We start from the raw sequence: 54,387 nt of genomic DNA, 5'->3' as shown, positions 1-54,387 counted from the left end.
CGGCCACCCCGACCAGACATCCCAGCGTGGCCAGCACCCACGCCAACGAACCGTTCACGACCGCCTCCCCCAACGTGCTCGGCGGGAACGGTAACAACCGCACGCACGCCTGCTGAAGTCCTGTTCGCTGAGTGTGTGCTCAGCTACTGTCGGCGGCGGCGAGCCGGTCGGCGGCGTATTCGCCCAGCGTGGCGCGGCCCATGAGGCAGCCGGAGAACGTGGTGAACTCGCCGTCGTCGCCGCGCAGCCGGGCCCAGGCGTCCCGCCCGGCGGCCGGGTCGACCGCCTCCAGCAGCGTCGCCGCGTACGCCCGGCCGGCCGGCGAACCCTTGCGGAGCAACCTGTCGACCCGCTTGCGGGCCGCCTCCGGGTGCTCCCGCAGCCCCTGTTCCAGCGTCCGGTACGCCTCGGTCGCGGGCAGGATCTGCCCCGCCAGTCCCACCCCGCCGAAGGCGAGGGTGTCCGCGCGGTCGAGTTCCCGCGCGGCCGCGTCCAGTTCCCGTTCCCAGCTCCCGCTCATGCCCCACTATGTGCCCACCCCACCAACCCCTCACGCTCACTCCGTTCGCGTGAAAGGAAGGGCCCCCTTTTAACGCCTCCGGTAGAGGAAGGGCCCCTTGTTAACACCACGGCGCACAGCACCCACGGCACGCAGCACCCACGGCACGCGGGCCGGCACGGCCGGGGACGGCGAAGGCCCGGCCGGGAGGGCCGGGCCTTCGCGGGGTGGCGCGGGTCAGGCGGCGGTCACCGCCAGGGACTCCTTGGAGTCGGACAGGTCGACGCGGACCGTGTCGCCGTCGCGGATGTCACCGGCCAGCAGCGCCTTCGCGAGCTGGTCGCCGATCGCCGACTGCACCAGCCGGCGCAGCGGGCGGGCACCGTAGATCGGGTCGTACCCGTGCTCGGCCAGCCACGTGCGGGCCGCGTCGGTGATCTCCAGGCCCAGCCGGCGGTCGGCCAGCCGGCGGCGCATCCGGTCGAGCTGGATGTCCACGATCGACCGCAGGTCCTCGCCCTGGAGCGCGGCGAACACCACGATGTCGTCGAGCCGGTTGAGGAACTCCGGCTTGAAGTGCGACCGGACCACCGCGAGCACGCCCTCCCGGCGCTCGTTCTCGGTGAGCGTCAGGTCGCTGATCACCGACGAACCGAGGTTCGAGGTGAGGATCAGGATCGCGTTGCGGAAGTCCACGGTACGGCCCTGACCGTCGGTGAGCCGGCCGTCGTCGAGCACCTGGAGCAGCACGTCGAAGACGTCCGGGTGGGCCTTCTCCACCTCGTCCAGCAGGATCACCGAGTACGGCCGGCGGCGTACCGCCTCGGTGAGCTGGCCGCCCTCCTCGTAGCCGACGTACCCGGGCGGGGCGCCGACCAGGCGGGCCACCGAGTGCTTCTCGCCGTACTCGCTCATGTCGATGCGGACCATGGCCCGCTCGTCGTCGAAGAGGAACTCGGCGAGCGCCTTTGCGAGCTCGGTCTTGCCGACGCCGGTCGGGCCGAGGAACAGGAAGCTGCCGGTCGGCCGGTCCGGGTCGGCGACGCCGGCCCGGGCGCGGCGTACCGCGTCGGAGACCGCGCCCACCGCCTCGGCCTGGCCGACCACGCGGCCGCGCAGCGTTTCCTCCATCCGGAGCAGCTTGGCGGTCTCGCCTTCGAGCAGCCGCCCGGCGGGGATGCCGGTCCAGGAGGCGACCACTGCGGCGATGTCGTCCGCGCCGACCTCCTCCTTGAGCATCGCGCCGTCGGCCTGGAGCCGGGCCAGCTCCTCCTCGGCCTGCTTCAGCTCGGTCCGCAGCGCGGGGATCCGGCCGTACCGCAGTTCGGCGGCGCGTTCCAGCTCGCCGTCGCGCTCGGCCCGCTCGGCCTCGCCACCGAGGCGCTCCAGCTCCTCCTTGGCGGTGGAGAGCTTGGTGATGTGGCTCTTCTCGGTCTGCCAGCGCTCGGAGAGCGCGGTGAGCTGCTCGCGCTTGTCGGCCAGCTCCTTGCGCAGCCGCTCCAGACGCTCGGCGGACGCGGCGTCCGGCTCCTTTGCGAGCGCCATCTCCTCGATCTCCAGGCGGCGTACCGCCCGCTCGATCTCGTCCACCTCGACCGGGCGCGAGTCGATCTCCATGCGCAGCCGGGACGCTGACTCGTCCACCAGGTCGATCGCCTTGTCCGGCAGGAACCGGTCGGTGATGTACCGGTCGGAGAGCGAGGCGGCGGCCACGAGTGCGGCGTCGGTGATCCGTACGCCGTGGTGCACCTCGTAGCGCTCCTTGAGCCCGCGCAGGATGCCGATGGTGGCCTCGATGGTCGGCTCGCCGACCAGCACCGGCTGGAAGCGGCGCTCCAGGGCCGGGTCCTTCTCGATGTGCTCGCGGTACTCGTCGAGCGTGGTCGCGCCGACCATCCGCAGCTCGCCGCGCGCCAGCATCGGCTTGAGCATGTTGCCGGCGTCCATCGAGCCCTCGCCCTTGCCGGCGCCGACCACGGTGTGCAGCTCGTCCAGGAACGTGATGACCTGGCCGTCGGAGTTCTTGATCTCCTCCAGCACGGACTTCAGCCGCTCCTCGAACTGACCGCGGTACGACGCACCGGCGACCATCGCGCCGAGGTCGAGCGAGACGAGCTTCTTGTCCCGCAGCGACTCCGGCACGTCGCCGGCCACGATCCGCTGGGCCAGGCCCTCCACGATCGCGGTCTTGCCGACGCCCGGCTCGCCGATCAGCACCGGGTTGTTCTTCGTACGCCGGGACAGCACCTGGATCACCCGGCGGATCTCCGAGTCCCGGCCGATCACCGGGTCGATCTTGCCGTCGCGGGCGCTGGCGGTGAGGTCCACGCCGTACTTGGCCAGGGCCTGGTAGGTCTGCTCCGGGTCGGCGGTGGTCACCCGGCGGTCGCCGCCCCGGACGGTCGGGAACGCGGCGACCAGGTTCTCCTCGGTGGCGCCGGAGTTCTTCAGCGCTACCGAGACCGCGCCGCCGACCCGGGCCAGCCCGGCCAGCAGGTGCTCGGTGGAGGTGTACTCGTCGCCCAGCGGCCGCGCGATCTGCTCGGCGGCGCCGATGGCGTTGACGAACTCGCGGGCGAGGGTCGGCTCGGCGATGCTCGACCCGCGTGCGGCCGGCAGCGCGTCGACCGAGCGCTGGGCGACGCGGCGCAGCTCGGCGGGGTCGGCTCCGACGGCGCGCAGCAGGCCCGCGGCGGTCGAGCCCTCGGTGTCCAGCAGTGACAGCAGCAGGTGCCAGGGCTCCACGGTGGCGTGACCGCGCTGGTTCGCCAGCGCGACGGCACCGGTGATGGCTTCGCGGCTCTTGGTGGTGAGACGTTCCGTGTTCATGGGCTCCCCCGGATCGGCGTGTCCACTGGACATGACACAACCAGAGTTGAGTCTATTCCGCTCAACTCCACCGCTGTGACCTGAGTCACCGTCCTCCGGTCCGGCCGGGGAGACGCGCGAGGCAGGGAGTCTCGTGGTCGGCGCGCAGCACGCAACGCCGGCCGCCGTCCAGCTTGCGGTCGCAGAACACCCAATGGCGTACGGACTGGTCGTCCTCCGTCGACACGGTGATCCCGCCCAGCTCCACCACCGCGAGGAACGCCAACGACCGGCCGGCCGTGCGACCGAGCATCTTCGCCCGGGCCAGGTCCGCCGCGCGCACCGGCAGATGGATCACGTACCGCCCGGTCACGGCCGCCCGGCCAGGTCGCGCATCGAGGGAGCCTGACGGGACTGCCACTCGCGCAACGCGCCCTTGATCCGCGCCGTCTCGTCCCGGCTACGTGCGACTTCGGCGTACGCGGCGGCGAGGTCCCCGGCGACGCGGTCGAGGAACGCGGCGACCTCGGCGGGGTCCAGCCCTCGCCGGCACGTCCTGAAACTGTGGCCCCGCACCTGCCAGGGCCGGAGCGGAAGGTACGACGCGGAGCGGTAGGCGCCGCCCGGCGCGGAGTCGGGCGGACGCGCGTTCCGCCGCTTCGGACGTATTCGCAGGATGTTGCGCACGACATTGTCCCTTCTCGCCGAGGACGGGGGTCGGGACGAGCCACGGGGGATGCCCGCCCCGACCCTGGAAGCTCCAGGTGCCATCCGGGAGCGTTCGTCAGCAACCTACAATCGGTACCAGTCGTAGGTCAACGATCGACCCACAATTGCTTGAGGTTGGAGGTGGGCGCATGGTCGAATGGGCATGCCATCCGGGGAGTGTGTATGCCCAAGCAGCAGTACCAAGTGCTCGCAGACGAACTGAAGAGCAAGATCGATTCGGGAGAGTGGCCACCCGGCACCAAACTGCCGAGCCGCGCCCAACTGTGCAAGGAATACGGCGTCTCCGACACGGTCGTCGGCAAGGCGATGATGATCCTGCGCGCGACCGGCCTCACCGAGACGCTCGAAGGTGTCGGCGTGTTCGTGGCCGAACGGACCTAGACGAGCCGCCCGAGCCGCATTGTGCAGTCTGTAGTTCGGCCCCGGACGCGGTGCGTGCGTGGCAGCGGTAGCCTCACCGACGTGCGAGTACGTGTCGAACAGACCGCCCTGCCCGGGATCGGCGTACGTCATGATCTGATGACGGAGTCCGGCCGCCGGCTCGGCGTGGTCTCCCACCGCAATGGCCGCCGCGACCTGGTCCTATACGACCCGGACGATCCCGACTCCTGCCAACATGACATACCCCTGACCGACGACGAGGCGGAGGCGCTCGCCGACATCCTCGGCGCGTCGCTGATGCTGGGTCAGCTCTCCGGGCTGCGCGAGCAGGCCGCCGGGCTGCTGACCGAGCAGATCGCCATGCCGGCGGGGTCGAAGTACGTCGGCAGGCGGCTCGCGGACACCAAAGCACGCACCCGGACCAGCGCGTCGATCGTGGCCGTGCTGCGTCAGGGCGCCGTGAACGTCTCGCCCGATCCCACCTTCCGGTTCGAAGCCGGCGATGTGGTCGTCGTGGTCGGTACCCGTCAGGGGCTCGACGGCGTGACCGCGATCCTCGCCGAGACCGATCCGGACGGCTGACGCGTATGCACGAAACCACAATCCTGCTCATCGAGGTCGGTGCGCTGCTGCTCCTGCTCGGCCTGCTCGGCCGGCTGAGCCGTCGCTTCGGCGTCTCGCCCATCCCCCTGTACCTGCTCGCCGGCCTGGCGTTCGGGCACGGTGGTCTGCTGCCGCTCAACGCCAGCGAGGAGTTCTTCGCGGTCGGCGCCGAGATCGGCGTGATCCTGCTGCTGGTCATGCTCGGCCTGGAGTACAGCGCGAACGAGCTGGTGGGCAACCTCCGGTCCGCCGCGCCGGCCGGCCTGATCGACGCGGTGTTCAACGCGCTGCCCGGGTTCGCCTTCGCGCTCCTGCTCGGCTGGGGCTGGGTGGCGGCGGTGGTGCTCGCGGGCGTGACCTGGGTGTCGTCGTCCGGCGTGATCGCGAAGGTGCTCGGCGACCTGGGCCGGGTCGGTAACCGGGAGACCCCGGTGATCCTCTCCGTCCTGGTGATCGAGGACCTGGCGATGGCCCTCTACCTGCCGCTGGTCACCGCGCTGCTCGCCGGGGTCGGCCTGATGAAGGGCGGCATCGCGCTCGCCGTCGCGGTGTTCACCGTGGTCGTGGTGCTGGCCGTGGCGATCCGGTACGGCCACCTGATCTCCGCCGCGCTCTCCGCCAAGGATCCGGAGGCGCTGCTGCTCGGGGTGCTCGGCCTGACCCTGCTGGTTGCCGGTGTCGCGGCCAAGCTCCAGGTGTCGGCGGCGGTCGGCGCGTTCCTGGTGGGCATCGCGCTGTCCGGGCCGGTGGCGCACCACGCCACCGAGCTGCTCTCCCCGCTGCGTGATCTGTTCGCCGCGGTCTTCTTCGTGTTCTTCGGGCTGGTCACCAACCCGTTGGACATGCCGCCGGTCCTGCTGCCCGCGCTGCTGCTCGCAGTGGTGACCATGGCGACGAAGGTGGCCACCGGCTACCTGGCCGCCCGCCGGGCCGGAATCGCCGAGCCCGGACGCTGGCGGGCCGGCCTGGCGCTGACTCCGCGCGGCGAGTTCTCCATCGTCATCGCCGGGCTGGCCGTCGCGGCCGTCTACCCGGTGGAGCCGAAGCTCGCCGCGCTCGCCACCGCGTACGTGTTGATCACGGTGGTGACCGGGCCGCTGCTCGCCCGCCTGCCGGACAGCCCGTGGTTCAAGCAGTGGCTGCGCACCCGCGCCGCCGCCGCACGGCCGCCCGCGCCGCTGCCCCTGGGCACCGGCGACTGACCGGGCCGGGCCGGATCAGCCGCAGGGCAGATCCGGCCCGGCGTTGTCAAATTGATCCCGGGAAGGTCTACCCCTGCTCCGTCCAACCGCGTTAACGTTTCGGCCCAGCAGCCAGGGTCCGCGGGTGGCCTGCGCCCCCGCCAGCGCAAGCGGAAGGTCGGCCGGTGAGCGTGCAGGAAGAGACGTTCCGCGGCTTCGCCAACCCGGTCGATCCCTCGCCCGCCGAGCTTCGGGCGTGGGCCTATCAGCCGGATTCGGTGCCGCTGACCTCGATGCCGCCCGACTGGGATCTGCTGGTAGCCGGTGACCATCTGGTGCAGACGCTGTTCGATCTGGCCATGGATCAGGGCTGCCCGGCGCGGCGGTTCACGCTGCACTGCCTCTACATCTACGCCGCCGACGGCATCCGGACGAACTTCCGCGCCCACCCCAAGCGCCGGTTCCGCAAGCTGGTCGAGCAGGCCGAGAAGTCCGGCGACGACCTGATGCGCAACTGGGCGCACAACAGCCGGGTGCTGCTCGCCCGGCCGGATCTCTTCGTCTACCGGGACTGGTGCGAGGGCGGCCTGGTCCGCGAGAACCGCCGCCTCTGACCACCTCGACCCGCCCACGTCGACCTCACTGGCCGTCGACCCGACCGGCCTGGTCGATCATGAACTTGGCGGTATTTGGTGTCCGGTTTGTCGCCGCCAACTTCATGATCGACCGCGAGGGCGGGTGCGTGGTGCCCGCCGGGAGCAACCTGACGTCCCGGCCGGCCCTGCAGAACACGAACGGGCCGGGATCCCCCGTGGATCCCGGCCCGCACGTCGGCGGATCGTCTAGGTCGACCCGCCCTGCTTCTTGCGCCGCTCGTCGTCCCGCGCCCGGTCCACGCCGTGGTCCGTCTGGTCGGCGAAGCGCCCTTCCTTGACCTTGTCGCTGAAGCGTCCCTCGGTGACCCGGTCGAACCGCTCGCGCACGTTCTCGGCCACCTTCTCCAGCCGTTCCTCCGCGCGCTCGGCCACCTTCTTCGCCGGTTCCGTCATGACTCCCCCCGCCAGCCCGGAATCCGCTTTGGGGCTTTTGCCCCTACGGAAAAGCCTAGTTGACCCCGCTCTGCCGTACCCCGCTTTCCCCTGACCCGGCCCGCGAACCGACCGGGGAACGACGAAGGCCGGCGCAGCCCCGGGGGAGCGGGGCGCGCCGGCCTTCAGGTACGGAATCAGCGGTCGGGAGCGCGGCGCGGACGCCAGACGACGAGCGCGGTGGACGTGCGGTTGGTGGGCACGAGGTCGCCGCGGGGGAAGCCGCCGAGCGACTCCAGCTCGGCGATCCGCCGGTACGCGGCGTCCAGTTCCGCCTCCAGCCGGGCCACCCGCTGCTGCGCCTCTTCGAGCAGCCGCTCCAACCCGATGATCCGCTTGACCCCGGCCAGGTTGATCCCGTCGTCCTGGCTGAGCCGCTGCACCTCGCGGAGCAGCACCACGTCCCGGACGCTGTACCGGCGACCGCCGCCGGACGCCCGGCCGGCCTGCACCAGGCCCAGCCGGTCGTACTGGCGCAGCGTCTGGGGGTGCATCCCCGCCATCCGCGCGGCCACCGAGATCATCAAGACCTTGGCCTCGTATGCCTGGTCACCCGAGCCGACGTACTCCTCCGACATGCCCGCTCACCTCCGGTGCCGCCGTCAACTGAATCGACGTACCCGCGCGTCGAGATGTTCCCGCGCGGCGGGCGGAGTCTGCGCCGCGAAGGTCTCCAGCGCCGCCCGCGCCTCGTCCGAGACCTTCGCCGGAACCACCACGTCGAGCGTGACCAGCAGGTCACCGGCGCGGCCGTCCTTGCGTACGACGCCCTTGCCGCGGGCGCGCAGCACCCGCCCGCTGGGCGTACCCGGTGGCACCCGCAGGGTCACCGTCCCGTCCAGGGTCGGCACGCGCAGGTCCGTGCCGAGAACCGCCTCGGCGTACGTGATCGGGACGTTCAGGGTCAGGTCGTCCCCGGTGCGCCCGAACAGCTCGTCCGGGCGGACCTTGACCTGCACGAACAGGTCGCCCGCCGGACCGCCCCGCTCGCCGGGCTCACCTCGGCCGGCCAGGCGGATCCGCTGCCCGTCCGACACCCCGGCGGGGAAGCGGACGTGCAGCGTGCGGGTCTTGGTGACCCCGCCGGTGCCGTGGCACTCCGGGCACTTCTCCTCGACGATCGTGCCGACACCCTGGCAGTTGCGGCACGGCTCGGAGAAACTGAACGACCCCTGGTTGCGGGTGGTCACGCCGGCACCGTGGCAGACCGGGCAGGCCACCGGCTGGGTGCCGGGCTTCGCGCCGTTGCCGTGGCAGGTGTCGCAGACGCCGGGCGCGCGCAGCGTCAGCGGCAGCGTGACGCCGCGTACCGCGTCTTCGAAGTCGAGCGCCACCTCGGTCTCGACGTCCCGGCCGCGGGCCGGGCCGCGCGGACGTGCCGGACCGCCGCCACCTGCACCGCCGGAGAAGATCGAGCTGAACAGGTCGGTGAAGCCGCCGCCGCTGAACCGGCTGTCCCCACCCCCGGCGCCGCCGCCGAACAGGTCGGAGACGTCGAACGGCATGCCGCCCGGCTGGCCCGCGCCGCGGGCGTTGCGCCGGAAGGCGCCGGAGCCGAACAGCGAGCGCATCTCGTCGTACTCACGGCGCTTCTTCTCGTCACCGAGCACCGCGTACGCCTCGGAGACGGTCTTGAACCGCTCCTCGGCGCCGGTGTCGCCGGGGTTGTGGTCCGGGTGCGACTCCCGGGCCAACTTGCGGTACGCCTTCTTGATCTCGTCCGAGGAGGCGGACTTGTCCACGCCCAACGCGGCGTAGTAGTCCTTCTCGATCCAGTCCTTGGAACTCACCGGTCCACCCCCTTCCACGGGTCGAACCCCGGTCGTCCCGCCCGCCCGGTGCGGGCGGGCGGGACGTCACGGGTCGGCACTACTCCGGGTCCGCGACCGCGACCATGGCGGGCCGCAGCAGCCGCTCGCCGAGCTGGTAACCACGGCGCATGACCTGGACGCAGGTCGGCTCCGTCACGTCGGCGGAGGTCTGGTGCGCCACCGCCTCGTGCCGGGTCGGGTCGAACGGGTCACCCGTCTCACCGAACGCGGTCAGGCCGAACTTCGCGAGCGCGCCGGTGAGCTGCTCGGCCACGCTGCCGAACGGTCCCACCAGGTCGCCGTGCTCACGGGCCCGGTCCAGGTCGTCGAGGATCGGCAGCAGCGCGGTGAGCACCGCCCCGGTGGCCTGCTCCTGAACCAGGTTGCGGTCCCGGTCGACCCGCTTGCGGTAGTTGGCGTACTCCGCGGTCACCCGCTGGAGGTCGCGGGTGCGCTCCTCCAGGTCGGTGCGGAGCGACTCCAGCTCGGCGCCGAGCGGCGCGCCCGTGCCGGTCCCGCCGTTCGGCTCGGCGGGCGAGTCGACCACGGTCGGACCGCTGACCTCGGCCTCGCCGCCGATCTCGTCGACCACGACCTCGGCCTCCTCGACCAGCCCTTCGGCGGGTGCGTCGGCGGCCGCGTCGGCCGCCGAGGCGTCGTTCGCCGGCTGCTCGGTCACCTTGCCGAGCTTGCGCTTGTCGCGGATGACGACCCGGGGTTCGTCGCCGGTGTCCTTCCCGGCGCCCGGCGCCGACCCGGTGGCACCCGGGTCGGCCGCTCGTGGCTTGTCCGTCATGCGGTTACCTCATCCCTCTGCCGTGCGAATCGTGTCCGGGACCGGATGTCACTTCTTGTCCTCGTCCACGATCTCCGCGTCGACCACGTCGTCGTCGCCACCGGCCTTCGGGCCACCGGCCGCACCCGCGCCGGCACCCGGCCCGGCCGCGCCCGGTGCGGTCTGCTCGCCCTCCTGCTGCTGGGCGTAGAGCAGCGAGCCCGCCTGCTGGGAGACCTGCGCCAGCTTCTCGTGCGCGGACTTGATCTTCTCGATGTCCTGCCCGCCGAGGGCGCTGCGCAGCTCGCCGAGCGCCTCGTTGAGCTGGTCACGGTTCTCGCCGGGCAGCTTGTCGCCGCTCTCGGCGAGGAACTTCTCGGTCTGCCACTGGAGCGCCTCGGCCACGTTGCGGGTCTCGGCCTCCTCGCGGCGGCGCTTGTCCTCGTCGGCGTGCTCCTCGGCATCCCGGCGCATCCGCTCGATGTCGTCCTTCGGCAGCGAGGAGCCGCCGGTGATCGTCATCTTCTGCTCCTTGCCGGTGCCCAGGTCCTTGGCGTGCACGTTCACGATGCCGTTGGCGTCGATGTCGAACGTGACCTCGATCTGCGGCACGCCGCGCGGGGCCGGCGGGAGACCGGTCAGCTCGAAGGTGCCGAGCTTCTTGTTGTATGCGGCGATGTCCCGCTCGCCCTGGAACACCTGGATCAGCACCGACGGCTGGTTGTCGTCGGCCGTGGTGAACACCTCGGAGCGCTTGGTCGGGATGGTGGTGTTGCGCTCGATGAGCTTGGTGAAAATGCCGCCCTTGGTCTCGATGCCCAGGCTCAGCGGGGTCACGTCGAGCAGCAGGACGTCCTTGACCTCGCCCTTGAGCACACCGGCCTGGAGAGCGGCGCCGACGGCGACGACCTCGTCCGGGTTGACGCCCTTGTTCGGGTCGCGGCCGGTGAGCTGCTTGACCAGGTCGGTCACGGCCGGCATGCGGGTCGAGCCGCCGACCAGGATGACGTGGTCGACGTCGGAGATCTTGATGCCGGCGTCCTTGACGGCCTGCTCGAACGGGCCCTTGCAGCGGTCCAGCAGGTCCTGCGTCATGCGCTGGAACTCGGCGCGGCTGAGCGTCACGTCCAGGTGCAGCGGGCCGGCCGAACCGGCGGTGATGTACGGCAGGTTGATGTTGCTGGTGGTCGCGGCGGACAGCTCGATCTTGGCCTTCTCGGCGGCCTCCTTGAGCCGCTGCATGGCCATCTTGTCCTGCGAGAGGTCGATGCCGTGCTCGCCGCGGAACGTCTTCACCAGGTGGTCGATGATGCGCTGGTCCCAGTCGTCACCACCGAGCTGGTTGTCACCGCTGGTGGACTTGACCTCCACCACGCCCTCGGCCAGCTCCAGCAGGGACACGTCGAAGGTGCCGCCACCGAGGTCGAAGACCAGGACGGTCTGCTCCTTGGAGCCCTTGTCCAGGCCGTACGCCAGGGCCGCCGCGGTCGGCTCGTTCACGATCCGCAGCACGTTGAAGCCGGCGATCTCACCGGCCTCCTTGGTGGCCTGGCGCTGCCCGTCGTTGAAGTAGGCCGGGACGGTGATCACCGCGTCGGTGATCTGCTCGCCCAGGTACGCCTCGGCGTCCCGCTTGAGCTTCATCAGCGTGCGCGCCGAGATCTCCTGCGGGGTGTACTTCTTGCCGTCGATGTCGACGGTCCAGTTGGTGCCGATCTCACGCTTGACCGACCGGATGGTCCGATCGGGGTTGGTCACCGCCTGGCGCTTGGCGACCTCACCGACGAGCACCTCGCCGTTGCGGGCGAACGCGACGATCGAGGGAGTCGTACGCGAGCCCTCGGCGTTGGCGATGACGGTGGGCTCACCGCCCTCGAGAACGCTGACGCAGGAGTTCGTCGTGCCGAGGTCGATGCCGACCGCACGTGCCATGTTCGCTTCCTCGCTTCATAACGGGTGAGCAGGTCAGACGGCCTGCCCGGCGGGTCGCCCGGAAGCGACCGCACCACAAGTTGAGTGAACTTGACTCAATAGTGCCACGCGATCGCCAATCCGCAAGTCGGGGTTGAGCCGACCCGGCGCAACCCGACCGTTACTACTGTCCGGTTGTCTTACCTTGCGTCGGTCGGGCACGCTTTAGCGGTGACGACGCATGGCGATTCCGCCACCCGTGCCGGCGCGCCCGCCGTCGCAGCCCGCACCGGAGCCACCACGGGCGACGACCAGCCTGCTCACGCCGCCGACGGCCTGCCCGCCGCGCTCACCGGCCTGCGCGCGGCGATCGGTGCGGCCCGCTTCCCGCTCGCCCTGCCCTCGGCCGAGCCGGCCCGGCACGCCGCAACGAGCCTCACCGACCAGCTCGACGACTACCTGCTGCCCCGGCTGGCCCGGCTCGACGCCCCGCTCCTGGTGGTCGTCGGCGGTTCCACCGGCGCCGGCAAGTCGACGCTCGTCAACAGCCTGGTCCAGGCGCGGGTCAGCGCGGCGGGCGTGCTCCGCCCCACCACCCGCTCCCCGGTGCTGGTGTGCAGCCCGACCGACGCGGCCTGGTTCCGGCAGGGTGAGCTGCTGCCCGGTCTGACCCGGACCACCGAGCCCAGCGAGCAGCCGGGCACCCTGCACCTGGTCACCGCGCCGGCGCTGCCGCCCGGCCTGGCCTTCCTCGACGCGCCCGACATCGACTCGGTGGTCGACGCCAACCGGGCGCTCGCCGGTCAGCTGCTCGCCGCCGCCGACCTCTGGCTGTTCGTCACCACCGCCGCCCGGTACGCCGACGCCGTCCCCTGGGAACTGCTCCGCAGCGCCCGCGCCCGGGGCACCGCCGTGGCGATGGTGCTCGACCGGGTGCCCCCGGAGGCAGCCGACGAGGTCGCCGCCCACCTGTCCGAGATGCTCGCCGAGCAGGAGCTCGGCGCCTCGCCGCTGTTCGTGCTGCCGGAGACCTGGGTGGACGGGCAAGGGCTGCTGCCGGACCGGATCACCGCGCCGCTGAGCGACTGGTTCGCCCGGCTCGCCGCCGACGCCGAGGCCCGCGCCGCGGTGGTCCGGCAGACACTCGACGGCGCGCTGGCCGCGGTGCACCCGGTCGTCGAAGGGCTGGCCGAGGCCGCCGACGAGCAGGTCACCGCCGCCGACGCGCTGGACGAGCGGGTCCAGGCCGCGTACCGGAGCGCGGAGCGGAGCGTCGACCAGGGGCTCAGGGACGGCCGGCTGCTACGCGGCGAGGTGCTGGCCCGCTGGCAGGAGTTCATCGGCACCGGCGACTTCTTCCGCGGGCTGGAGGCCCGCATCGGGCGCCTGCGCGACCGGGTGGTCGCGGCGGTCACCGGGCGGCCCGCTCCCGCCGCGGAACTGCGTACCGCGATCGAGTCCCAGCTCGTCACGCTGCTGCGCGGGGTGGCCGCCGAGGCGGCGGAGAACGCGTACACCGGCTGGAAGGCGCACCCGGCGGGCGCGGCGCTGCTGGAGCCGGACCTGGCCCACCCCTCGGCCGACCTGCCCGAGCGGGCCGAGCAGCTGGTCCGCGACTGGCAGCGCGGCGTGCTGGAGCTGGTCCGGGTCGAGGGCGGCGACCGGCGGTTCGTGGCCCGCACGGCCGCGTACGCGGTGAACGCCACCGGCCTCGCCGTCATGATCGGCGTGTTCGCCTCCACCGCGTTCATCCCGACCGGGCTGGAGGTCGCCGCGGGCACCGGCACGGCGGTCGCCGGGCAGACCGTGCTCCAGGCGATCTTCGGTGACCAGGCGGTGCGCAACCTGGCCCGCAAGGCCCGCGTCGACCTGCTCGACCGGGTCGGCAAGCTGCTGGCCGAGGAGGCCGAGCGCTACCTGAGCCGTACCGAGGCCGAGCGCCCCGCAGCCAACGCCGGCGCTGCGCTGCGCTGGGCCGCCGTCGAGGTCGAGCGGGCCCGGCACCGCAGCGGCCTGTTCCCGGCCCCCGAGCAGGACGGTCGCCCGTGAGCGCGAGGAGTGAGCCGGTCCTGCGAGCCCCGCAGTCGCGAGCAAGGACCGGCACCGTGAGCGCGAGGAGTGAGCCGGTCCTGCGAGCCCCGCAGTCGCGAGCAAGGAACGCACCGTGAGCGCGAGCAAGGACGGCACCGTGGGCAACATCGTGGGACGGATGCGCGAGGCGATGCGGGGCGAGCAGCGGGTCGACCCGGACACCCTGATCGAACGGCTGACAGCGATCCAGCGGTTCCTCGGCGCGGTGGACGGCCACGTGCCCGACGCCCAGCTCGTCGCCGCGCACACGGTGGTCGAGCGCGCCGGTGACCGGCTGGCGCTCTCCGGCCGGCACACGGTGGTCGCGCTCGCCGGCGCGACCGGCAGCGGCAAGTCGAGCCTGTTCAACTCGCTGGCGCGGCTCGACCTGTCGCCGGTGGGCGTACGCCGGCCGACCACCGGTGTGGCGCACGCCTGCGTGTGGGGCCCGCTCGACGGCGCGGTCCGGCTGCTCGACTGGGTCGGGGTGCTGCCCCGGCACCGGTTCGTCCGGGAGAGCCCGCTGGACGCCGACGACGAGTCGAACCTGCACGGTCTCGTCCTGCTCGACCTGCCCGACTTCGACTCGGTGCAGCACGGCCACCGGCTGGAGGTCGACCGCCTGCTCGGCCTCGTCGACCTCGTGGTGTGGGTGGTCGACCCGCAGAAGTACGCCGACCGCGTGATCCACACCAGCTACCTGCGCGAGTTCCACAGGCACAAGGACGTCACGGTCGTGGTGCTCAACCAGGCCGACCGGCTGCACCCGACCGAGCTGCCGAAGGTCCTCGACGACCTGCGCCGGCTGCTCGACGCCGACGGGCTCGGCGGGGTGCCGCTGCTGCCCACCGTCGCGGTGGACCCGAACGGGCTGGAAGGGCTGCGGACCGAGCTGGAGCGTACGGTCGCCGAACGGCAGGCCGCCTTGCGCCGGCTCTCCGGCGACGTGGACGCCGTGGTGGCCGATCTCGAACCGCTCGTGGGGCCGGAGCCGCCGCGCACCCGGCCCGGTGACGCCTCGGCGCAGGAGCTGACCCGGGCACTGGCCGGGGCGGCCGGGGTGCCGACTGTGGCGGCGGCGGTCGAGGGCGCGTACCGGCATCGGGCGGTGAGCAACACCGGCTGGCCGCTGCTGCGGAGCTGGCGCAAGCTGCGGCCGGATCCGCTGCGCCGGCTGCACCTGCCCGGGCGGGATCCGGACGCGCCCGCGGAGAGCCTGGTCGCGGCCACCTCCGTACCCGATCCGACAGCCGCGCAGCGCTCGGCGCTGACGCTGGCGATCCGCGCGGTGGCCGAGCGGTCCGGTAGCGGTCTGCCGGCGCCGTGGCCGACCGCGGTGACCGCCGCGGCCCGGGCCCGGCAGGCCGACCTGCCGGGCGCGCTCGACCACGCGGTCGCCGCGACCGACCTGGGCATGGACCGGCGGCCCGGCTGGTGGCGGGTGGTGGGCGTGCTCCAGTGGGTGGTCACCCTCGCCGCGCTGGCCGGCCTGGTCTGGCTGCTCCTCGGGTACGCGGTGCGTCTGCTCGGCCTGCCGCCGCTCGAACACCCGACGCTCGGTGTGGTGCCCTGGCCCACCGTTCTGCTGCTCGGCGGCCTGCTGGCCGGGCTGCTCGTCGCGGCGGTCACCCGGCCGGTGGTGGGGTGGGCCGCCCGGCGGGCCCGGCGGCGGGCGGAGGAGCGCCTGCTCACCTCGGTGGGCAGCGTCGGGGAGAAGTACGTGCTGGACCCGGTCTGGGCGGTGCTGGCGCGCTACGGCACGGCCCGGGACGCGCTGCGCGAGGCGGGACGGCGCTGAACCCGGCGTGCTGACCGGTGTGGGGGCGGCCGGTGCGGCGTAGGGTCGATGCATGGCCACGCCACAGACCCCCTACGACGCGGTGCTGCACGCCGCGCGCGACGTGACGAGGCTCGACTCGGCCCTGGACGCGGAGATGCTCGGCGCGGCGTTGCTGGGCAGCGTCTACGCCGTCGCGGAGCACGACCGGGAGCGGGCCGTCCGCGAGTTCGTCAGCGGCTTCCTCGCCGCCACGTCCCGGCGCCGCAGCGCCGCCGCGACCACCCTGCGGGCCGTCTTCGCCGCCCTGGTGCCCGACGCCGAGGGCGCCGCCCGGGTCCGGCCCGGCGCGTACGCCCCGTCGTGGGCGGGCCAGCTCGGCCGGGTGCGCGTCACCGGCGCCTGGGCCTACGGCGACGTGTACGGCGACCAGACCTCCTACCTCGCCACGTTCGCGTACGACGACGAGGAGGAAGGCGGCCCGGAGCACGCCCTGGTTGCCCTCGTCGACCACAACATCGGCATCACCAAGGACGTCTTCGTCGGCGGCCCGGCCGGACGGATCGTCGAGCAGGCCCGGGAGATCTGCACCGAGGACGAGTTCACCTGGTTCCGCACCGAGGACCCGGCCCGGATGCACGCCGAGGTGAGCCGCCACCTGGCGGTCACCGACGACCTCACCGAGCTGCCCGCGCAGGGCTCGCTCGCCACCGACCGGGCGCTCGTGGGCGCCCGGCTGGCCGTACTCCCGGGGCCGACCCCGCCGGCCGGTCCGGCGGTCGTGCCGCCGCCCACCGACGAGGAGCGCACCCGCCTGGTGCGCGCCTTCCTCGACTCACCCGAGGCGGCCCGGTTCGGGCTGCCCGAGGTGGCCGACGGCGAGCTGGCCTCGCTGCACTTCTGCCTCGGCCTGCTGCTCGACCACGCGGCCAGCTTCCCGGATGCCGACCCGATGCGGTGGAGCCCGATGGTCGCGGAGCTGTTCCTGCTCGACTGGGTGCACCGCCGGGCCGTGCTGGACATGGACGACGCCGCGATGCTGCCCCGGGTGCTGCGCGCCTGGGCGGCGTACGCGGCCCGGCAGCGTGGGCTGTCACAGTCGGCCGCCGCCAGGACGGACGAGGCGATCACCGAGATGGTCCCGGAGTTCGCGCGGCTCTACAGCACCGGCGAGCGGCGCAGCCCGGCCACCGCGGCGGTGGCCCAGCTCATGGCGGACGGGGTGGACCCGGACGACCCGGAGGCGCTGAACGCCTGGATCGAGGCGAACCGCCACCGCCTCACCGACGACCCGGCCTAGGCACTCGCGCCCCGCATTGATTCGGCACCACCTCGTCGAGGTGGCGGCATCCGACCGGCCAGAACCACACCACCACGCCGAGCTGGTGCCGATCATGCAAGAACCGACCCCGATCACCTCGCCCCCCTCGGTGATCCACGCCACCTCGGCGAGGTGGCTGCATCGCGCCGACCGGAACCACACCACCACGCCGTAATGGTGTCGATCATGCAGCCTGCCGTCCCCCGACCGCACCGCTCGACACGAGGGGCATGAACCCGGACACCGTTGATCCACACCACCTCGGCGAAGTGGCGGCATTGGGCTGGCCGGAACCACACCACCACGCCGTAGTGGTATCGATCATGCGCCTGCCATGTCCTGACCACCCCGGCCCGACACGAGTGGGGCATGGCCCGGACCTCCTTGATCCACACCATCTCGGCGAGGTGGCTGCATCGGGCCGGTCGGGACTGCACCACCACGCCGTAATGGTGTCGATCATGTGGCCTGCCGTCCCCCGACCGCACCGCTCGACACGAGGGGCATGAACCCGGACACCGTTGATCCACACCAGCTCGGCGAGGTGGCTGCATCGGGCCGGTCGGGACTGCACCACCACGCCGGAGTGGTGTGGATCATGAGGTGTGGGAGACCGACGGGCTGGCCGGGCCGGACGGCCCGGCGGAACCCGACGGATCGGCGGGACCGGACGGGTCGGCGGGACCGGACGGCCCGGCAGAACCCGACGGGTCGGCGGGACCGGACGGATCCGATGGGCTGGACGGGTCGGACGAACCTGCCGAGGGTGTCGGCTCGGCGGTCGTGACCGACGGCTCGGGGCTCGGGCTCGGCTCGGGCGTCGGCGTGGCCGGGTCCGACGGCGAGTGCGACGGCGACGGTGAGGGCACCGGCGACGGGCGCGGCGGGCGGACCGGGGTGGGCCGGACCGGCGCGGCCGGCGGCGGGGGCGCGGCGACCGGGCGGGACCGGTGCCGGGAGCCGAGGTCGCTGTCGTCGGGCAGGGCCGGTGCCGCCGGGAGCACCGGCCGCGCCGGGGGCACCGATGTCACGTCGACGGCGGGCGTGGGCGTGGACGGCGCCGGGGCCTGCGTGCCCTGGGGCATCGGGATGACCACCGGGCCGACCGAGGGGGTCGGCAGGAACGGCGTGCTGGTGTCGGGGAGGGCGCTGTTGCCGACGGTGGCCGACCCGGTGCTGATCGCGGCGAGGATCGGCATCGACGCGGTGCCGGCGAGCAACGCCACGGTGAGCAGGTAGCCGCGGCTGGGACCGCCCGTTCCGGGGGCGCGGTGCGCGCCCACGACCCGGCGGTACGGGGAGGCGGGCAGCGCCCGGTGCCGGCCGAGGAAGGGCGTACCGGGCGGACCCTCTGGTTCGGACACCGGCACACTCCTCACGCACGGACGGACGAAGAGCACGCGCGGATATTCGGACAAATGCCGCGCAACAGCTCACCGCAAGCTTGACCCAGTGACGCTCAGTTCACCAGCCGCAACCGCGTGTCGACACACATTTTGTACGTCGGCCGCACCCGCCACTGCGGACAAAAGCGCTTATCCGTCGTGAACCCGATCGAACCTCACCGGCGAGGAAGGCCATACTGTGGGCCCGCTCACCTCCTCTGCAATCATTCAGACACGACGGCAACGCAGCCGCCACCTCCGCGTACCCCGCGGCTGGTGCGGAACGGCGCCGGCGCTCCCGGGCCTGGGTCTGTCCCCGACCGACTCCGGCTCACGCCGCGCGGCAACCCCTACCGGGGTCAGGCGCGGTCGCCAGGGACCGACCCGGCACCAGCCGGGCGGGCGCACGAGGTGCTCGGCTCGGGTAACCCCCGGCGCCGGCGCAGACAGACAGGGAGAGACGGATGGCAAAGGGCGACCCCGGGGCCGCCACCCGCAGCAAGCGGGCCGCACCCCGCACCAGGCGCGCCGCCGCGACCGGTGAACCGGAACTCGTACAACTGCTCACCCCCGAGGGTGAGCGGATCGAGAGCGCGCTCGGCCCGGACGGGACCGAGTACCGCGTCGACTTCACCGACGAGGAGTACCGCGGGCTGTACCGCGACCTCGTGCTGGTCCGCAAGCTGGACGCCGAGGCCACCGCTCTGCAGCGCCAGGGCGAGCTGGGACTGTGGGCCAGCCTGCTGGGCCAGGAGGCCGCGCAGGTCGGCTCCGGCCGGGCGCTGCGTACGCAGGACATGGCCTTCCCGACCTACCGCGAGCACGGCGTGCTCTACTGCCGCGGCATCGACCCGATCATGCCGCTGGGCCTGTTCCGCGGCGTCGACCAGGGCGGCTGGGATCCGAACGAGTTCAAGTTCAACATGTACACGATCGTGATCGGGGCGCAGACCCTGCACGCGACCGGGTACGCCATGGGTGTCGCCATGGACGGCAAGACCGGCGGCGAGGACGGCGAGGCGGTCATCGCCTACTTCGGCGACGGCGCCACCAGCCAGGGCGACGTCAACGAGTCGTTCGTCTGGGCCAGCGTCTTCAACGCCCCGCTGGTGTTCTTCTGCCAGAACAACCAGTACGCCATCTCCGAGCCGCTGGAGCGGCAGACCCGCGTGCCGCTGTACCGGCGGGCCGGCGGGTTCGGCTTCCCCGGTGTCCGGGTGGACGGTAACGACGTGCTCGCGTCGTACGCGGTGACCCGGCACGCGCTGGACAACGCGCGCAACGGCCAGGGCCCGAGCCTGATCGAGGCGTACACCTACCGGATGGGCGCGCACACCACCTCCGACGACCCGACCCGCTACCGCATCGCCAGCGAGGTCGAGGCGTGGCAGGCGAAGGACCCGATCGCCCGGATGAAGGCGTTCCTGACGAAGCAGAAGATCGCCGACGAGTCGTTCTTCACCGCTGTCGACGAGCAGGCCCGCACCGAGTCGGTGCACCTGCGCGAGCGCGTGCTCGCCATGCCCGACCCGCAGCCGGTGACCATGTTCGACCACGTCTACCCCAACGGCTCTCCCGAACTGGACGAGCAGCGGGCCCGGTTCACGCAGTACATGGAGTCCTTCGAGGGGAGCGCGCACTGATGGCCACGGAGACGCTCACCCTCGGCAAGGCGCTCAACACCGGCCTGCGGCGGGCCCTGGAGAACGACCCCAAGGTCGTCATCATGGGCGAGGACGTCGGCAAGCTCGGCGGCGTGTTCCGGATCACCGACGGCCTCCAGAAGGACTTCGGCGACCAGCGCGTGATCGACACCCCGCTGGCCGAGTCCGGCATCATCGGCACCGCCGTCGGCCTGGCCATCCGCGGCTTCCGGCCGGTCTGCGAGATCCAGTTCGACGGCTTCGTCTACCCCGCGTACGACCAGATCGTGTCGCAGGTGGCGAAGATGCACTACCGCTCGCAGGGCAAGGTGCGGATCCCGATGGTCATCCGCATCCCGTTCGGCGGCGGCATCGGCGCTGTCGAGCACCACTCCGAGTCGCCCGAGGCGTACTTCGCGCACACCGCCGGTCTCAAGGTGGTGAGCTGCGCGAACCCGCAGGACGCGTACGTGATGATCCAGCAGGCGATCGCGTCGGACGACCCGATCGTGTTCCTGGAGCCGAAGCGGCGCTACTGGGAGAAGGGTCCGGTGGACCTGGACGCGCCGATCGCCGACGCGTACCCGCTGCACTCGGCCCGGGTCGCGCGGCCCGGCACCGACGCGACGGTCCTGGCGTACGGCCCGATGGTCCGCACCGCGCTCGACGCGGCCACCGCCGCCGCCGAGGACGGCCGCGAGCTGGAGGTCATCGACCTGCGGACGATCTCGCCGCTGGACCTGACCGCCGCGTACGAGTCGGTGCGGCGCACCGGCCGCTGCGTGGTCGTGCACGAGGCCCCGGGCAACCTGGGTCTCGGGTCGGAGATCGCGGCCCGGATCACCGAGGAGTGCTTCTACTCCCTGGAGTCCCCGGTGCTGCGGGTGACCGGCTTCGACACCCCCTACCCGGCCGCCCGGGTGGAGGAGGAGTACCTGCCCGACCTGGACCGGGTGCTCGACGCCGTCGACCGCACGTTCGGCTGGTGAGCGGCATGTCCCGGATCAAGGAGTTCAACCTTCCCGACCTGGGCGAGGGCCTGACCGAGGGCGAGATCCTCGCCTGGCTGGTCAAGGTCGGCGACGACATCGAGCTGAACCAGCCGATCGTCGAGGTGGAGACCGCCAAGGCGGCGGTCGAGATCCCGGCGAAGTGGGCCGGCCGGGTGCAGGCGATCTTCCACCCGGAGGGGTCGACGGTCGAGGTCGGCGTACCGATCATCGCGATCGACACCGACCCGAACGCCGGGCCGATCGAGGAGTCGACGACCGCGACCCCGGCGTCGGAGCTGCCCGCCCCGTCGGCCGCGTCGCTCGCAGCGGTCCAGGTCGCGCCGGCCGAGGGCATGGTCGAGCCGGGCCTGATCGGTGGTGTGGCCCCGGGTGGGCGTACCGCCGTGCTGGTCGGCTACGGCCCGCGCAACGCCCCGGCCAAGCGCCGCCCCCGCAAGGGCGACGCGCCGGCCGCGGCACCGGTTCAGGCCGCCGTCCCGGTGGCACCCGCGCCTGTCGCTCCCGCGCCGGTGGCGGCCGCTCCGGCGCCGGCGGTCAACGGCAACGGCCGGGTCTCCGGCCCGGTTCTGGCCAAGCCGCCGGTCCGCAAGCTGGCGAAGGATCTCGGCATCGACCTGGCCACGCTCACCGGCTCGGGTCCGCTCGGCTCGATCACCCGTGAGGACGTACAGCGGGCGGCGAGCGCGACCCCGGCGGCGGCCGAGCCGCTGACGGTCGCGGCGCCTGCCGCGTCGGCCGCGAGCTTCGGCGCGGACCGCGAGCAGCGCATCCCGGTCAAGGGGGTACGCAAGCTCACCGCGGAGAACATGGCCCGCTCGGCGTTCACCGCCCCGCACGTGACGGAGTTCCTGACCGTCGACGTGACCCGGGCGATGAAGGCGCTGGACCGGCTGCGTGAGCGGCGCGAGTGGCGGGACGTGCGGGTCTCGCCGCTGCTGCTGGTCGCCAAGGCGGTGCTCCTGGCCGTCAAGCGGCACCCGATGGTCAACTCGACCTGGGCCGGCGACGAGATCGTGGTGAAGGAGTACGTCAACCTCGGCATCGCGGCGGCCACCGAGCGCGGCCTGATCGTGCCGAACATCAAGGACGCCGGGCGGCTCTCGCTGCGCGAGCTGGCGGACGCGATGACGGAACTGGTGCAGACCGCGAAGTCGGGCAAGACGTCCCCGGCGGACATGTCCGGCGGCACGCTCACCATCACCAACGTCGGCGTCTTCGGCGTCGACACCGGTACGCCCATCCTGCCCCCGGGTGAGTCGGCGATCCTCGCCTTCGGCGCGGTACGGGAGCAGCCGTGGGTGCACAAGGGCAAGGTGAAGCCGCGCCTGGTGACCACGCTGGGCCTGTCCTTCGACCACCGGATCATCGACGGTGAGCTGGGTTCGAAGTTCCTCCGCGACATCGGGGACTTCCTGGCCGACCCGGAGGCGGCGCTGCTCGCCTGGACCTGACGCACCACCGCTCCGGTCACGGCCGGTGTGCCACGGGTGAACGCCCGGCACACCGGCCGTGACTTTTTTGGGAACGGATTCGTCGGATCTGAGGGTGTGAACACCTACGATCCGTAGGTACGTGGTTCAGCTCACCTAATAATCGATGGCGATGGGCGTCCCGGTGCGCTTAAATAGAGACATCAAGGGGCTGACAACCGAATAGCCAGGAGGAGAGACCCGAGATGAGCATGATCGAGCGAATCCGCACCCGCCGCGACGCCAACCGCCGCGCCCGCGCCATCGAGCACGCGCTGCGTTCCGCCAACTCGCCCGCGGTCCGCGAGGAGCTTCTCGCCATCGCCCAGCGTCACATGAGCTGACGCCATCGACCTTTCTCACCTCCTCCAGTCCGAAGACCCGCCCGGCACCGGGCGGGTCTTCGGCGTATCGGTGTCGGTCGGCACCGGGATTCCACCTCGCTCCACCGCCCGGTACGGTTGGCACGGTCGCCAACCGGCTGACTCCGGACGGACGCGGGACAACGAAACCCATCGACGTCGTCCGGTGACTTTCGGTGACCGCTGATGCTCCCCCGGGCGGCCCCGGGCGACCACCGGATACGGTGCGGGGAGCCCGCACGGCCGGTACCCGCCGGCGACGCCGGCAGCCGTGCCGACGGTTCCCCCGACCGGCATCGGCGGCCGACCTGTGATGGAGGAGGCGCACCCATGACGTCCGAGGCTCCGCACCGCCCCGGCCAGGAGCCGGGCGAGGTGTCGCCGGGCACCGGCGGACCGGTGCCGTACGGCGATCAGCCGGCGCAGCAGGACAACGGGTACAACGGCGCACCCGACCTCGGCTGGGCACCGCCCCCGCCGGCCGGTCGGCCCGCGCAGCCGGCCCCGGCCTGGGCCGCGAACGACGACCAGCCACCCGCGTGGGCCCCGCCCGCCGGGCAGCCGGTGACCGGGCGGGCGACCGCCCAGGTCCCGCAGCCCGCCTGGGGCGGCAACGACCAGGGCAACCCCGCCTGGGCCGGTTCCGGTGGCCCCTCCTGGGGCAACCAGGAGCAGTCCGGCCCTGATCGCGGCGCCGAGCAGGCGCCGCCCGCCTGGGCCGCCACGCCGCCGGGCAGCCCGGCCGAGCCGTCGCAGGCCCCCTGGGCCGCCGAGCAGAACCGACCCGGGTGGGGCTCCGGCGAGCAGCCGGGCTGGTCGCCGTCCGGTGACCCGGCCGCCCGCGGCACCGGTTACGTGCCCGCCCCGGCCACCGTGCCGAACGAGACCTGGGTCACGCCCGCCCCCGCTGACGACCCGCACCGCTCCGGCGGCTTCGCGCCCACCGGCGGGCAGCACGAGGACGCCTCCGGTCGCGCCGGTGGCTGGGCCACCGCACAGCAGCAGGACGACCCGAACCGCTCCGGCGGCTGGAATCCGCGCGACGAGCAGCCCGCCGCGTCCGACGACCCGAACCGCTCGGGCGGCTGGAACCCGCGGGAGAGCCAGCCGGCCTGGGCGCCGGGTCAGCAGACCGGTGCCACCTGGCCGCCGGCCGACCCGCCCGCCCGTGCCGCCGCCGCGGTCTCCGTGCCGGGCGCCGCCCGGCCGGACAACGCCTGGTCCACTCCGGAGCAGTCCGATCAGGACAACCGCTCCGCCGAGGACAGCGGCGGCTGGCGCGCGACCGGTGGCCCGCAGCACGACGAGGGACAGCGTTCCGGCGGCTGGCCCGCCCCGCAGGCCGAGAACCGGTCCGGCGGCTGGGACGAGCCGGCCCGCACCGAGGACCCGGACCGCTCGGGCGGCTGGGCCGCCGGGCGCGCCGCGAGCCCCGCCGAGGCGGCACAGCCGGGCGGCTGGGAGCCGAACCAGAGCCGGCAGGCCGGCGGCTGGGGTGACGGCACCGCCGTACCGCAGCAGCGTGACTCCGGTGAGCAGGCCGGCGCCTGGAGCGGCGCGGCCTCCGTACCGCAGCAGCACGAGCCCGGGCGGCCGTCGGACGAGCCCGCGCAGCCCGCCTGGGGTGCCGCCGCGCCGGCCGAGGCCCGCGCGAGCGTGTCCGTGCCGTCGCCCGACGCGCCCGCCGGCTGGGGCGGCAACCAGGACGAGCGTCCGGCCGCACCGTCGCCCGAGCCGTGGTCGCCGGCCGAGGCGTGGGGCCGGTCCGAGGACTCCGCCCCGGCCTACCAGCCCGCGCCCGCGCCGGGCATCTCCCCCGGCAACGCGGTGCCGCTGCCGGCACAGCAGCAGCGGGTGCCGGGCGCCGCGCTGGCCGCGTCGTCGCCCGCCGACCACCCGGGCCCCGAACCCCAGGGGTACGAGCCGGAGCGCGGCGACGGCGGCTGGAACGAGCCGCAGTCGCCAGCCGTTCCCGGACCGCGTACCTCCCCGGAAGGCGGCCCGGTCTCGGCGAGCGCGTCGGTCCCGGTGGCCAGCCGGGTCACCCCGCCGTCCGACCAGCCGCTGCCGACCGGCGGCCCCACGCCGCAACCCCGGGTGTACGGGCGGCCCGCCCGCCCGGAGCCCGACGAGGCTCCCGAGCAGGACGAGTCCGGGTTCCCCGGCCAGGACGGGCCGCACAGCAACGGCTTTCCCGGCCCGCAGTCGCGGTCCGAGGACGCCGACGGCCCGCACGGGTATGCGGGCGCGCCCTCCTCGCCCGCCGCGCCGCCGGCGTTCCCGGTCGGCGTGCCGTCCTTCGTGGACACGCCCGGCAACACCCGTCCCGCCAACGGCGTGCACCCGGGCGGCGAGCAGCCCGACTCCGCCCGTGACCCGTTCGGCGGCCCGCAGAGCCCGTACGGCGCTCCCGGCGGCCAGGACGCGTTCGGCGGCCCGGGTGGGCGGCCTGACCCGTTCGGCGCCCCGGGCGGCCAGCAGGATGCGTTCGGCGGCCCCGGCCAGCAGGACCCGTTCGGCGGTCCGGGCGGGCAGCAGGCGCCGTTCGGCAGCCCGGCCGGCCGACCCGAGCCGTTCGGCGAGCAGGACCGGTTCGGCCCGTCGGCCGGGGGACGCGCCTCGGTCGCGGTGCCCGGCCAGGGCCCGGCTGGTGGCGGCAACGCCTTCCCGCCGCCGCCCCAGCAGGCCCCGCCGGCCTGGTCGCAGGACGGGCCCGGCACCGAGCCGGAGCAGGGCCGCTTCGACGCGTTCAAGCCGGACGCCGCCGAGCCGCAGACCGAGGCGCCCCCGCCGAAGGTGCGCAACGGCCGGGTGCTCGCCGCCGTGCTGATCGCGGCGGTACTCATCCTCGCCGTACCGCTGGGTCTGCTCACGCTGCTCGGCAAGGTCGGCGACGACAAGTCGGCCGGCTTCGACCCGGCGGTCGGCTCCTGCGTGAAGCAGTCCGGCACGAGCGCTGTGGCCGCCGACTGCGGTGAGCCGGGAGCGTTCAGCGTGGTGTCGAAGGTGGACAACAAGGACAAGTGCGCCGATCTGGCGCAGCCCTCGGTCTCGGTCGAGAGCGGCGGGACCACCCGGGTGCTCTGCCTGAAGCCCGCCGGTCAGTAACCGCACGTACGCGGAGCGTCCATCCCTCACCGGGGTGGGCGCTCCGCGCCGTTCCGGTGTGCGTCTGTTCACCCCGGGATCGCCGGGAGCGGGCCCGGCCGGTGCGGCACGATGGGGGCATGAGCGCACGCGTACGGGCACCGGAACTGCGGGGTCGGGCCTGGCTGAACACCGGCGGCAGGGCCGTCACGCTGGCCGACCTGCGCGGCAAGATCGTCCTGCTCGATTTCTGGACGTTCTGCTGCATCAACTGCCTGCACGTGCTCGACGAGCTGCGTCCGCTCGAAGACAAGTACGGCGACGTCCTGGTCGTGATCGGCGTGCACTCGCCGAAGTTCGAGCACGAGAAGGACCCGGCGGCGCTGGCCGCGGCCGTCGAGCGCTACGGCGTGCACCACCCGGTGCTCGACGACGCCGAGATGGACATGTGGCAGCAGTACGCGGCCAAGGCCTGGCCGACGCTCGCCGTGGTCGACCCCGAGGGGTACGTGGTCGCCACCATGGCCGGCGAGGGGCATGCCGAAGGGCTGGCCCGGCTGATCGACGAGCTGATCGCCGGCCACGAGGCGAAGGGCACGCTGCACCGGGGCGAGGGCCCGTACGTGCCGCCGGCCGAGCCGGACACCGTCCTGCGGTTCCCCGGCAAGGCGCTGCCGCTCGACGGCGGGAACCTGCTGGTCAGCGACTCGGCCCGGCACTCACTGGTCGAGCTGGCCGCCGACGGCGAGACGGTGGTCCGCCGCATCGGCGCCGGCTCCCGGGGCCGCACCGACGGCCCGGCCTCCGCCGCCACGTTCGCCGAGCCGCAGGGGCTCTGCCTGCTGCCGCCGCACGTGGCCGAGGTGGCCGGCTACGACGTGGTCGTCGCGGACACGGTCAACCACCTGCTGCGCGGCGTACGGCTGTCCTCCGGCGAGGTGGTCACGGTGGCCGGCACCGGACGGCAGTGGCGCTCGACTGTCGACGACCACGCGCACGACGCCCGCGCTGTCGACCTCTCCTCCCCCTGGGACGTGGCCTGGTACGACGACCGGGTGGTCGTGGCGATGGCCGGTATCCACCAGCTCTGGTGGTTCGACCCGATCAAGCGGACCGCCGGCATGTACGCCGGGACCACTGTCGAGGCGCTGCGCGACGGCCCGCTGCCGGACGTGTGGATGGCCCAGCCGTCCGGGTTGTCGGTCTCGGCCGACGGCTCCCGCCTCTGGGTGGCCGACAGCGAGACCAGCGCGATCCGGTGGGTCTCCGACGGCGAGATGCACACCGCAGTCGGTCAGGGCCTGTTCGACTTCGGGCACGTCGACGGCCCGGCCGACCAGGCGTTGCTCCAGCACCCGCTGGGCGTGTGCGCGCTGCCCGACGGCTCGGTGCTGATCGCGGACACGTACAACGGGGCGGTTCGCCGCTTCGACCCGGAGACCGGCCAGGTGGGCACCGTGGCGGACGGGCTGGCCGAGCCGAGCGACCTGGTGCTCACCGGCGAGGGCGACGTGCTGGTGGTCGAGTCGGCCGCGCACCGGCTGACCCGGCTGGCGCCGGGCGCGCTGACCTCGGCCGGGGCGAACACGGTGGACGGCCCCCGGCACCGGCTGGAACGCAAGCCCACAGACGTGGCGGCCGGGGAGCTGACCCTGGACGTGATCTTCACGCCGGCGCCGGGGCAGAAGCTCGACGAGACGTACGGGCCGTCCACCCGGCTCGTGGTCTCGGCGTCCCCGCCGGAGCTGCTGGTCGAGGGTGCCGGCACGACCACCGACCTGTCCCGCAAGCTGATGGTCAGCGGCGACGTGGCGCAGGGCGTGCTCCAGGTGACCGCCCAGGCGGCGACCTGCGACGCCGACGTCGAGCACGCGGCCTGCCACCTGACCCGGCAGGACTGGGGCGTGCCGGTGCGGGTGGTCACCGGCGGCGCGACCCGCGTGCCGCTGGTCCTGCGGGGCATGGACGAGTCCTGACGGTGCGTGTTAAGAAGGGCCCCTTCCTCTACCGGAGGCGTTAAGAGGGGGCCCTTCCTTTCACGCGAACGGAGTGAGCGTGACCCCCGCGTCGATGAGCGCGGCCCGTATCAGCTCCGCGCACCGCACCGCGCCCGGCGTGTCCCCGTGCAGGCAGATCGACTCGACCGGGGCCGGGATGACAGTCCCGTCCACGGCGACCAGCGTGCGCTCGACGGCCATCCGTACCGCCCGGACGGCCACCTGCTCCGGGTCGGTCACCAGCGCGTCCGGTGAGCTGCGCGGCACGAGCGTGCCGTTCGGGAGGTAGTTGCGGTCGGCGAAGCCCTCGGCCACCACCCGCAGCCCGGCGCCCGCAGCGAGCTGCGCCAGCACGGTGCCGGGCTGGCAGAGCACCGGCAGCTCGTGGTCGTACCCGCTGATCGCCGCCACCAGCGCGGCGGCCTGGCCCTCGTCGCGGGCGGCCGCGTGGTAGAGCGCGCCGTGCGGTTTGAGGTAGCGGACCCGGGTGCGGTACAGGCGGCAGAACGCGTCGAGCGCCCCGAGCTGGTAGATCGTCTCGTCGCGCAGCTCGGCGAAGTCGTACGCGATGTGCCGCCGGCCGAAGCCGGCGAGGTCCCGGTAGCCGACCTGCGCGCCCACCGCGACGCCACGTTCGGCGGCGCCGGCGCAGACCCGGTGCATGGTGGCCGCGTCGCCGGCGTGGAAGCCGCAGGCGACGTTCGCGGAGCTGATCAGGTCGAGCAGCGCGTGGTCGTCGCCCAGCCGCCAGCTTCCGAATCCCTCGCCCAGGTCAGCGTTGAGGTCCATGGAACGTCACCGTAGTGCCTGGCCGGGCCTGGGCGAGCGGGGTCACGTCGTCCACCACCCCGATGACGGGGTACCCGCCGGTGGTGGGGTGGTCGGCAAGGAAGACGAGCGGCCGGCCGTCCGGCGGGACCTGCACCGCGCCGAGCACCAGGCCCTCGCTGAGCAGTTCGCCGGCGACCGCGCGGGTCACTGCCGCGCCGGCCAGCCGGGCGCCGACCCGGTTGCTGTCCGGGCTCACCGTGTACGCGGTGCGGCACAGCACGTCCAGCGCCTCCGGGGTGAACCAGTCCTGCCGGGGGCCGGGGCGCACCGTGAGCCGCAGCTCGTCCGGGACCGGCCGGGTGACGGCGAGGTCGACCGGTGCGGGTGGGCCGGCCGGGGTGCCGATCGGCAGCCGGTCCCCGTCGCGCAGCGGCGGCGGTCCGAGGCCGGAGAGCGTGTCGGTGGCGCGGCTGCCGAGCACCGGTTCGACAGCGATCCCGCCGCTGACCGCGAGCCAGGTCCGCACCCCGGCGCGGGCGGGGCCGACGCGCAGCACCGCCCCGGCGGGCAGCGCGAGCGGCCGTCCCACGTCCCCCGGGCGCCGCTGTGTGGCCCCGGCCCGCCACTCGACGACAACGCCGGCCGGGGCCCCGGTGAGGGCCACAGCCACCGCCCGGGTGAAGCGCAGCGCGCAGCCGGTCATGGTGATCTCCAGCCCGGCGGCGTGCTCGTCGTTGCCGACGAGCCGGTTGCCCAGGCGCAGGGCGGCCGGGTCGAGCGCGCCGGAGCGGGGTACGCCGAGGTGCGCCCACCCGGGCCGGCCCTGGTCCTGCACGGTGGTGAGCGCACCGGCCCGCAGCACCTCGATCACGGCGCGTCGACCAGCCGGACGCGGGTGCCGGGGGTGAGCCGGGCGGGCGGATCGGCGTGCACGTCGAACAGCGGCAGGTCGGTGCGGCCGACGAGCAGCCAGCCACCGGGTGACGCGGCGGGGTAGATGCCCGCGTACGGGCCGGCGAGCGCGACCGAGCCGGCCGGCACCCGGGTACGCGGCGTGGCGAGCCGGGGCACCGCCAGCTCGGGCGGCAGCCCGGTCAGGTACGCGAACCCGGGCGCGAACCCGCAGAACGCCACCCGGAACTCGGTACGCCGCAGCCGGTCGACGACGGCGGGCACGTCCACGTGCCAGTGGTCAGCGACCCGCGGGAGGTCCTCGCCGTCGTACACGATTGGCACCCGGACCTCGGTGGTGGCCGCGCCGGAGGCGGCGGTGCGGGGGTGCCAGGCGGCGATCCGCGCGGCGGCTGCCTCCGGGTCCGGTACGCCGTCGAGCAGCACGGTGACAGCGCCGGGGACGATCTCGGTGGCGGTCAGCTCGCCCGCCTCGCGCCGGTGCCACAGCTCGGCCTGCCACGCCTGCGCCTGCCCCGGGTCGTCGCAGTCGAGGAGCAGGGCGTGCGCCCCGACCGGCCGGATCAGCATCCGGTCATCCTCCCGCCGGGTGAGGTGACGGTCCACACTACTTGCAAGTAACCTACGCCGTCGTAACCTATTGAGGTGACGACCTCCGCACCGCTCCGGCTCCGGCCGGCCGACATCGGGAAGCCGCGCATGCGCGGCTGGCTGCACGCGTACGCGTTCTTCGCCGCTCTCGTCTGCGGCATCGTGCTGTGTTCGATCGCCGCCGGCCGTCCCGGCTGGGCGCCGCTGGTGAGCTGCCTGATCTACAGCTTCACCGTGTGCGGGCTGTTCGGCACCAGCGCGCTCTACCACCGGCGGGTCTGGTCCGAACGCGGCTACCAGATCATGCGCCGGATGGACCACTCGATGATCTTCCTGTTCATCGCCGGCACCTACACACCGTTCTGCGCGCTACTGCTGGACAACCGGCAGGCCACGATCATGCTGAGCCTGGTCTGGGGCGGCGCGATCGCGGGCGTGGCCGTGAAGCTGATCTGGCCGCACGCGCCGCGCTGGGTCTCCGCCCCGCTCTACCTGGCGCTCGGCTGGGTGGCGGTGGCCATGCTGCCGCAGATCCTTCATGCCGGTGGCGTCACCGCGCTGGTGCTGCTGAGCGTGGGCGGCGCGATCTACAGCGTGGGCGCGGTGTTCTACGCGCTGCGCCGGCCGAACCCGTGGCCCACCGTCTTCGGCCACCACGAGTTCTTCCACGCCTGCACGCTCGTCGCGGCGATCTGCCACCACATCGCGATCTACTTCGCGTTGTTCGCCTGAGCCGGCCCGCGCCCGGCCGCGTCTGCGCCGCACCGGCCCCGGGCCGGATCGCGCCGCGCTCCGGACATGCGCGAGGGCCCCGCGCCGTTGCGGGGCCCTCGGGTTCGTGGGGTCAGGCCGGGTAGCCCGAGCCCGGGCGGCGCACCTCGCGGTACTCCTCGCGGACGACGCGGTCGTCACGCACCGGCACCACCGGCTCGGCGACCACCTGCTCGCGTACCGGGGCGGCCACGACCCGGCGGCGGCTGTTCCAGAAGTAGAGCGTGGTGAGCAGGCCGGCGACGCCGGCGAGCATGAGCACCCAGCCCACCACGTTGAGGTTCAGCCATCCCAGATCGGCGTCGATGGCGAACGCGAAGATCGCGCCGAGCGCGATGAGGAAGATGCTGGCACCGATGCCCATGACGTCGCCTCCTTGGCGTCCTGCTGGCGTTTCCTGCCCGCCGCGGCCATGGATGAGGTAGCGGCACACATCGACATACCCAGGCGCTTCGATCGTCAATCAGGCAAGCTGGGCGGTATGACGGACGGCAGGAACGGGCAGCGGACGCTGGTTCTGCTGCGGCACGCCAAGGCCGAGCAGTCCGCGGACGGCCCGGACGCGGAGCGGTCGCTCACCGCGCGGGGCCACGCCGACGCGGCGGCGGCCGGCGCCTGGCTGGCCCGGCAAGGGCTGCTTCCCGACGTGGTGCTCTGCTCGCCCGCGCGGCGCACCCGGCAGACCTGGCACGACGTGGCGATGGGCATGACCGGCTCGCCACCGGAGGGCGGCCCGGCGGGTTCGCGCCCGGCGGTGCGGTACGAGGCGGCCGCGTACGACGCGCACCCGGACCAGTTGCTGGACCTCGTCCGGACGGTCGAGCCGACGGCCGGCACGGTGCTGCTCGTGGCGCACAACCCTGGTGTCTCGCTGCTCTCGGCGCTGCTCGACCCGCAGCGGGCCGACCCGGACGGGCTGCGTACCACCGATCTCGTGGTGCACCGGCCGACGACCCGGTGGGCCGACCTGGCCCCCGGCGGCGCGCCGCTCACCGCCCGCCACACCGCCCGCGCCTGACCGGTCCGACTCAGACCCGGCTGTCGTAGGCCTCCCGGTTGGCGAACACGTCGTCCATGTGCGTCTCCGCCCAGATCTTCAGGCCCTGGATCGTCTTGAGCAGCGAGAGCCCGAGCGCGGTGAGCTCGTAGGTGACTGTGACCGGCACCGTGGGCTCCACCGTGCGGGTGACCAGGCCGTCGCGTTCCAGGGCGCGCAGCGTCTGGGTGAGCATCTTCTGGCTGACGCCCGCGAGCGTGCGGGACAGCTCCGAGTAGCGCATCGGGCGCGGGACACCTGCGCAGTCGGCACCGAACCGGTGCGAGCCGTCGCTGCGCAGCGCTGCCAGCACCAGCGTGACCCACTTGTCGGCGATCCGGTCCAGTAGTTGCCGGCTGGGGCACTGGGCCAGGAACGCGTCGTACTCCGCCTTGCTCATCTCTGCTCCTGCCGCCCTCTCCTGCCGTCCGGTGAGCTGCGCACTTTTAGGTGCCTACTTCCCAGCAGAAAGTTACACCCCGATAGTGGAGGTCGGCGCCGCGACCCGGCGGCGTCGCGTAACGGACGACGAGAGCCAAGAGGTACACGCATGGCCCGCACCACCCTTCCCGGCGGCACCTGGACGCTGGGCGACCTGACCGTCACCCGGTTCGGCTACGGCGCGATGCAACTCGCCGGCCCCTGGGTCATGGGACCACCGGCCGACCATGACGGCGCCCTGGCGGTGCTGCGCGAGGCGGTCGCACTCGGCATCACCCACATCGACACCAGCGCGGCGTACGGGCCGTACGTCACCAACCGGCTGATCCGGGAGGCGCTGCACCCGTACCCGGAGTCGCTGCACGTCGTCACGAAGGTCGGCGCGGACCGGGACGAGCAGGGCGGCTGGCCCACGGCCCGGGATCCGCAGAGCCTGCGCCGGCAGGTCCGGGAGAACCTGGAGACGCTAGGCGTGGACGCGCTCGGCCTGGTCAACCTGCGGCTCGGCGACGCCACGGGGCCGCAGCCCGGGTCGCTCGCCGAGGCGCTGGAGACGCTCGTCGCGCTCCGGCAGGAGGGCCTGATCCGCCACCTCGGCCTGAGCAACGTGACGCCCGAGCAGGTCGCCGAGGCGCAGACGATCGCGCCGATCGTCTGCGTGCAGAACCGGTACAACCTGGCCCACCGCGGCGACGACGACCTGATCGACGAGTTGGCCCGGCAGGGCGTCGCCTACGTGCCGTTCTTCCCGCTCGGCGGGTTCACGCCGCTGCAGTCCTCGGCGTTGTCGGCGGTGGCGGAACGCCTGGGGGCGACGCCGATGGGCGTCGCCCTGGCCTGGCTGCTGCGGCGCTCGCCGAACATCCTGCTGATCCCCGGCACCAAGTCCGTCGCGCACCTGCGCGAGAACGTCGCCGGTGCCGGGCTGGCCCTCTCCGGCGACGACCTCGCCGAACTGGACCGGATCGGCCGCTGAGACGCGGCGTCAGGACGGCGGCGCGGTCGGCGGCGGCGGGTCGGGCGGCGGCGGCATCATCGCTGTCGGATGCGAGAGCCGGTTCTCCTCCACGATGAGCGTGCGGGCCCGCTTGCGGCGGTCCTGCCAGAACCACAGCGTGGTCAGCAGAACGCCCAGCCCGGCCAGGATGAACACCCAGCCGACCGCGCGCAGGTCGATCCACCAGACGTTGGCCCGGATGGCGAAGGTCATGATCGCGCCGAGCGCGATGAGAAAGATGGCGCTACCAATGCCCATGTGCGCTGCACTCCCCCGTGCGATGGCCTTGGGCGTACTCCGGTCGTGGTCCGCGACGGTTACCCGCCACCGGGCCGCCTATCCACCCGGGGCGCACGCACGACGACGGCCGGCGGGCACCAGCCCGCCGGCCGTCGTCATGAGGGGGAGAGTGACGTGTCAGGGGTGAAAGCCCCCGGAAGGGCTCAGAAAGCCTCCTCCGGGAGGTCCATGATCTCCAGGTCGGTGCCCTCGATGATCCGGCGGTCGGCGCCGATGCGGGGCAGCACCTCGCGGGCGAAGAACCGGGCCGCGGCGACCTTGCCGGTGTAGAAGGACTTGTCGGCCGCGGAGACCTCGCCGGCCAGCGCCTTCAGAGCCACGTCCGCCTGCTTCTGCAGCAGCCAGCCGACCACCAGGTCGCCGATCGCCAGCAGGAACCGGCGGCTGCTCAGGCCGACCTTGTAGAGCGCGCGGGTGTCGCCGCCCTGGGCCTCACCAAGCCAGCCGGTCATCACGCCGAGGATGTTCTGGATCTCGGCGAGCGCCTTGCCGAGCGCCTGACGCTCCTCCTTGAGCTGGCCGTTGCCGGCCTCGGAGGCGATGTGCTCCTGGATCTCGGCGGCGACCGCCATCAGGGCCTTGCCGTTGTCCCGGACGATCTTCCGGAAGATCAGGTCGAGGCTCTGGATCGCGGTGGTGCCCTCGTACAGGGTGTCGATCTTGGCGTCCCGGACGTACTGCTCCAGCGGGTAGTCCTGGAGGAAGCCGGAGCCGCCGTACGTCTGGAGCGACTCGTGGCCGAGCAGCTCGTACGCCCGCTCCGAACCGACGCCCTTGACCAGCGGCAGGAGCAGGTCGTTGACGCGCTTCGCCAGCTTGGTGGCCTTCTCGTCACCGGCCGCCTCGGCGATCGCGACCTTGTCCTGCCAGCTCGCGGTGTAGCAGACCAGCGCGCGCAGGCCCTCGGCGTACGACTTCTGCAGCAGCAGCGAGCGGCGCACGTCCGGGTGGTGGGTGATGGTCACCCGCGGGGCGGTCTTGTCGGTCATCTGGACGAGGTCGGCACCCTGCACCCGGTTCTTGGCGTACTCCAGGGCGTTGAGGTAGCCGGTGGAGAGCGTGGCGATCGCCTTGGTGCCGACCAGCATCCGGGCGTACTCGATGATCATGAACATCTGGCGGATGCCGTCGTGCTTCTCGCCCAGCAGCCAGCCCTTGGCCGGTACGCCGTGCTCGCCGAAGGTCACCTCGCAGGTGTTCGAGACCTTCAGGCCCATCTTGTGCTCGACGTTCGTCGCGTAGACGCCGTTGCGCTCGCCCAGCTCGCCGGTCTCGGCGTCGAAGTGGTACTTCGGCACGACGAACAGCGACAGGCCCTTGGTGCCCGGACCGCCGACGCCCTCGACGCCGACCGGGCGGGCCAGCACGTAGTGGACGATGTTGTCGCTCAGGTCGTGCTCACCGGAGGTGATGAAGCGCTTCACGCCCTCGATGTGCCACGAGCCGTCCGGCTGCTGGATCGCGCGGGTACGGCCGGCGCCCACGTCGGAGCCGGCGTCCGGCTCGGTGAGGACCATGGTCGAGCCCCACTGCTTGTCGATGAACAGCCGGGCCCACTTCTTCTGCTCCTCGGTGCCCTCGACGTGCAGCACGTGCGCGAAGGACGGGCCGGAGGCGTACATCCAGATCGGGGCGTTGGCGCCGAGCACCAGCTCGGCGAGCGACCACCAGAGGGCGCGCGGGGCGTTCGTGCCGCCCAGGGACTCCGGCAGGTCCAGGCGCCAGAACTCGGAGTCCATGAACGCCTTGTACGACTTCTTGAACGACTCCGGCAGCGGCGCGGTGAACGTCGCCGGGTCGAAGACCGGCGGATTGCGGTCGCTGTCCGAGTAGCTGGCGGCCAGGTCCTCGCGGGCGAGGCGGTCGACCTCGCCGAGGAAGCTGCGGGCCGTGTCGACGTCCAGGTCCGTGAACGGCGCCTGGCCGAGCGTCCGGTCCGCCCCGAATACCTCGAACAGGTTGAACTCGAGGTCCCGCACATTGCTCTTGTAGTGGGTCATGCTCGCTGGCCCCGCTTCCGGACAGGTGTTACCGATCAGTAACTCCAGACTGTATTACTCACCGGTAGGCAACGACAAGCGGATCTCGGAAGTGACAGCGATTACACACTTCCCGTTCATCAGTCGGCGGCGCCGACCTCCCAGCTCGGAACCGGCGTGGCGGTGGTGTTGCGCGCGCCGACGTACTCCATCAGGACCAGCGCGATGTCGTCGTCGAGCCGGCCGTGCACCCACTCGACCAGGGCGGTCTCCAGCGAGGCCAGCCCGTCCGCGACGGTGCCGTGGCCGAGCAGCCGCCAGGCCCGGTCGGCGGTGGGGAAGAACTCGCCGTCCCGGCGCGCCTCGCCCAGGCCGTCGGTGAACAGCAGCAGCCGGTCGCCCGGTTCCAGCCGCTCCACCCGGGGCCGGACCACGGGCATGAAGCCGAGCGGCGGCGCGGGCGCGGGCGGCTCCAGCGGGATCACCGCACCCCGGCGCAGCAGCAGCGGCGAGGGGTGCCCGCAGTTGACGATGGTGAGCGTGCCGCCGCGCTCCTCGACCAGGGCCGCGGTGACGAAGTCCTCGTCGCCGACGTTGCGGGCCACCGCGCGGTCCAGGTCGGTCACCACCGCGCGCAGATCGGCCCGCTCGTACGCGACGTGCCGGTAGGAACCGAGCACGATGCTGGCCAGGCGGACCGCGTCCAGCCCCTTGCCCCGTACGTCACCGATGATCATGCGGACGCCGTACGGGGTGTCCATCACCTCGTACAGGTCGCCGCCGATCTCGGCCGTCGCGGTGGAGGAGATGTACCGGGCGGCCACCGCGAGCGTGCCTACCTGCGGGCCGAGCGGCCGCAGCACCGCCTGCTGGGCGACCGAGGCGAGCCGGGACAGCTCCGCGATCCGGTCCGCCTGGCGCTGGCGTATCGCCGCCGTCGCAGCCGCGATCGCGGTGGCCACCCCGACGGCTGTCACGTTGACCACTGTCACCAGCGGGCTGCCCCGTTCGGCGACGGCGAAGCCGATCCCGATGGCGGTGGCCAGGCCGCCGACCGCGAGCACCACCCGCCAGGACGCCAGTGCCGCCGCGAGGAACGGCGCGACGACCATCAGCGCGAGGTAGTGCGCCGGGCGGCCGTCAGCCAGCTCCACCGCGACCACGATCGCGAGCAGCGCGAGGGCCGCGCCGAGACCGGCGCGGGATCCGGGACTCAGCGGGCCTCGGCCCGGCTGGAAGGGTTGCGTGCGTACATCCGACAGCATGCCTGATGGACGTGAACGGGAGAATGAACCTGGCCCGTCGGTCGTGGAAGTTCTGCCCGACTGGCCGGTCAGCCGAGCACCTCGTACCGGACGTTCACGTGACCGAGGCTCGTGGCGGCGATGGTCGCGAACGCGGCGCGGGACAGGTCCAGGCACCGGCCGTCGATGAACGGGCCACGGTCGTTGATCCGCACCACCACCGACTTGCCGTTTGCCGGGTTGGTCACCCGGACCTTGGTGTTGAACGGCAGCGTCTTGTGCGCGGCGGTGAGCGCGTCCGGGTTGAACGTCTCGCCGTTCGCCGTCATCTGGCCCTCGGCGTAGAAGGACGCGCCGCAGGAGCCACTGTCCACGACCTTCGGGCTGCTCGTCTTCTTCGCCGTCGGCGACGGGGAGGCGGTCCGGGCCTTGCTGCGGGAGGCCGCCTGGGTGCGGCTCGCCTTCGGACTCGGGGTGGCCTTCGGCGACGGGCTGAGGCTCGCGCTCGGCGAGGCGGACGCGCTCGGCGAGGGGGCGGCCGACGTGGGGGCGGGCGTGCTGGGCAGCGACTCGACCACGGCCGGCTCGGCGGGCGGCTCGGCGGAGGTGAGCCGCACGGCGCCGACGGTACCGCCGACCGCGAGCGCCACGCCGACCGCCGCGGTCGCGGCGATGGCGGCGGGCGAGGAGAACTTGCGGGTACGAAGGTGCCTAGCAGCCACCGGCCCGGTCCTTTCGTCAACTGAACAAACCGGCCCGGACCGTAACGAGAGAAGCACTTCCGAAGTCAACGTGATCATGGTGCTATGCCCGCATTTACCCTGGTACGTGTAGCCGATCACGCCACTGTCGATCGGCCGAACGGCCCACCGATCCGCCAGGATGGAAACCGTGCTGAGTCGTCGCCTGGTCGAGCTGTTCGAGTGGATCGACCCCGGCCCGGGCAGCACCCACCTGGTCAGCGACATCTCCGGCTGGTGGCGTGACCCCGACGTGCTCGCCCAGGTCGGGCCGGCCCTGGCCGGGCTGTTCCCCGAGGACCGCCCGACCGTCGTGATCGCCCCCGAGGTGACCGGGCTGCTGCTCGGCCCACTGGTGGCGGTCGCCGCCGGAGCCGGGTTCCTGCCCGCGTACAAGAACGGCGGCGAGCGACGCCGGGCCGGGCCGACGCGCTGGGCCGAGACGCCTCCCGACTACCGGGGACGGCGGCTGCGGGTCGGCGTGGACGGCCGGCGGCTGAACCCCGGCGACCGGGTGCTGCTCGTCGACGACTGGGTCGACACCGGCGCGCAACTGGACGCGCTGTGCCGGGTCGTCCGGGACGCCGGGGCCGGCCTGATCGGGGCCGCCGCACTGGTCGCGACCTGCCCGCCCGAGGTCGCCGCACGGCTCAGGCTGCGCGCCCTGCTCACCGGCGCCGACCTGCCGTGAGCCCGTCGGCCGTGGCGGAGCATGCCGTAGCGTCGGCGGCATGTGGCCCCGCATCGGTGGATTGCGCGCACTCGCCCTCGGCACGCCCGGCGAGCTGCGTACCCGGCTCAACACCCTCGTCCTCTCCGGCGCGAAGACCGCCACCGCCGGGCTGGTCCAGGAGTACGACGACGAGAACGAGGAACTGGAGTACGTCGGCGAGCGACTGGTCCTGGTCGACGACAACGACGCGCTCGTCGGCGTCGTGGAGGTCACCGGCGTCGAGGTGGTGCGCTTCGCCGACGTGCCATGGGACTTCGCCCGCGCCGAGGGCGAGGGCGACCGGTCGATCGAGGAGTGGCGCGAGGGCCACGGCGCCTACTGGGCCCGGCAGGGCACCCCGGTCACCGACGACACCCGGATCGTCTGCCTCCGGTTCCGGCTGGTCTCCACCGAGGGCAGCGTCGGCACCTAGCCGGCCCGGCGCAGCTCCGGCAGCAGCGCCGCCGCCTCCACCAGCACGGCCTCGTCGCCCGCGTACCAGCTGCTGGCCCGGGGCCAGTGCGTCACCACGTCGGTGAAGCCCAGCCGGGCCGCCCGGGCCACCTGCTCGGCGAGGAAGTCGGCGCTGGTGAGGGAGAACACCGGCGCGGAGTCGAGCGACAGGTAGCGGTCGAGCGTCGCCGGGTCACGGCCGGCCTGCTCCAGCGTCCGGGTCATCCGGTCCGACAACTCCGCCACCGTGCCCCACCACGCCTCGATGTCGTCGCCGCCGAGCCCGGTGGTGACCCAGCCCTGCCCGAAACGGGCGACCAGCCGCATCGAGCGGGGACCGTTCGCGGCCATCACGAACGGCACCCGGGGCTGCTGGACGCAACCCGGGTTGTTGCGCGCGTCCACGGCGGTGAACCACTCCCCGCGCCAGGTCGTGCCGTCCTCCCGCAGAATCAGGTCGAGCAGCTCGGTGAACTCGGCGAACCGGTCCACGCGCTGCCGGGGCGGCAGCGTCTCGCCGCCGAGCACCGCCGAGTCGAAGCCGATGCCGCCCGCGCCGAGACCGAGCAGCACCCGGCCGTCCGACACGTCGTCGAGCGCCGTCACCTGCCTGGCGAACGCCGCCGGGTGCCGGAAGTTCGGCGACGCCACGAGCGTCCCGAGCTTCACCCGGGACGTCACGCCGGCCGCCGCGGTGAGCGTCGTCCACGAGTCGAACCACGGCCCGTCGACCAGGTCACGCCAGCCCAGGTGGTCGTAGGTCCAGGCGTGGTCGAAGCCCCACTCGTCCACCTGGGCCCACCGCCGACGCGCTTCCGACCAACGCTGGTCGGGCAGGATCACGATGCCGATTCGCATGATCGCCAGGGTACGACCCGGGCCGGACATCCCGGCCCGGGTCGCGGGGGATCACGCCGCCAGGTCGGCCACCACGCAGGCGATGTTGTCCGGCGCGCCGGCCGCGTACGCCTGCTCGACCAGGCGCTCGACGGCGCTCTCCGGATCGTCCGCCTCGGCCAGCGCGGCGTGCAGCGCGCCCGGGTCCACCACGGCGGAGAGGCCGTCGGAGCAGAGCAGGTAGCGGTCGCCGGGCAGCGCGGTACGCAGCGCCAGGTCCGCCTCCACCTCCGCGCCCGCGCCGAGCGCCCGGGCCAGCAACGCGCGCTGCGGATGCGCCAGGGCCTCGGCCGGCGTGAGCCGCCCCTGGTCGACGAGCGTCTGCACGTACGTGTGGTCCTGGGTGAGCCGGGACAGCTCGCCGCCGCGCAGCAGGTACGCCCGGCTGTCCCCGACGTGCACCAGCGCGAGCCGGGTGCCACGTCGCACGAGCGCGGTGAGCGTGGTGGCGGGCTGGTCGGCGTCGGTGGCGTGCGCGCGTACCGCCCGGTCGGCCCGGGTCACCGCGTCGGCCAGCGCGGCGAGCAGATCGGCCCCCGACGCGTCCGCCTGCTCCAACGGCCGCAGCGCGTCCACGGCCGCCGCGCCGGCAGTGGACCCGGCCGGACCGCGTACGCCGTCGGCGACCGCGAGCAGCGCCGCGCTCGCGTACGCGGTGTCCTCGTTGGAGTCGCGGACCGTGCCGGTCTCGCAGCGCGTCGCGTACCGGAAGGTGGTCTCGGACATGGTGGTGCCCCTCTCGCTGAGCCTGTCGACGAGGAGCGCAACGGCCCGGCCGCGCGCCGCGGTGTCCGCGCTGACCCGCCGCCACCAGGCGTCGAGCGCCTCGGCGGCGGCAGCGGGCGGAAGGCCGCAGACGGTACGGATCTCGGCCAGCGGCATCCCGGCCCGGCGCAGCCCGGCGATCAGCCGTGCCCGGTCCGCCTGCTCCGGCGCGTAGTAGCGGTAGCCCGAGTGCGGGTCCACAGCAGCAGGGGGCAGCAGCCTGCAGTCGTCGTAGATGCGCAGCGCCTTGGCGCTCAGGCCGGTCGCGCGGGCGAACGCGCCGATGGTCAGCAGTCGCACCGTGCCTCCCTCGCGCTCCTCGTGCCGGTCACCGCGACCGGCACCGGTCACGCTGGGCCTTGCCGCAGGGGACGGGTCAAGGCGTCGCTGTCGCCAGTTTGGTCAGCATCCGGCCCAGATGCGGCTCGATCGTGCCGGCCCGGGCCTCACTCACCTCGGCCGGCGTCCACCAGCGGATGCCCGCGAACTCCACCGGATCGGGCGTGAACCGCTGGTCACGGTGCGAGTCCAGCACGTACCAGAGGCTCACGTCGGTGTGCCGGTGCTCGGGCGGGCCGACCGTCTCGGTGACGGTGAGGAACGCCGGGCGCTCGCCGAACGGCGGCGCGAAGACCGCCGCCACGCCCAGTTCCTCCCGCAGTTCGCGGCGCACCGTGTCGGCCGGGTGCTCACCGGGCTCGACGTGACCGCCGCTGGGCAGCCACATCCCCGCGAGGCGGTGGTCGACGAGCAGCACCGCGCCGTCGGCCGGGTCGCGGAGCAGGAAGTACGCGACCAGGTGCGGCGACGGCGTACGCGGCTTGACCCGGCGGAAGACGTCATCCGTGCCGGCCAGCCAGGTCAGCGCCGCCTCCCGGTGCCGCGCCTCCAGTTCGTCTCCCGGTGACAGTTCCTCGACCAGTGCCCGGATCTCGTCCCGCATCCCGCCGATGCTGCCAGCCGGGTACGACGGTCAGTCCGGCGGCAGCGGGTTGGCGTCGGCAGCCGCGCGGACGAACTCACGTACCCGGGAGGTGCTGTTCCCGGCTGGCCACACCGGACCGCGACTGATCGGCGGTGCGTCGTGGATCGGCACGTAGGCCACGTCCGGGCGGGCGTAGAACTGCCGGGCCTGCTCGCCCACCGGCAGCACCCCGCGCCCCATCGCGACGAGCGCCAGCATCTCCGAGAAGCTGCCGCCCACCGGGCCCTTCGGCACCGGGCGGCCGGACGGGGTGCGGTCCGGCGTGCGGTCCTGCTTGAACGCGGCCGACGTCACCGCCGGGTACTGCACCACCGGATGGTCGCCCAGCACCTCCAGCGACACCGACTCCTCGGCCGCCAGCGGATGATCAGCGGCCACCGCGAGCACCCGGCGCTCGCGCAGCAGCACCGGGCCGTTCGCCATGCCGTCGAAGGGGTACGAGGCGATCAGCACGTCGATCGTGCCGTCCAGCAGACTCGACCGGGTGCTGGCCAGCGGCGCCTCGTGCACGTGCACCTCGCAGTCCGGGTGGCGCTCGGTGAACAGGGCCACCGCGCGCAGCAGCACCGGAGCTGTCGACTCACCGACATACGCCACCCGCAGCTCGCCGGTGAGCCCGCGCCCGGCGTCGACGGCCCGCTGCACAGCCGCCTCGATGCCGGCCACCAACGGGCGCATCTCCTCGGCCAGGCGGGCGCCGATCGGGGTGAGCCGGACGACCCGGCTGGTCCGCTCGAACAGCGGCGCGCCGATGCGGCGTTCCAGCTTGCGCACCACATGGCTGACCCGGCCGGTACTCACCCGCAGCCGCTCGGCGGTCCGCCCGAAATGCAGTTCCTCGGCCAGGGTCAGGAACGTCTCGACCTCGTACCGCTCCAGCACCGGAGCACCTCCGTCGTTGCCTGCGGGTCAACGATCGTAGTCCGGATCGGGGTTGGTCCGGACGGCGCGCCGGACCAGGGTTGACGGCATGCACAACCATCTCGTGACGGTGACCGGTTTCGACCACCTCGTCCTCTCGGTGAGCGACGTCGAGCGTTCCCTCGACTTCTACTGCGGCACGCTCGGCCTGGCCCCGGTGCGGGTCGACAGGTGGCGGGCCGGTGAGGTGCCGTTCCCCTCCGTACGCGTCGACGCCGGCACCATCATCGACCTGATCGAGGGCGACCCGACCGGGTCCAACGTGGACCACTTCTGCCTCGTGGTGGAGCCGGTCGACTGGCAGCGGGTGGTCGACTCCGGCGTCTTCACCGTGCTGACCGGCCCGGTCCCGCGCTTCGGTGCACGCGGCACCGCCACCTCGATCTACGTCAGCGACCCGGACGGCAACACAATCGAACTGCGCTGCTACCCGGCCGACGCCTAACCTGTTCCGATGCCGGAGCTGGAACGACTCGCCGCCCACCACGCACCCGCCGTGCTGCGGTTCGAGCGGGAGAACCGGGCCTACTTCGCCCGGTACGTCCCCGACCGGGGCGACGACTTCTTCACCGGGTACGCCGCCCGGCACGCGGCCCTGCTGGACGAGCAGGAACGCGGCACCTGCCACTTCCACGTGCTGGTCGGCGACCACGGCGCCGTGCTCGGGAGGTTCAACCTGGTCGACGTCGCAGGCGGCAGCGCCGAGCTGGGCTACCGGGTGGCCGAGCGCGCCGCCGGGCGCGGGCTCGCGAGTGAAGGCGTACGGCACGTCTGCGAACTGGCCCGCACCGAGTACGGGCTGCGCCGGCTGGTCGCCTCGGCGGCCCTGGCGAACCCGGCCTCGCTGGCGGTGCTCAAGCGCGCCGGTTTCGTGCTCGACGGTTCGGTGCGCGGCGATTCGGTGCACGACGGTTCGGTGCGCAGCGGTTCGGTGTCCGGCTGCGAGGTGGATCTGGACGGGGAGCCCGGCCTGCGGCACGTGCTCGACCTCGGCGCGCCCTACGCCGCCGCGTCCCCGTAGGTGGGCGCTCCGGCCGGCTCGTACGTCAGTTGCAGCGTGCCGTGGGCGTGGGTGACCGACTCGGTGAGCCGCAACGCGCTCGGCACCGTCCCCTCGCCGAACAGGCGCTTGCCGGTGCCGAGCACCACCGGGTACACCCACAGGTTGAGCCGGTCGACCAGGCCGAGGCGCAGCAGCGACTGCACCAGGTCCAGGCTGCCGATCACGTGGACCTCGCCGTGGCGGCCGTTCATCTCGGTGACGCGCTCGGCGAGGTCACCTTTTACCAGCGACGAGTTCGTCCAGGTGAGCGGCTCGGCGAGCGTGCGGCTGGCCACGTACTTCGGCACACCGTTCAGCAGGCCGGTGAAGGGGATGTCCGCAGGCGCCTTCGGCCAGTAGCCGGCGAAGATGTCGTACGTCTTGCGGCCCAGCAGCAGCGCGTCCATGCTGCTCGCCTGCTGGAACATCACCGCGCCGGACTTCTCGTCGAGCAGCGGCATCTGCCAGCCGCCGTGGCTGAAGCCGCCCTCGCGGTCCTCGTCGGGCTCACCGGGCGCCTGCGCCACGCCGTCGAGGGTCAGGAACTCTGTCACGATCAGCTTGCCCATGGGTCCGCTCCTCCGGTTTCCGCTCGTCCCCCGTCAGACCCGTCAACGACCCGCAACTCATCGCCGAGGTGTACGTGATGGATTTCGTGGAACTGGTCATCGACGGGCAGATCGACATCGATCGCGACGACCTCGAAGACGCCCTCAACGAGGCTCTCGTCGGGCGCGGCGAGGTGACCGGTGCCGGAACAAGCGAGCACGGCTCCCACCTCGACGTCGACGTCCTTGTGACGGCGGACCGACGAGCCGTCCTGGACGCCGTCTTCGGGGTGCTCGCCGCCTTGGACCTGGGCGACTCCGTGCGGGTCCGGCCCGGCGATGGGCAGACCTGGATCCGTCCGGGCCAGTGGACCCGCTCTACTCGTGCCGGACGAGCCTGAAGGGCACCCCGTCGATCTCCGTGACGTACCCGATCACCGGCACCGGGTTCCTCAGTTCCGCGATCTCGACAAGCAATGCGGTGGCAGTGCCGGCGTAGGGCTCGGGCGGGTCGATCAGGGCGGTATCGCAGACCACCGTCGGCCACTGCTCGGGAGGACCGTCGTCGAGGTGCCAGCAGAGCAGATAGTCGAAGTTCACGGCTCCCCAGACCCGGAGGTCTCCCGGTGAGGTGCCGAAGTGGTACGGGAACCCTCCTGTGCACTCCGCCCTCTTGTTCATCACGTGATGCCAGTTCCGCGCGTACCGGAGGAATTCCGGTACGCCCCAGTCGGAAGGATGAAGCACTTCCAGGAAGCCGATGCTGCCGTGTGGGAAGCGCTCGACGAAGCGTCGGTAGTCCTCGGGAAAGGGATGGCCTGCCGCCTCGGTGAGAGCCGTCCAGTCGATCTCCGTCTCCGTCGCCCCGTCCCAGTCGAACAGGCCGGCGAGTCGATCCACGGTCGGCGAAGCATTCGGTGTCATTTGGCTTCCTCCGGCAGATGATCGTTGGTCGGGTGCACGTCCCACCTCGCCTTCACCGTAAGATCACTCTCTTCGGCAGGCGTACGCCTCCGGAGTCCTCGAAGGCGGATTCGCCATGATCCCCGATCGGACTGAGGTAAGCGACCTCCTGGAGAAGGCGCTGGCGGGTGCGGCCGCCACGTTCCAGGGCATGACGGCGCACCGGCAGGAGTCCAACTGCGAGTGCCACTGGGGCAGCGCGGAGGAACTGGCACTGCTGAAGACGCCGGACGTGCCGCTCGACGAGGACCTGCTCCGTCGCACGTACTGGACCACGGACTGGCGCTATCCCGGCCCGCTGCTGCGCCGGATCCTGCCCCAACTGACCCGGAGCCTCGTGGCCGGCCGAGTGATGCCCATGGCCGGGATGGAGAGCCTCGGGTACTTGTTCACCACCGCCCGCTGGCAGGAATGGCCCAAGGGGCAGCGGGACGCTCTGCGGGAGTTCCTGGACGCCTGGTGGCTGCATGCCCTGGTCGAGCCCGATGCGAAGGTGCCCGCTCACGAGGCCCTGGAACTCATCGCCGAGACCACCGGCAAGCTCACCCCGTGGTTGGCTGTCTGGACGGAGTCGCTGGCCGACGCGGTGGCCCGACGACGGCTGGTCACGGCCGTGGAGGAGTGGGTGGACGACCTGGTGGTCGACAGGCTCCCCTGGTCGAGTTGGCACAAGGAGGACACGTGGGGCGCCGCGCTGTCGCTGTGGGTGATACGACATGCGCCGACCCCACTACGGGAACACAACGCGTCGAGCGACGTGCTTGATTACATTGGCCTGCTCGCCCTGCCCTACGCCGATCGGTGGGACAAATAGCCCTCGCGACGGCGCGCCGAATGCTCGTGGCATCACAAGCGGTGGGAGCCCTCGCGACGGCTACGTCCATGGCGTGGACCGCATCTGGATCGGCTGGTAGGCCAAGGCTCGGTCAACCACCTCGGCAGCCGTCAACTCGGGGTCGCTCCAGTAGATCAGGTTGGAGACGTAGCCGCCTGGGCAGGCGAGGTCTCGCTCAAGTTGGTCCAGCCAGCCGCCCAGCTCACCATCGTCCGCGTAGTCGACACTCATGATCCGCTCGACGAGGGCGATGGCCTCGTCCCGCGTCAGCTCTGCTGCCAAGTCGGCGCACCTCACGTCCTTTGTCGACCACGCCGGTCAGCTCTCGAACGGCGATCAGCCCAAGTAGCGCTGCTTTCAATCAGCAGCCTTACCGCGCGAAGGTCCGGCACCACTAGGTGCCACAGGAGTTTCTTCGACTCCAGCCAGCTCCGGCCACGCTCGCGCCTGAGAGCAATGGCTGCACCTACCGGCACCGGGGCGCGTGAGCAGCCCAGGCGGTGAGCCGCCGCATCAGCTCCGCGAGCCACGTCCGGTACTCGTGGCGTAACTGCGCATCAACCCCCACCAGTACGCCTGCCGGAAGCTCCGCCCAGAACTCCTGGGTGAGACGGCACGAGTCGGGCCCGAGCGGCACAACGGTGAGCACGCCGCCGCTGGAGTACCCGGAAGTCAACGTACGGGTGACGGCACGACGTCCCGGTTCGACCTCGACGACCTCGTGCATGATCCCCAGTCGACCGTCGGGGCTCCGATGCACGAACGCCTGGATCTCGCCGACTCCCTTCGGTCCGGGCAGAGTGACGCCGATCTCAATCGAGTCGTCCAGCACCACCGACGAGGCCGGATCCTCCATGAAGCCGAAGGCCGCCTCCGCGCTCGTCGGCAGGTCGACGGTGGCCGTCTCCCGTACCTGGACCGCAGTCGTCGTCACCCTGATCAACCGTAGACGCGAGCGCACGCCGCATTGTGTCAGTCGACCCGCCGACGGTGGGGGCGAGATCAGCGCTACGCGCCCTCGCTAGCGGGCTCCGCCTGGTGCGAACACTGCATAGAAGTACCGGAGGCTGTCCTCCGGACCGTTCTCCAGGCGCTTGAAGGCCTTCGCGATCGGATTGCACCAGCCCTGCCCGGCGAGCTCGACCACCATGGGCCATCCGACGACGGCCAGTTCGTCTGCCGCCGTTGCGCGCCACCGTCCACCCGCATGCCGGGTCAGCACCTCGCCGACATAGCAACCGAAGCCGAAGAGAGTCTCTGCCACCTGCCCAGCGGCGAGGCCCTCGGCCCGAAAGCCGTCGAGGATGGCGTCCACGGCCGCCAGGCTGTCCGGCGTGTAGTCCAGGTGCACACCGCTGACCTGGGCCGCTGACACCACGATGTCGCCCGCGAACCGGGCTGCGTTCTCCGGCACGGGCGCGTACTTCAGGCGCAGTTGCACGGTTCTCTCCGTTGATCAACAGATGGGGATCGCGCGATCGTACCGACGACGGCCGACAAGCGGTGGCCTCGCGCCCGGCCTCGGGCCCAGCTGTCGCATGCCCCCTCGTCAGCACAACTACGTACACCTGGCTCGTCTTTTGCTACGCGATGGCCCACCTCCCAACGGGGAGGTTCTCGTTGGGCAGGCTCCGCAGATCATCAAGGCGTTCGATATCAAGAGCTGGGGGGACGTACTTCTGCCCTGGCGGATCATCGAGCGCGGCATCCGTGGGCTCACTCTGCTTGTAGCTCGAGACGCCGACGGCGCAGGCGGCGCCCAGCAGGGCCCGCAGCCGGAGACCACGACCGGTACGGCCAACCAGGGGGAACCGCCGCAACCCTCGGCCGGACCGTGACGGCACGCTAATGACACCGGTCGGCTGGCTGGCCACTGAATATCGAAGGCCCTGACTCGGGACTCTCGTCCTGATCAGGGCCTTCGCGCTGGAGCGGGTGACGGGAATCGAACCCGCACTGTCAGCTTGGGAAGCTGATGTTCTGCCATTGAACTACACCCGCAGGCGGCACCACTCTACCTGAAGGTCACCACCCCTGTGCATCCAGGTGCCCGCGCGCCACTTCGGCGAGGTGGCGGCATCGGCGGGCGGTTGACCCCGCCACCTACCCGAGCTGGAGTGGATCAAGCGCCAACGTCGGAAACGTATGGGCGTTCTCAAATGCATCGATGGGATGTAACGTCTGCCCCACGTTTCCGAACCGGCGTGACACACCCCCTGGCACGCCGTCAGAAAGAGGTGGGCCCATGGGACTCCGTCCCAACCTGCTGACCCGGCGTACCGCCGGTGTCGCGACGTCGACCCTCGCGCTGCTGCTCAGCACCGCCGCCGTCGGCGTCGTCCCCGCTGCTTCGGCCTTCTCGGCCGCCCCGGCCGGCGTCTGCGCCGAGCCGGCCGACGCCCACGCCGACGAACACGCGAACGCGCGCGTCGCGAAGGGTGGCAACGCCAAGCTCGACCCCAACCACCTGACCGCCAAGCAGGTCCGTGACCGTGAGGCCGACCTCGCCGCCGCGCAGCGCGAGCGGGCAAGCTTCCGGACCGGCGCCGTCGCCCCGCTGGCCACCGTGACCATCCCGGTCGTCGTGCACGTCATCCAGGAGAACAGCACCCGGGCCGGCGGCAACATCACCGACTCGATGATCAACCAGCAGATCACCGTGCTGAACCAGTCGTACGCGGGCTCGACCGGCGGCGCCGCCACCGCTTTCGGGTTCCAGCTCACGAAGATCAACCGGGTGACGAACCCGTCGTGGTACCCGATCGTGCAGGGCTCCTCCGCCGAGCGCTCGATGAAGACCTCGCTGCGTGAGGGCGGCAAGAACACGCTGAACATCTACCTCGGCGAGCTGAGCAACGGCCTGCTGGGCTGGGCGACGTTCCCGAAGCGGACGCTGGACAAGATGGACGGCGTGGTCGTGCTGAACGAGTCGCTGCCCGGCGGCACCGCGACCAACTACAACCAGGGTGACACCGGCACCCACGAGGTCGGCCACTGGCTGAACCTCTACCACACCTTCCAGGGCGGCTGCTCCGGCTCGGGCGACAGCGTCTCCGACACCCCGGCCGAGGCGTCCCCGGCGTACCAGTGCCCGACCGGCCGCGACACCTGCTCGACCGCCGGCAAGGACCCGATCACCAACTTCATGGACTACACGTACGACTCCTGCATGTACCAGTTCACCGCTGGCCAGGCGAGCCGCATGCTCACCGCGTGGAACGCCTACCGCGCAGCCTGACCGTCGTACCGCGTACCGGTGCCGGCCCTGTCCTCGGACGGGGCCGGCACCGTTTCGTCGTGGGCCGGGTCAGGCGGCCGGGCGGCGGGTGTCGAAGCCGTGCCGGCCACGCCGCCCCTCGGCGGCGAGCGGGTCACGCCGGGCGGGTTCGGCCGCGCGCGGATCGAGCCAGACCCGCACCTGCGGCGGAGCGGCGCCGGGCTGCGCCACCGGGTCGCGCCGCGTCAGCATCGCCGCCTCGACGGTGAACTCGAACAGCCGCCAGTCGCCCTGCGGCGACGCGCGGCCGATCCGGGCCAGGCGGGCCACCGTGGCCGGGTCGGTCACCGGCCGGGCGCGGCCTGCCACGTACGCCTCGTCGTCGCTCTCCTCCGGCGGGAACGAGTGCAGCGCGTAGCGGCCGTCGCGTTCGAGGTCGCGGCGCTTCGGCGAGTCGATGACGAAGCACCAGAGGCCGTCGGCGGTGAACACCGGGGAGACCGGGTGCACCCGGGGCCCGCCGTCGGCGCGGACCGTGGCGAGATAGCCGAAGCCCGGCCCGTACTGCTGCATCAGGAGGCGGATCTCGTCGGCGAGGCGGGGCTCGTCGGCGGCGAATTCGGACCAGGAAGCCATGTGGACACTCTATCGAACACGTGTACGAAGATGTAGTGCGACACGCAGGTCACCGGCACCTGTCGCTATGGTGTTCCGATGCTGCTCTCCGACCGCGACCTGGTCTCCGAGATCAAGGCCGGCACGCTCGCGCTGGAGCCCTTCGAGCCCACGCTGGTGCAGCCGTCGAGCATCGACGTACGCCTGGACCGGCTGTTCCGGGTCTTCAACAACCACCTCTACACGCACATCGACCCGTCGATCCAGCAGGACGACCTGACCTCGATGGTGGAGGTGCCGGAGGGGCAGCCGTTCGTGCTGCACCCGGGCGAGTTCGTGCTCGCCTCCACCCTTGAGGTGATCTCGCTGGGTGACCAGCTCGCCGGCCGGCTGGAGGGCAAGTCGAGCCTCGGGCGGCTGGGGCTGCTGACCCACTCGACCGCCGGCTTCATCGACCCGGGTTTCTCCGGTCACGTCACGCTGGAGCTGTCGAACGTGGCGAACCTGCCGATCACGCTCTGGCCGGGCATGAAGATCGGCCAGCTCTGCATCTTCCGGCTCTCCTCGCCGGCCGAGCACCCGTACGGCTCGGCCGTCTACGGGTCGCGTTACCAGGGGCAGCGCGGACCGACGCCGAGCCGGTCCTGGCAGAGCTGGCGCACCTGGCCGACCCGCTGACGGCACCCACAGTTGTTAATAAGGGCCCCCTCCTCTACCGGAGGCGTTAAAAGGGGGCCCTTCCTTACACCCGGCCGTAGCTGTTGATGTCGCCGTCGTCGACCCGCTTCATGGTGATCGGCTTGCCGGACTGGGAGGCGTGCACCACCCAGCCGTCGCCCACGTACATCGCCACGTGGTGCAGGTCGCTGTAGTAGAAGACGAGGTCACCGGCGCGCAGCTCGGCCCGGCTCACCCGCTTCGTCATGCCGTGCTGCTGGCGCGCGTTGTGCGGCAGCGAGACACCGCCCTTGGCCCAGGCCGCCATGGTCAGGCCCGAGCAGTCGAAGTGATCCGGCCCGGCCGCGCCCCACACGTAGATCTTGCCGATCTGGGCGCAGGCGAACTTGACCGCCGCTCCGGCAGCGCCACCGGGGTAACCGGCGGGGCAGGGCGCCGGGCGCAGCGGGCCGCCGCCACCGTTGCCGTACACCTTGAGCCGCAGCTTCTGCAGCCGGGCGATCTCGGCGTCGATCTGCTTCTTCTTCGCCGCGAGCTGGGCCTCGGTACGCGCCAGTCCGGCGATCATCTCGTCCAGCGGCTTCTTCTTCGCCGCCAGTTCGTCGCGCAGCGCGGCGACGGAGCGCACCTGCTCGTGCTGGCGGTGCGCGAAGCGGTCGAGCAGTTCCAGGCCGTTGACCAGGTCACCGGGTGAGCGGCTGCCCAGCAGCGCGTTGACGGTGGAGAGGTTGTCACCCTTGTAGGCGTCGGCGGCGAGTCCGCCGACCTGGCCGAGCGCGGCGTCCACCCGGGCCTGAAGGGGTGCGATCTGCCGGCCGAGCGCGTCGGCCTGCTTGCGCCGCGCGGCGAGCTGCTCGCGTACGGCGTTGACCTGTTCGATGACCGGTTCGAGTTTGTTCCAGTCGCGGTCGATCTGCGCCTCGATCTCGGCGACCGAGGGTTCGGCGTGTGCCGCCGTGGCGCCACCGGTCAGGATGACTGCGGTGCCGACGAGAGCGGCGAGGGCTGTGGTGAAGCGGGACCAGCGGGTACGCGGCACAGCCGTGGACCGGTCGACCGACCGGCTCGACGACGGCCGCGGGGCATGGAGTGCCACCGGGCGTCCGTACTCCTTCTTCCGTACCGCCTACCGGGTTAGCTGACGGATTCGGGCGGGAAGGGAGCCGCCCTACCGCATCGCTGCGGATTCACCCCAGGTACCTGGTTCCCCGGCTCGCCCGGAGGCGACTCGGCGGTGTCGGACCGTCACCGACCGGGTTGGACGGTGAGACGTGCGGCCGACGATTCACCAGAGTAGGGACCACCGTTATCGATCCGCAACTTCCAGCGCCGTGACACTCCGTACGCGATGAGGCGCCGCACCTCGGTCGGAGGTGAAATTTTCTTTCAAGGCTGATTACTCACTGGAAAGGTATTGACCCTCGCGGGTGTGCGGAGTGAGGGTGGAAACGCAGTGACCCCCATCCCTGTCCAGGAGGTTCGATGCACCTCTCCGCCCCGCCGTCGGGCAGACGGATACTGCTCGCCGCCGCAGTGGCGACAGCCACCGCGCTGGCGGCGACCGGCCCGGTGACCGCCGCGCCGGACACGTCTGCGTCCGCGAGCGACCGGCAACAACAATACGCCGCCGCCGCGGCAGAGTACGGCGTACCGCAGAACGTACTGCTCGGTGTCTCCTATCTGGAGTCCCGCTGGGACACCCACACCGGGCAGCCGAGCACCAGCGGCGGCTACGGCCCGATGCACCTGACCGACGCCGCGCACATCCTCGCCATGCCGGGCAGCGCCCACGTCGACGAGGACGAGGACCCGCGCGGCGACGACTCCCGGCCGCTGAAGCTCGACCCGGCCACCGCCGCCGCGCCGGAGCGGGAGACCCCGCTGCCGCCGGCCTCGCTCCAGACGCTCGACGCCGCCGCCGCGCTCACCGGGCTCGACGCGGGCACGCTGCGCACCGAGCCGGCCGCGAACATCCGCGGTGGCGCCGCGCTGCTGGCGTCGTACCAGAAGGCTCTGGGTGGGCCGGTCGGCGCCGGCACCGACCCGGCGGCCTGGTACGGCGCGGTGGCCCGGTACTCCGGCGCGGACACCTCGGACGCCGCGGCGGCCTTCGCCGACGAGGTCTACGACCAGCTCGGCCAGGGCGCCAGCCGCACCACCGACGACGGCCAGCGGGTCACGCTCGCCGCCACCGCCGCGAAGCCGGACCGTTCCCGCCTGGCCCGCCTGGGCCTGCGCAACGCCGAGCGGCCGGACGGGCTGGAGTGCCCGGTGCGGCTGGCCTGCGAGTGGATCCCCGCGCCGTACGAGCAGCTCAGCGACGACCCGGGCGACTACGGCAACCACGACCTGGGCGACCGGCCGAAGCAGCAGAAGATCGAGTACATCGTCATCCACGACACCGAGGGCTACTTCGGCCCGAGCGTCGACCTGGTGAAGCGGGCCGACTACCTGGGCTGGCACTACACGCTGCGCTCGGTGGACGGCTACATCGCCCAGCACATCAAGACCAAGGACGTCGGCTGGCACGCCGGCAACTGGTACGTCAACGCCAAGTCCATCGGCCTGGAGCACGAGGGCTTCGCCGGTCAGGGCACCTGGTACACCGAGGCGATGTACCGCACCTCCGCCAAGCTGGTGCGTCACCTGGCGCTGAAGCTCGGCATCCCGATGGACCGGCAGCACATCATCGGCCACGACAACGTGCCCGGCATCACCGCCGCCAACGTGGGCGGCATGCACTGGGATCCGGGACCGTACTGGGACTGGTCGCACTACTTCGACCTGATGAAGGCGCCGTTCCGCAGCACCGGCACGCCCCGTACCGGCCTGGTCACCATCGACCCGGACTTCGCCACCAACCGGCCGGCGTTCTTCGGCTGCAACCAGCAGCCGCCCGGCGTCCCGACGCCCCGGCCGCCGGCGCAGCCGTGCCCGTCGCGCGGCTCCTCGTCGGTGATCCTGCGGACCGCGCCGAGCCCGGACGCCCCGCTCGTCAACGACCTCGGGCTGCGCCCGGACGGCACGCCGGACACCATGTACATCTCCGACCACGGCGCCCGCGCCTCCGCCGGTCAGACGTACGCGCTCGCCGGCCGCCAGGGCGACTGGACGGCGATCTGGTACCTCGGTCAGAAGGCGTGGTTCCTCAACCCGGCCTCCGCGCCGACGGCCAAGTGGGCCACCGGCTTCGTCGTGACGCCGCGGCCCGGCAAGGCCACCATCCCGGTGTACGGGCGGGCCTACCCGGAGCAGGCCGCCTACCCGGACACCATCCCGTACCAGACCATCTCGCCGCTTCAGTACACGTTCGCCGCCGGCCAGCGGTACGCGGTGGGCGGGGTGCTGCCCGGCGAGTACTACCGGGCGGTCTCGTTCGACGGTTCGGCACCGGGTGACCGGACCGTGGTCCGCGGCGAGAACCGCTACGTGCAGGTCCAGTTCGGTCACCGGATCATGTTCGTGAACCTGGACGACGTGCTGATCCTGCCGTCCCCGGTCGGCGCGCCGCGCTGACCCGGCACCGCACACGGGAAGGCCCCCGGTCCGCGTGGACCGGGGGCCTTCTCGCTGCCCGGGTTCCGGGTCAGGCGACCCGGACGAAGCCGGCGATCGGCATCGTGCTGATGCTCGACACCTGGACCGGTTTGCCGGTACGTGGCGCGTGCACCATCACCCCGTTGCCGAGATAGAGCCCGACGTGGTGCAGGTCGGAGCCGAAGAACACCAGGTCACCGGGGCGGGCCTCGGAGCGGGAGATCCTGCGGCCCTCGTTCCACTGCGCGCCGGTGAAGTGGGTCAGCGAGATGCCCGCCGCCTTGTACGCGTACTGGGTGAGACCGGAGCAGTCGAACGAGTTCGGGCCGGTGGCGCCCCACACGTACGGGTCACCGACCTGGGCGCACGCCGTCTTGATGGCGGTCCGCGCGGCGCTGCTCACCACGCCGTCGACGGCGGGGCAGCCTGCCGGGCGGATCGAGGTCACCGGCAGCATGGCGGTCAGCCGCTTGATCTCCGAGTCGATCTGCTTCTTCTTCGCCGCGAGATCGTTCTGCTGCTTGATC

At 72.3% G+C, this 54,387-nt stretch carries 57 protein-coding genes, 1 tRNA gene and 1 riboswitch (2 of these 59 running past the window's edge); of the genes, 25 read left to right on the top strand and 33 right to left on the bottom strand.

What is annotated here, in order from left to right:
* The 5 genes from IF06_RS0107120 to IF06_RS0107100 all read right to left on the bottom strand — a co-directional run.
* Nucleotides 1–58, bottom strand: the start of a protein-coding gene (locus tag IF06_RS0107120; protein WP_030269724.1) for a DUF4178 domain-containing protein. The gene continues 581 nt to the left of window position 1, outside the view; 58 of the gene's 639 nt are visible here — the first part of the coding sequence; its start codon is at nt 56–58; the stop codon falls past the left edge of the window.
* Nucleotides 59–139: 81 nt separating this feature from the next.
* Entirely contained in the window at nt 140–520 is a 381-nt protein-coding gene (locus tag IF06_RS0107115) for a hypothetical protein (RefSeq protein WP_030269723.1), read from the bottom strand.
* Nucleotides 521–736: 216 nt separating this feature from the next.
* Nucleotides 737–3,328 carry an ATP-dependent chaperone ClpB gene (clpB, locus tag IF06_RS0107110; protein WP_030269722.1) on the bottom strand — a complete coding sequence of 864 codons (2,592 nt, stop codon included), beginning with the start codon at nt 3,326–3,328 and terminating at the stop codon, nt 737–739.
* Nucleotides 3,329–3,413: 85 nt separating this feature from the next.
* On the bottom strand, nt 3,414–3,680 hold the full coding sequence (locus IF06_RS0107105; protein ID WP_013283374.1) for a hypothetical protein: 267 nt from the start codon (nt 3,678–3,680) through the stop codon (nt 3,414–3,416).
* Nucleotides 3,677–3,994 carry a DivIVA domain-containing protein gene (locus IF06_RS0107100; RefSeq protein ID WP_030269721.1) on the bottom strand — a complete coding sequence of 106 codons (318 nt, stop codon included), beginning with the start codon at nt 3,992–3,994 and terminating at the stop codon, nt 3,677–3,679. Before IF06_RS0107100 ends, IF06_RS0107105 begins: the two co-directional genes overlap by 4 nt.
* A gap of 204 nt (nt 3,995–4,198) precedes the next feature.
* Here IF06_RS0107100 and IF06_RS0107095 point away from each other — a divergent pair, with 204 nt between their 5' ends.
* The 4 genes from IF06_RS0107095 (at nt 4,199) to IF06_RS0107080 (ending at nt 6,815) form a co-directional block, all read left to right on the top strand.
* Nucleotides 4,199–4,417 (top strand): winged helix-turn-helix domain-containing protein, encoded by a 219-nt coding sequence (locus IF06_RS0107095; RefSeq protein WP_013283372.1) that lies wholly within the window; start codon nt 4,199–4,201, stop codon nt 4,415–4,417.
* An 81-nt stretch (nt 4,418–4,498) separates the two neighbouring features.
* Nucleotides 4,499–4,999 carry a cation:proton antiporter regulatory subunit gene (locus IF06_RS0107090; RefSeq protein WP_013283371.1) on the top strand — a complete coding sequence of 167 codons (501 nt, stop codon included), beginning with the start codon at nt 4,499–4,501 and terminating at the stop codon, nt 4,997–4,999.
* Nucleotides 5,000–5,004: 5 nt separating this feature from the next.
* Entirely contained in the window at nt 5,005–6,222 is a 1,218-nt protein-coding gene (locus IF06_RS0107085) for a cation:proton antiporter (RefSeq protein WP_013283370.1), read from the top strand.
* Nucleotides 6,223–6,386: 164 nt separating this feature from the next.
* Nucleotides 6,387–6,815, top strand: a complete 429-nt coding sequence (locus IF06_RS0107080) for a hypothetical protein (protein WP_013473407.1) — start codon at nt 6,387–6,389, stop codon at nt 6,813–6,815.
* A 228-nt stretch (nt 6,816–7,043) separates the two neighbouring features.
* Here the strand turns inward: IF06_RS0107080 and IF06_RS0107070 are convergent, their stop codons facing one another.
* The 5 genes from IF06_RS0107070 to dnaK form a co-directional block, all read right to left on the bottom strand.
* Nucleotides 7,044–7,250 (bottom strand): hypothetical protein, encoded by a 207-nt coding sequence (locus IF06_RS0107070; protein WP_013283368.1) that lies wholly within the window; start codon nt 7,248–7,250, stop codon nt 7,044–7,046.
* A 176-nt stretch (nt 7,251–7,426) separates the two neighbouring features.
* A complete protein-coding gene (locus IF06_RS0107065; RefSeq protein WP_013283367.1) occupies nt 7,427–7,867 on the bottom strand; it encodes a heat shock protein transcriptional repressor HspR in 441 nt (146 codons plus the stop codon).
* Nucleotides 7,868–7,891: 24 nt separating this feature from the next.
* Complete coding sequence (gene dnaJ, locus IF06_RS0107060; RefSeq protein ID WP_013473406.1) at nt 7,892–9,079, bottom strand: molecular chaperone DnaJ; 1,188 nt, start codon at nt 9,077–9,079, stop codon at nt 7,892–7,894.
* A 79-nt stretch (nt 9,080–9,158) separates the two neighbouring features.
* Nucleotides 9,159–9,896, bottom strand: coding sequence for a nucleotide exchange factor GrpE (gene grpE / locus IF06_RS0107055; RefSeq protein ID WP_013473405.1), 738 nt, complete (start codon nt 9,894–9,896; stop codon nt 9,159–9,161).
* A 48-nt stretch (nt 9,897–9,944) separates the two neighbouring features.
* Nucleotides 9,945–11,807, bottom strand: coding sequence for a molecular chaperone DnaK (dnaK, locus tag IF06_RS0107050; protein ID WP_013473404.1), 1,863 nt, complete (start codon nt 11,805–11,807; stop codon nt 9,945–9,947).
* Between the two features lie 210 nt (nt 11,808–12,017).
* Between dnaK and IF06_RS0107045 the strand changes: the two genes are divergently transcribed.
* The 3 genes from IF06_RS0107045 to IF06_RS0107035 all read left to right on the top strand — a co-directional run bounded on the left by IF06_RS0107045 (nt 12,018) and on the right by IF06_RS0107035 (nt 16,933).
* Nucleotides 12,018–13,835 carry an ABC transporter gene (locus tag IF06_RS0107045; RefSeq protein ID WP_030269718.1) on the top strand — a complete coding sequence of 606 codons (1,818 nt, stop codon included), beginning with the start codon at nt 12,018–12,020 and terminating at the stop codon, nt 13,833–13,835.
* Nucleotides 13,836–13,950: 115 nt separating this feature from the next.
* Nucleotides 13,951–15,654 carry a GTPase gene (locus tag IF06_RS0107040; RefSeq protein ID WP_030269715.1) on the top strand — a complete coding sequence of 568 codons (1,704 nt, stop codon included), beginning with the start codon at nt 13,951–13,953 and terminating at the stop codon, nt 15,652–15,654.
* Between the two features lie 52 nt (nt 15,655–15,706).
* Complete coding sequence (locus tag IF06_RS0107035) at nt 15,707–16,933, top strand: hypothetical protein (RefSeq protein ID WP_013283361.1); 1,227 nt, start codon at nt 15,707–15,709, stop codon at nt 16,931–16,933.
* A 617-nt stretch (nt 16,934–17,550) separates the two neighbouring features.
* Here the strand turns inward: IF06_RS0107035 and IF06_RS33540 are convergent.
* Nucleotides 17,551–18,318 (bottom strand): hypothetical protein, encoded by a 768-nt coding sequence (locus IF06_RS33540; protein ID WP_157551457.1) that lies wholly within the window; start codon nt 18,316–18,318, stop codon nt 17,551–17,553.
* A 485-nt stretch (nt 18,319–18,803) separates the two neighbouring features.
* Between IF06_RS33540 and pdhA the strand changes: the two genes are divergently transcribed.
* From pdhA to IF06_RS0106995, 6 genes are all read left to right on the top strand, one after another.
* Complete coding sequence (gene pdhA, locus IF06_RS0107020) at nt 18,804–19,982, top strand: pyruvate dehydrogenase (acetyl-transferring) E1 component subunit alpha (protein WP_013473399.1); 1,179 nt, start codon at nt 18,804–18,806, stop codon at nt 19,980–19,982.
* Nucleotides 19,982–20,971, top strand: coding sequence for an alpha-ketoacid dehydrogenase subunit beta (locus IF06_RS0107015; protein WP_030269708.1), 990 nt, complete (start codon nt 19,982–19,984; stop codon nt 20,969–20,971). Before pdhA ends, IF06_RS0107015 begins: the two co-directional genes overlap by 1 nt.
* 5 nt (nt 20,972–20,976) lie before the next feature.
* Nucleotides 20,977–22,446 (top strand): dihydrolipoamide acetyltransferase family protein, encoded by a 1,470-nt coding sequence (locus IF06_RS0107010; protein ID WP_030269705.1) that lies wholly within the window; start codon nt 20,977–20,979, stop codon nt 22,444–22,446.
* Nucleotides 22,447–22,670: 224 nt separating this feature from the next.
* Nucleotides 22,671–22,808: a hypothetical protein gene (locus IF06_RS33870; protein ID WP_013283356.1), complete on the top strand. Its 138-nt coding sequence runs from the start codon at nt 22,671–22,673 to the stop codon at nt 22,806–22,808.
* Between the two features lie 348 nt (nt 22,809–23,156).
* Entirely contained in the window at nt 23,157–25,934 is a 2,778-nt protein-coding gene (locus tag IF06_RS0107000; RefSeq protein WP_030269703.1) for an LppU/SCO3897 family protein, read from the top strand.
* A 119-nt stretch (nt 25,935–26,053) separates the two neighbouring features.
* Nucleotides 26,054–27,889: an NHL domain-containing thioredoxin family protein gene (locus IF06_RS0106995; protein WP_030269701.1), complete on the top strand. Its 1,836-nt coding sequence runs from the start codon at nt 26,054–26,056 to the stop codon at nt 27,887–27,889.
* A 60-nt stretch (nt 27,890–27,949) separates the two neighbouring features.
* Here IF06_RS0106995 and IF06_RS0106990 read toward each other — a convergent pair whose 3' ends face one another.
* From IF06_RS0106990 to IF06_RS0106980, 3 genes are read right to left on the bottom strand one after another with little or no spacing between them, the layout of a single operon-like run.
* On the bottom strand, nt 27,950–28,699 hold the full coding sequence (locus IF06_RS0106990) for a LamB/YcsF family protein (protein WP_030269698.1): 750 nt from the start codon (nt 28,697–28,699) through the stop codon (nt 27,950–27,952).
* A complete protein-coding gene (locus tag IF06_RS0106985; RefSeq protein ID WP_030269696.1) occupies nt 28,683–29,552 on the bottom strand; it encodes a biotin-dependent carboxyltransferase family protein in 870 nt (289 codons plus the stop codon). Before IF06_RS0106985 ends, IF06_RS0106990 begins: the two co-directional genes overlap by 17 nt.
* Nucleotides 29,549–30,163 (bottom strand): 5-oxoprolinase subunit B family protein, encoded by a 615-nt coding sequence (locus IF06_RS0106980; RefSeq protein WP_030269694.1) that lies wholly within the window; start codon nt 30,161–30,163, stop codon nt 29,549–29,551. Before IF06_RS0106980 ends, IF06_RS0106985 begins: the two co-directional genes overlap by 4 nt.
* Before the next feature lie 75 nt (nt 30,164–30,238).
* Here IF06_RS0106980 and trhA point away from each other — a divergent pair, with 75 nt between their 5' ends.
* Nucleotides 30,239–30,916 (top strand): PAQR family membrane homeostasis protein TrhA, encoded by a 678-nt coding sequence (gene trhA, locus IF06_RS0106975; RefSeq protein ID WP_030269692.1) that lies wholly within the window; start codon nt 30,239–30,241, stop codon nt 30,914–30,916.
* A gap of 112 nt (nt 30,917–31,028) precedes the next feature.
* On the opposite strand, the gene IF06_RS0106970 is transcribed toward trhA, so the two are convergent.
* Nucleotides 31,029–31,319, bottom strand: coding sequence for a DUF6458 family protein (locus IF06_RS0106970; RefSeq protein WP_013283349.1), 291 nt, complete (start codon nt 31,317–31,319; stop codon nt 31,029–31,031).
* 117 nt (nt 31,320–31,436) lie between these two features.
* On the opposite strand from IF06_RS0106970, the gene IF06_RS0106965 reads away from it, so the two are divergent.
* Nucleotides 31,437–31,973 carry a SixA phosphatase family protein gene (locus IF06_RS0106965; RefSeq protein WP_030269690.1) on the top strand — a complete coding sequence of 179 codons (537 nt, stop codon included), beginning with the start codon at nt 31,437–31,439 and terminating at the stop codon, nt 31,971–31,973.
* Nucleotides 31,974–31,983: 10 nt separating this feature from the next.
* Here IF06_RS0106965 and IF06_RS0106960 read toward each other — a convergent pair whose 3' ends face one another.
* On the bottom strand, nt 31,984–32,391 hold the full coding sequence (locus IF06_RS0106960; RefSeq protein WP_030269687.1) for a winged helix-turn-helix transcriptional regulator: 408 nt from the start codon (nt 32,389–32,391) through the stop codon (nt 31,984–31,986).
* Between the two features lie 150 nt (nt 32,392–32,541).
* On the opposite strand from IF06_RS0106960, the gene IF06_RS0106955 reads away from it, so the two are divergent.
* Nucleotides 32,542–33,408, top strand: a complete 867-nt coding sequence (locus IF06_RS0106955; RefSeq protein WP_013283346.1) for an aldo/keto reductase family oxidoreductase — start codon at nt 32,542–32,544, stop codon at nt 33,406–33,408.
* A gap of 9 nt (nt 33,409–33,417) precedes the next feature.
* Here the strand turns inward: IF06_RS0106955 and IF06_RS0106950 are convergent, their stop codons facing one another.
* The 4 genes from IF06_RS0106950 to IF06_RS0106935 all read right to left on the bottom strand — a co-directional run bounded on the left by IF06_RS0106950 (nt 33,418) and on the right by IF06_RS0106935 (nt 37,674).
* Nucleotides 33,418–33,687, bottom strand: coding sequence for a DUF6458 family protein (locus tag IF06_RS0106950; protein ID WP_013283345.1), 270 nt, complete (start codon nt 33,685–33,687; stop codon nt 33,418–33,420).
* 185 nt (nt 33,688–33,872) lie between these two features.
* Entirely contained in the window at nt 33,873–35,729 is a 1,857-nt protein-coding gene (locus IF06_RS0106945; protein ID WP_013283344.1) for an acyl-CoA dehydrogenase, read from the bottom strand.
* Between the two features lie 119 nt (nt 35,730–35,848).
* On the bottom strand, nt 35,849–36,973 hold the full coding sequence (locus tag IF06_RS0106940; RefSeq protein ID WP_030269685.1) for a PP2C family protein-serine/threonine phosphatase: 1,125 nt from the start codon (nt 36,971–36,973) through the stop codon (nt 35,849–35,851).
* Nucleotides 36,974–37,041: 68 nt separating this feature from the next.
* Nucleotides 37,042–37,674 carry a septal ring lytic transglycosylase RlpA family protein gene (locus IF06_RS0106935; protein WP_030269683.1) on the bottom strand — a complete coding sequence of 211 codons (633 nt, stop codon included), beginning with the start codon at nt 37,672–37,674 and terminating at the stop codon, nt 37,042–37,044.
* A gap of 160 nt (nt 37,675–37,834) precedes the next feature.
* Between IF06_RS0106935 and IF06_RS0106930 the strand changes: the two genes are divergently transcribed.
* Nucleotides 37,835–38,383 (top strand): phosphoribosyltransferase family protein, encoded by a 549-nt coding sequence (locus IF06_RS0106930; protein ID WP_030269681.1) that lies wholly within the window; start codon nt 37,835–37,837, stop codon nt 38,381–38,383.
* Nucleotides 38,384–38,423: 40 nt separating this feature from the next.
* Entirely contained in the window at nt 38,424–38,837 is a 414-nt protein-coding gene (locus IF06_RS0106925; RefSeq protein WP_013283340.1) for an ASCH domain-containing protein, read from the top strand.
* Here the strand turns inward: IF06_RS0106925 and IF06_RS0106920 are convergent.
* From IF06_RS0106920 to IF06_RS0106905, 4 genes are all read right to left on the bottom strand, one after another.
* Complete coding sequence (locus tag IF06_RS0106920) at nt 38,834–39,745, bottom strand: LLM class flavin-dependent oxidoreductase (protein ID WP_013473385.1); 912 nt, start codon at nt 39,743–39,745, stop codon at nt 38,834–38,836. The genes IF06_RS0106925 and IF06_RS0106920 overlap by 4 nt on opposite strands.
* A 21-nt stretch (nt 39,746–39,766) precedes the next feature.
* Nucleotides 39,767–40,819 carry a MerR family transcriptional regulator gene (locus IF06_RS0106915; RefSeq protein ID WP_030269678.1) on the bottom strand — a complete coding sequence of 351 codons (1,053 nt, stop codon included), beginning with the start codon at nt 40,817–40,819 and terminating at the stop codon, nt 39,767–39,769.
* 76 nt (nt 40,820–40,895) lie between these two features.
* Nucleotides 40,896–41,462, bottom strand: coding sequence for an NUDIX hydrolase (locus tag IF06_RS0106910; protein WP_030269677.1), 567 nt, complete (start codon nt 41,460–41,462; stop codon nt 40,896–40,898).
* 30 nt (nt 41,463–41,492) lie between these two features.
* Nucleotides 41,493–42,386, bottom strand: coding sequence for a LysR family transcriptional regulator (locus IF06_RS0106905; protein ID WP_030269675.1), 894 nt, complete (start codon nt 42,384–42,386; stop codon nt 41,493–41,495).
* An 88-nt stretch (nt 42,387–42,474) separates the two neighbouring features.
* Between IF06_RS0106905 and IF06_RS0106900 the strand changes: the two genes are divergently transcribed.
* Together IF06_RS0106900 and IF06_RS0106895 are read left to right on the top strand one after the other, a co-directional pair.
* The gene (locus IF06_RS0106900; protein WP_030269673.1) at nt 42,475–42,870 is read left to right on the top strand and encodes a VOC family protein; all 396 of its coding nucleotides are present in this window, start codon (nt 42,475–42,477) and stop codon (nt 42,868–42,870) included.
* A 9-nt stretch (nt 42,871–42,879) separates the two neighbouring features.
* Nucleotides 42,880–43,446, top strand: coding sequence for a GNAT family N-acetyltransferase (locus IF06_RS0106895; RefSeq protein ID WP_030269671.1), 567 nt, complete (start codon nt 42,880–42,882; stop codon nt 43,444–43,446).
* On the opposite strand, the gene IF06_RS0106890 is transcribed toward IF06_RS0106895, so the two are convergent.
* On the bottom strand, nt 43,425–44,036 hold the full coding sequence (locus tag IF06_RS0106890; RefSeq protein ID WP_013283333.1) for a dihydrofolate reductase family protein: 612 nt from the start codon (nt 44,034–44,036) through the stop codon (nt 43,425–43,427). The genes IF06_RS0106895 and IF06_RS0106890 overlap by 22 nt on opposite strands.
* A 77-nt stretch (nt 44,037–44,113) precedes the next feature.
* On the opposite strand from IF06_RS0106890, the gene IF06_RS0106885 reads away from it, so the two are divergent.
* Nucleotides 44,114–44,416, top strand: a complete 303-nt coding sequence (locus tag IF06_RS0106885; RefSeq protein ID WP_013473379.1) for a hypothetical protein — start codon at nt 44,114–44,116, stop codon at nt 44,414–44,416.
* On the opposite strand, the gene IF06_RS0106880 is transcribed toward IF06_RS0106885, so the two are convergent.
* Nucleotides 44,394–44,939, bottom strand: coding sequence for a hypothetical protein (locus IF06_RS0106880; RefSeq protein ID WP_013473378.1), 546 nt, complete (start codon nt 44,937–44,939; stop codon nt 44,394–44,396). The genes IF06_RS0106885 and IF06_RS0106880 overlap by 23 nt on opposite strands.
* A 115-nt stretch (nt 44,940–45,054) precedes the next feature.
* Here IF06_RS0106880 and IF06_RS0106875 point away from each other — a divergent pair, with 115 nt between their 5' ends.
* Nucleotides 45,055–45,792: a hypothetical protein gene (locus tag IF06_RS0106875; protein WP_030269669.1), complete on the top strand. Its 738-nt coding sequence runs from the start codon at nt 45,055–45,057 to the stop codon at nt 45,790–45,792.
* Nucleotides 45,793–45,852: 60 nt separating this feature from the next.
* On the opposite strand, the gene IF06_RS0106870 is transcribed toward IF06_RS0106875, so the two are convergent.
* The 4 genes from IF06_RS0106870 to IF06_RS0106855 all read right to left on the bottom strand — a co-directional run bounded on the left by IF06_RS0106870 (nt 45,853) and on the right by IF06_RS0106855 (nt 47,814).
* Entirely contained in the window at nt 45,853–46,095 is a 243-nt protein-coding gene (locus IF06_RS0106870) for a hypothetical protein (RefSeq protein ID WP_030269667.1), read from the bottom strand.
* Nucleotides 46,096–46,279: 184 nt separating this feature from the next.
* Nucleotides 46,280–46,747 carry an SRPBCC family protein gene (locus IF06_RS0106865; RefSeq protein ID WP_157551455.1) on the bottom strand — a complete coding sequence of 156 codons (468 nt, stop codon included), beginning with the start codon at nt 46,745–46,747 and terminating at the stop codon, nt 46,280–46,282.
* Between the two features lie 87 nt (nt 46,748–46,834).
* Nucleotides 46,835–47,254, bottom strand: a complete 420-nt coding sequence (locus IF06_RS0106860; RefSeq protein ID WP_030269662.1) for a hypothetical protein — start codon at nt 47,252–47,254, stop codon at nt 46,835–46,837.
* A 486-nt stretch (nt 47,255–47,740) separates the two neighbouring features.
* A tRNA-Gly gene (locus IF06_RS0106855) sits at nt 47,741–47,814 on the bottom strand.
* A 244-nt stretch (nt 47,815–48,058) separates the two neighbouring features.
* Here IF06_RS0106855 and IF06_RS0106850 point away from each other — a divergent pair.
* Nucleotides 48,059–49,051 (top strand): zinc metalloprotease, encoded by a 993-nt coding sequence (locus tag IF06_RS0106850; RefSeq protein WP_013283326.1) that lies wholly within the window; start codon nt 48,059–48,061, stop codon nt 49,049–49,051.
* A 69-nt stretch (nt 49,052–49,120) separates the two neighbouring features.
* Here the strand turns inward: IF06_RS0106850 and IF06_RS0106845 are convergent, their stop codons facing one another.
* Nucleotides 49,121–49,666, bottom strand: a complete 546-nt coding sequence (locus IF06_RS0106845) for a pyridoxamine 5'-phosphate oxidase family protein (protein ID WP_030269661.1) — start codon at nt 49,664–49,666, stop codon at nt 49,121–49,123.
* 78 nt (nt 49,667–49,744) lie between these two features.
* On the opposite strand from IF06_RS0106845, the gene dcd reads away from it, so the two are divergent.
* On the top strand, nt 49,745–50,323 hold the full coding sequence (gene dcd, locus IF06_RS0106840) for a dCTP deaminase (protein WP_013283324.1): 579 nt from the start codon (nt 49,745–49,747) through the stop codon (nt 50,321–50,323).
* 64 nt (nt 50,324–50,387) lie between these two features.
* Here dcd and IF06_RS0106835 read toward each other — a convergent pair whose 3' ends face one another.
* Nucleotides 50,388–51,419, bottom strand: coding sequence for an NlpC/P60 family protein (locus IF06_RS0106835; protein WP_030269659.1), 1,032 nt, complete (start codon nt 51,417–51,419; stop codon nt 50,388–50,390).
* 13 nt (nt 51,420–51,432) lie between these two features.
* A riboswitch (cyclic di-AMP (ydaO/yuaA leader) is annotated at nt 51,433–51,567 on the bottom strand.
* Nucleotides 51,568–51,805: 238 nt separating this feature from the next.
* Between IF06_RS0106835 and IF06_RS0106830 the strand changes: the two genes are divergently transcribed.
* Nucleotides 51,806–53,839 carry an N-acetylmuramoyl-L-alanine amidase gene (locus IF06_RS0106830; RefSeq protein ID WP_030269657.1) on the top strand — a complete coding sequence of 678 codons (2,034 nt, stop codon included), beginning with the start codon at nt 51,806–51,808 and terminating at the stop codon, nt 53,837–53,839.
* A gap of 70 nt (nt 53,840–53,909) precedes the next feature.
* Here IF06_RS0106830 and IF06_RS0106825 read toward each other — a convergent pair whose 3' ends face one another.
* Nucleotides 53,910–54,387, bottom strand: the final stretch of a protein-coding gene (locus IF06_RS0106825) for a C40 family peptidase (RefSeq protein WP_013283321.1). Its footprint extends 533 nt past the window's final position; only the last 478 of its 1,011 coding nucleotides appear in the window; its start codon lies beyond the right edge, outside the window — the gene reads right to left on this strand; its stop codon occupies nt 53,910–53,912.

The organism is Micromonospora globosa, from assembly GCF_000717585.1.
In the GTDB taxonomy this organism is placed as follows: domain Bacteria; phylum Actinomycetota; class Actinomycetes; order Mycobacteriales; family Micromonosporaceae; genus Micromonospora; species Micromonospora aurantiaca.
The sequence above is the reverse complement of the archived record's forward strand: the minus strand, read 5'-3'. Positions and strand labels throughout refer to the sequence as shown.

What these genes read in the sequence shown, in the direction of transcription:
- IF06_RS0107115 (WP_030269723.1), bottom strand. Translation starts at nt 520, where the DNA reads ATGAGCGGGAGCTGGGAACGGGAACTGGACGCGGCCGCGCGGGAACTC.
- clpB (WP_030269722.1), bottom strand. Translation starts at nt 3,328, where the DNA reads ATGAACACGGAACGTCTCACCACCAAGAGCCGCGAAGCCATCACCGGT.
- IF06_RS0107095 (WP_013283372.1), top strand. Translation starts at nt 4,199, where the DNA reads ATGCCCAAGCAGCAGTACCAAGTGCTCGCAGACGAACTGAAGAGCAAG.
- IF06_RS0107085 (WP_013283370.1), top strand. Translation starts at nt 5,005, where the DNA reads ATGCACGAAACCACAATCCTGCTCATCGAGGTCGGTGCGCTGCTGCTC.
- IF06_RS0107070 (WP_013283368.1), bottom strand. Translation starts at nt 7,250, where the DNA reads ATGACGGAACCGGCGAAGAAGGTGGCCGAGCGCGCGGAGGAACGGCTG.
- IF06_RS0107065 (WP_013283367.1), bottom strand. Translation starts at nt 7,867, where the DNA reads ATGTCGGAGGAGTACGTCGGCTCGGGTGACCAGGCATACGAGGCCAAG.
- grpE (WP_013473405.1), bottom strand. Translation starts at nt 9,896, where the DNA reads ATGACGGACAAGCCACGAGCGGCCGACCCGGGTGCCACCGGGTCGGCG.
- dnaK (WP_013473404.1), bottom strand. Translation starts at nt 11,807, where the DNA reads ATGGCACGTGCGGTCGGCATCGACCTCGGCACGACGAACTCCTGCGTC.
- IF06_RS0107035 (WP_013283361.1), top strand. Translation starts at nt 15,707, where the DNA reads ATGGCCACGCCACAGACCCCCTACGACGCGGTGCTGCACGCCGCGCGC.
- pdhA (WP_013473399.1), top strand. Translation starts at nt 18,804, where the DNA reads ATGGCAAAGGGCGACCCCGGGGCCGCCACCCGCAGCAAGCGGGCCGCA.
- IF06_RS0107015 (WP_030269708.1), top strand. Translation starts at nt 19,982, where the DNA reads ATGGCCACGGAGACGCTCACCCTCGGCAAGGCGCTCAACACCGGCCTG.
- IF06_RS0107010 (WP_030269705.1), top strand. Translation starts at nt 20,977, where the DNA reads ATGTCCCGGATCAAGGAGTTCAACCTTCCCGACCTGGGCGAGGGCCTG.
- IF06_RS33870 (WP_013283356.1), top strand. Translation starts at nt 22,671, where the DNA reads ATGAGCATGATCGAGCGAATCCGCACCCGCCGCGACGCCAACCGCCGC.
- IF06_RS0107000 (WP_030269703.1), top strand. Translation starts at nt 23,157, where the DNA reads ATGACGTCCGAGGCTCCGCACCGCCCCGGCCAGGAGCCGGGCGAGGTG.
- IF06_RS0106995 (WP_030269701.1), top strand. Translation starts at nt 26,054, where the DNA reads ATGAGCGCACGCGTACGGGCACCGGAACTGCGGGGTCGGGCCTGGCTG.
- IF06_RS0106990 (WP_030269698.1), bottom strand. Translation starts at nt 28,699, where the DNA reads ATGGACCTCAACGCTGACCTGGGCGAGGGATTCGGAAGCTGGCGGCTG.
- IF06_RS0106980 (WP_030269694.1), bottom strand. Translation starts at nt 30,163, where the DNA reads ATGCTGATCCGGCCGGTCGGGGCGCACGCCCTGCTCCTCGACTGCGAC.
- IF06_RS0106970 (WP_013283349.1), bottom strand. Translation starts at nt 31,319, where the DNA reads ATGGGCATCGGTGCCAGCATCTTCCTCATCGCGCTCGGCGCGATCTTC.
- IF06_RS0106965 (WP_030269690.1), top strand. Translation starts at nt 31,437, where the DNA reads ATGACGGACGGCAGGAACGGGCAGCGGACGCTGGTTCTGCTGCGGCAC.
- IF06_RS0106960 (WP_030269687.1), bottom strand. Translation starts at nt 32,391, where the DNA reads ATGAGCAAGGCGGAGTACGACGCGTTCCTGGCCCAGTGCCCCAGCCGG.
- IF06_RS0106955 (WP_013283346.1), top strand. Translation starts at nt 32,542, where the DNA reads ATGGCCCGCACCACCCTTCCCGGCGGCACCTGGACGCTGGGCGACCTG.
- IF06_RS0106950 (WP_013283345.1), bottom strand. Translation starts at nt 33,687, where the DNA reads ATGGGCATTGGTAGCGCCATCTTTCTCATCGCGCTCGGCGCGATCATG.
- IF06_RS0106945 (WP_013283344.1), bottom strand. Translation starts at nt 35,729, where the DNA reads ATGACCCACTACAAGAGCAATGTGCGGGACCTCGAGTTCAACCTGTTC.
- IF06_RS0106940 (WP_030269685.1), bottom strand. Translation starts at nt 36,973, where the DNA reads ATGCTGTCGGATGTACGCACGCAACCCTTCCAGCCGGGCCGAGGCCCG.
- IF06_RS0106930 (WP_030269681.1), top strand. Translation starts at nt 37,835, where the DNA reads ATGGAAACCGTGCTGAGTCGTCGCCTGGTCGAGCTGTTCGAGTGGATC.
- IF06_RS0106925 (WP_013283340.1), top strand. Translation starts at nt 38,424, where the DNA reads ATGTGGCCCCGCATCGGTGGATTGCGCGCACTCGCCCTCGGCACGCCC.
- IF06_RS0106920 (WP_013473385.1), bottom strand. Translation starts at nt 39,745, where the DNA reads ATGTCCGGCCCGGGTCGTACCCTGGCGATCATGCGAATCGGCATCGTG.
- IF06_RS0106910 (WP_030269677.1), bottom strand. Translation starts at nt 41,462, where the DNA reads ATGCGGGACGAGATCCGGGCACTGGTCGAGGAACTGTCACCGGGAGAC.
- IF06_RS0106900 (WP_030269673.1), top strand. Translation starts at nt 42,475, where the DNA reads ATGCACAACCATCTCGTGACGGTGACCGGTTTCGACCACCTCGTCCTC.
- IF06_RS0106895 (WP_030269671.1), top strand. Translation starts at nt 42,880, where the DNA reads ATGCCGGAGCTGGAACGACTCGCCGCCCACCACGCACCCGCCGTGCTG.
- IF06_RS0106890 (WP_013283333.1), bottom strand. Translation starts at nt 44,036, where the DNA reads ATGGGCAAGCTGATCGTGACAGAGTTCCTGACCCTCGACGGCGTGGCG.
- IF06_RS0106885 (WP_013473379.1), top strand. Translation starts at nt 44,114, where the DNA reads ATGGATTTCGTGGAACTGGTCATCGACGGGCAGATCGACATCGATCGC.
- IF06_RS0106880 (WP_013473378.1), bottom strand. Translation starts at nt 44,939, where the DNA reads ATGACACCGAATGCTTCGCCGACCGTGGATCGACTCGCCGGCCTGTTC.
- IF06_RS0106875 (WP_030269669.1), top strand. Translation starts at nt 45,055, where the DNA reads ATGATCCCCGATCGGACTGAGGTAAGCGACCTCCTGGAGAAGGCGCTG.
- IF06_RS0106850 (WP_013283326.1), top strand. Translation starts at nt 48,059, where the DNA reads ATGGGACTCCGTCCCAACCTGCTGACCCGGCGTACCGCCGGTGTCGCG.
- IF06_RS0106845 (WP_030269661.1), bottom strand. Translation starts at nt 49,666, where the DNA reads ATGGCTTCCTGGTCCGAATTCGCCGCCGACGAGCCCCGCCTCGCCGAC.
- dcd (WP_013283324.1), top strand. Translation starts at nt 49,745, where the DNA reads ATGCTGCTCTCCGACCGCGACCTGGTCTCCGAGATCAAGGCCGGCACG.
- IF06_RS0106830 (WP_030269657.1), top strand. Translation starts at nt 51,806, where the DNA reads ATGCACCTCTCCGCCCCGCCGTCGGGCAGACGGATACTGCTCGCCGCC.